Annotated in this window: 52 protein-coding genes and 1 riboswitch (2 of these 53 only partly in view); of the genes, 19 read left to right on the plus strand and 33 right to left on the minus strand. The window is 52.2% G+C overall.

Going from position 1 to position 57,671, the window contains the following annotated elements; genetic code table 11:
- Nucleotides 1-626 carry the final stretch of a methyl-accepting chemotaxis protein gene (locus KNP72_RS03245; protein WP_214832105.1) on the plus strand. 1,078 nt of this gene lie to the left of the window's left edge, so 626 of the gene's 1,704 nt are visible here — the last part of the coding sequence; the start codon falls outside the window, past its left edge; it ends in the stop codon at nucleotides 624-626.
- A gap of 39 nt (nucleotides 627-665) precedes the next feature.
- On the opposite strand, the gene KNP72_RS03250 is transcribed toward KNP72_RS03245, so the two are convergent.
- The 3 genes from KNP72_RS03250 to KNP72_RS03260 all read right to left on the minus strand — a co-directional run bounded on the left by KNP72_RS03250 (nucleotide 666) and on the right by KNP72_RS03260 (nucleotide 3,535).
- Nucleotides 666-2,039 carry an alanine/glycine:cation symporter family protein gene (locus KNP72_RS03250; protein WP_214832106.1) on the minus strand — a complete coding sequence of 458 codons (1,374 nt, stop codon included), beginning with the start codon at nucleotides 2,037-2,039 and terminating at the stop codon, nucleotides 666-668.
- Nucleotides 2,040-2,269: 230 nt separating this feature from the next.
- A complete protein-coding gene (gene bcp / locus KNP72_RS03255) occupies nucleotides 2,270-2,707 on the minus strand; it encodes a thioredoxin-dependent thiol peroxidase (protein WP_214718011.1) in 438 nt (145 codons plus the stop codon).
- 12 nt (nucleotides 2,708-2,719) lie between these two features.
- Entirely contained in the window at nucleotides 2,720-3,535 is an 816-nt protein-coding gene (locus tag KNP72_RS03260; protein WP_214751651.1) for a nuclear transport factor 2 family protein, read from the minus strand.
- A 171-nt stretch (nucleotides 3,536-3,706) separates the two neighbouring features.
- Here KNP72_RS03260 and pruA point away from each other — a divergent pair, with 171 nt between their 5' ends.
- Entirely contained in the window at nucleotides 3,707-5,251 is a 1,545-nt protein-coding gene (pruA, locus tag KNP72_RS03265; RefSeq protein ID WP_021066482.1) for an L-glutamate gamma-semialdehyde dehydrogenase, read from the plus strand.
- A gap of 85 nt (nucleotides 5,252-5,336) precedes the next feature.
- Here the strand turns inward: pruA and KNP72_RS03270 are convergent, their stop codons facing one another.
- The 7 genes from KNP72_RS03270 to KNP72_RS03300 form a co-directional block, all read right to left on the minus strand.
- On the minus strand, nucleotides 5,337-6,431 hold the full coding sequence (locus KNP72_RS03270; RefSeq protein ID WP_214832107.1) for an HD-GYP domain-containing protein: 1,095 nt from the start codon (nucleotides 6,429-6,431) through the stop codon (nucleotides 5,337-5,339).
- A complete protein-coding gene (locus KNP72_RS03275) occupies nucleotides 6,424-8,331 on the minus strand; it encodes a GAF domain-containing hybrid sensor histidine kinase/response regulator (RefSeq protein WP_214832109.1) in 1,908 nt (635 codons plus the stop codon). Before KNP72_RS03275 ends, KNP72_RS03270 begins: the two co-directional genes overlap by 8 nt.
- 308 nt (nucleotides 8,332-8,639) lie before the next feature.
- Nucleotides 8,640-9,104 (minus strand): 6,7-dimethyl-8-ribityllumazine synthase, encoded by a 465-nt coding sequence (gene ribH, locus KNP72_RS03280; protein ID WP_285800934.1) that lies wholly within the window; start codon nucleotides 9,102-9,104, stop codon nucleotides 8,640-8,642.
- On the minus strand, nucleotides 9,101-10,285 hold the full coding sequence (ribB, locus tag KNP72_RS03285) for a 3,4-dihydroxy-2-butanone-4-phosphate synthase (RefSeq protein WP_214832111.1): 1,185 nt from the start codon (nucleotides 10,283-10,285) through the stop codon (nucleotides 9,101-9,103). The genes ribH and ribB overlap by 4 nt, the downstream gene beginning before the upstream one ends.
- Nucleotides 10,285-10,926, minus strand: coding sequence for a riboflavin synthase (gene ribE / locus KNP72_RS03290; RefSeq protein ID WP_214832113.1), 642 nt, complete (start codon nucleotides 10,924-10,926; stop codon nucleotides 10,285-10,287). The genes ribB and ribE overlap by 1 nt, the downstream gene beginning before the upstream one ends.
- Nucleotides 10,907-11,986 carry a bifunctional diaminohydroxyphosphoribosylaminopyrimidine deaminase/5-amino-6-(5-phosphoribosylamino)uracil reductase RibD gene (gene ribD / locus KNP72_RS03295; RefSeq protein ID WP_214718027.1) on the minus strand — a complete coding sequence of 360 codons (1,080 nt, stop codon included), beginning with the start codon at nucleotides 11,984-11,986 and terminating at the stop codon, nucleotides 10,907-10,909. The genes ribE and ribD overlap by 20 nt, the downstream gene beginning before the upstream one ends.
- 152 nt (nucleotides 11,987-12,138) lie before the next feature.
- Nucleotides 12,139-12,281: riboswitch (FMN riboswitch) on the minus strand.
- Nucleotides 12,282-12,375: 94 nt separating this feature from the next.
- On the minus strand, nucleotides 12,376-13,188 hold the full coding sequence (locus KNP72_RS03300) for an undecaprenyl-diphosphate phosphatase (RefSeq protein ID WP_214832114.1): 813 nt from the start codon (nucleotides 13,186-13,188) through the stop codon (nucleotides 12,376-12,378).
- Between the two features lie 453 nt (nucleotides 13,189-13,641).
- On the opposite strand from KNP72_RS03300, the gene KNP72_RS03305 reads away from it, so the two are divergent.
- Entirely contained in the window at nucleotides 13,642-14,283 is a 642-nt protein-coding gene (locus KNP72_RS03305; protein ID WP_235045171.1) for a homing endonuclease associated repeat-containing protein, read from the plus strand.
- A gap of 342 nt (nucleotides 14,284-14,625) precedes the next feature.
- Here KNP72_RS03305 and KNP72_RS03310 read toward each other — a convergent pair whose 3' ends face one another.
- The gene (locus KNP72_RS03310) at nucleotides 14,626-16,308 is read right to left on the minus strand and encodes a GGDEF domain-containing protein (protein ID WP_214832115.1); all 1,683 of its coding nucleotides are present in this window, start codon (nucleotides 16,306-16,308) and stop codon (nucleotides 14,626-14,628) included.
- Between the two features lie 129 nt (nucleotides 16,309-16,437).
- Nucleotides 16,438-17,268: a DegV family protein gene (locus KNP72_RS03315; RefSeq protein ID WP_214832116.1), complete on the minus strand. Its 831-nt coding sequence runs from the start codon at nucleotides 17,266-17,268 to the stop codon at nucleotides 16,438-16,440.
- A gap of 169 nt (nucleotides 17,269-17,437) precedes the next feature.
- Here KNP72_RS03315 and KNP72_RS03320 point away from each other — a divergent pair, with 169 nt between their 5' ends.
- The 3 genes from KNP72_RS03320 (at nucleotide 17,438) to KNP72_RS03330 (ending at nucleotide 21,278) form a co-directional block, all read left to right on the plus strand.
- A complete protein-coding gene (locus tag KNP72_RS03320; RefSeq protein ID WP_214832117.1) occupies nucleotides 17,438-18,136 on the plus strand; it encodes an ABC transporter ATP-binding protein in 699 nt (232 codons plus the stop codon).
- Nucleotides 18,137-18,141: 5 nt separating this feature from the next.
- Nucleotides 18,142-20,463 carry an ABC transporter permease gene (locus KNP72_RS03325; protein ID WP_214832118.1) on the plus strand — a complete coding sequence of 774 codons (2,322 nt, stop codon included), beginning with the start codon at nucleotides 18,142-18,144 and terminating at the stop codon, nucleotides 20,461-20,463.
- 86 nt (nucleotides 20,464-20,549) lie between these two features.
- Entirely contained in the window at nucleotides 20,550-21,278 is a 729-nt protein-coding gene (locus KNP72_RS03330) for a DUF4261 domain-containing protein (RefSeq protein ID WP_251128827.1), read from the plus strand.
- 30 nt (nucleotides 21,279-21,308) lie between these two features.
- Here KNP72_RS03330 and KNP72_RS03335 read toward each other — a convergent pair whose 3' ends face one another.
- From KNP72_RS03335 to KNP72_RS03395, 13 genes are all read right to left on the minus strand, one after another.
- Nucleotides 21,309-22,226, minus strand: coding sequence for a DUF5996 family protein (locus tag KNP72_RS03335; RefSeq protein WP_214832119.1), 918 nt, complete (start codon nucleotides 22,224-22,226; stop codon nucleotides 21,309-21,311).
- A gap of 104 nt (nucleotides 22,227-22,330) precedes the next feature.
- Nucleotides 22,331-22,654 (minus strand): thioredoxin family protein, encoded by a 324-nt coding sequence (locus KNP72_RS03340; RefSeq protein ID WP_214832121.1) that lies wholly within the window; start codon nucleotides 22,652-22,654, stop codon nucleotides 22,331-22,333.
- A 20-nt stretch (nucleotides 22,655-22,674) separates the two neighbouring features.
- A complete protein-coding gene (locus tag KNP72_RS03345; protein ID WP_214832123.1) occupies nucleotides 22,675-23,526 on the minus strand; it encodes a DegV family protein in 852 nt (283 codons plus the stop codon).
- Nucleotides 23,527-23,659: 133 nt separating this feature from the next.
- Nucleotides 23,660-24,076 carry an RDD family protein gene (locus KNP72_RS03350; protein ID WP_251128828.1) on the minus strand — a complete coding sequence of 139 codons (417 nt, stop codon included), beginning with the start codon at nucleotides 24,074-24,076 and terminating at the stop codon, nucleotides 23,660-23,662.
- 18 nt (nucleotides 24,077-24,094) lie between these two features.
- Complete coding sequence (locus KNP72_RS03355) at nucleotides 24,095-25,168, minus strand: nitric oxide synthase oxygenase (protein WP_214832126.1); 1,074 nt, start codon at nucleotides 25,166-25,168, stop codon at nucleotides 24,095-24,097.
- A gap of 198 nt (nucleotides 25,169-25,366) precedes the next feature.
- On the minus strand, nucleotides 25,367-28,288 hold the full coding sequence (gene pulA, locus KNP72_RS03360) for a type I pullulanase (RefSeq protein WP_214832127.1): 2,922 nt from the start codon (nucleotides 28,286-28,288) through the stop codon (nucleotides 25,367-25,369).
- 176 nt (nucleotides 28,289-28,464) lie between these two features.
- On the minus strand, nucleotides 28,465-29,034 hold the full coding sequence (locus KNP72_RS03365) for a hypothetical protein (protein ID WP_214832128.1): 570 nt from the start codon (nucleotides 29,032-29,034) through the stop codon (nucleotides 28,465-28,467).
- Between the two features lie 63 nt (nucleotides 29,035-29,097).
- Nucleotides 29,098-30,756 carry an FAD-dependent oxidoreductase gene (locus tag KNP72_RS03370; RefSeq protein ID WP_214832129.1) on the minus strand — a complete coding sequence of 553 codons (1,659 nt, stop codon included), beginning with the start codon at nucleotides 30,754-30,756 and terminating at the stop codon, nucleotides 29,098-29,100.
- 12 nt (nucleotides 30,757-30,768) lie between these two features.
- Entirely contained in the window at nucleotides 30,769-32,055 is a 1,287-nt protein-coding gene (locus KNP72_RS03375; RefSeq protein ID WP_214718054.1) for an arsenic transporter, read from the minus strand.
- Nucleotides 32,056-32,085: 30 nt separating this feature from the next.
- The gene (locus KNP72_RS03380; protein WP_214718056.1) at nucleotides 32,086-32,364 is read right to left on the minus strand and encodes a Fe-S cluster assembly protein HesB; all 279 of its coding nucleotides are present in this window, start codon (nucleotides 32,362-32,364) and stop codon (nucleotides 32,086-32,088) included.
- Complete coding sequence (arsA, locus tag KNP72_RS03385; protein WP_353048437.1) at nucleotides 32,361-34,118, minus strand: arsenical pump-driving ATPase; 1,758 nt, start codon at nucleotides 34,116-34,118, stop codon at nucleotides 32,361-32,363. The genes KNP72_RS03380 and arsA overlap by 4 nt, the downstream gene beginning before the upstream one ends.
- Before the next feature lie 14 nt (nucleotides 34,119-34,132).
- Nucleotides 34,133-34,492: an arsenite efflux transporter metallochaperone ArsD gene (arsD, locus tag KNP72_RS03390; RefSeq protein WP_029594925.1), complete on the minus strand. Its 360-nt coding sequence runs from the start codon at nucleotides 34,490-34,492 to the stop codon at nucleotides 34,133-34,135.
- Between the two features lie 13 nt (nucleotides 34,493-34,505).
- Entirely contained in the window at nucleotides 34,506-34,823 is a 318-nt protein-coding gene (locus KNP72_RS03395; protein WP_021066456.1) for an ArsR/SmtB family transcription factor, read from the minus strand.
- Between the two features lie 225 nt (nucleotides 34,824-35,048).
- Between KNP72_RS03395 and KNP72_RS03400 the strand changes: the two genes are divergently transcribed.
- The 8 genes from KNP72_RS03400 (at nucleotide 35,049) to KNP72_RS03435 (ending at nucleotide 43,145) form a co-directional block, all read left to right on the plus strand.
- Nucleotides 35,049-36,530, plus strand: a complete 1,482-nt coding sequence (locus KNP72_RS03400; protein ID WP_214832131.1) for a SulP family inorganic anion transporter — start codon at nucleotides 35,049-35,051, stop codon at nucleotides 36,528-36,530.
- Between the two features lie 109 nt (nucleotides 36,531-36,639).
- Complete coding sequence (locus KNP72_RS03405) at nucleotides 36,640-37,053, plus strand: universal stress protein (RefSeq protein WP_214751611.1); 414 nt, start codon at nucleotides 36,640-36,642, stop codon at nucleotides 37,051-37,053.
- A gap of 106 nt (nucleotides 37,054-37,159) precedes the next feature.
- Nucleotides 37,160-37,363, plus strand: coding sequence for a PLD nuclease N-terminal domain-containing protein (locus KNP72_RS03410; protein ID WP_021066453.1), 204 nt, complete (start codon nucleotides 37,160-37,162; stop codon nucleotides 37,361-37,363).
- Nucleotides 37,360-38,208 (plus strand): ABC transporter ATP-binding protein, encoded by an 849-nt coding sequence (locus KNP72_RS03415; RefSeq protein WP_131471867.1) that lies wholly within the window; start codon nucleotides 37,360-37,362, stop codon nucleotides 38,206-38,208. The genes KNP72_RS03410 and KNP72_RS03415 overlap by 4 nt, the downstream gene beginning before the upstream one ends.
- Nucleotides 38,208-38,966 carry an ABC transporter permease gene (locus KNP72_RS03420; RefSeq protein WP_214832132.1) on the plus strand — a complete coding sequence of 253 codons (759 nt, stop codon included), beginning with the start codon at nucleotides 38,208-38,210 and terminating at the stop codon, nucleotides 38,964-38,966. Before KNP72_RS03415 ends, KNP72_RS03420 begins: the two co-directional genes overlap by 1 nt.
- A gap of 113 nt (nucleotides 38,967-39,079) precedes the next feature.
- Nucleotides 39,080-40,714, plus strand: a complete 1,635-nt coding sequence (locus KNP72_RS03425; RefSeq protein ID WP_214832134.1) for a C39 family peptidase — start codon at nucleotides 39,080-39,082, stop codon at nucleotides 40,712-40,714.
- Between the two features lie 161 nt (nucleotides 40,715-40,875).
- Nucleotides 40,876-42,111, plus strand: a complete 1,236-nt coding sequence (locus tag KNP72_RS03430) for an exo-beta-N-acetylmuramidase NamZ family protein (protein ID WP_214832135.1) — start codon at nucleotides 40,876-40,878, stop codon at nucleotides 42,109-42,111.
- Between the two features lie 113 nt (nucleotides 42,112-42,224).
- Nucleotides 42,225-43,145, plus strand: coding sequence for a CAP domain-containing protein (locus tag KNP72_RS03435; protein ID WP_214832136.1), 921 nt, complete (start codon nucleotides 42,225-42,227; stop codon nucleotides 43,143-43,145).
- 40 nt (nucleotides 43,146-43,185) lie between these two features.
- On the opposite strand, the gene KNP72_RS03440 is transcribed toward KNP72_RS03435, so the two are convergent.
- On the minus strand, nucleotides 43,186-43,383 hold the full coding sequence (locus tag KNP72_RS03440) for a CsbD family protein (RefSeq protein WP_021066447.1): 198 nt from the start codon (nucleotides 43,381-43,383) through the stop codon (nucleotides 43,186-43,188).
- 55 nt (nucleotides 43,384-43,438) lie between these two features.
- The gene (locus tag KNP72_RS03445) at nucleotides 43,439-43,837 is read right to left on the minus strand and encodes a hypothetical protein (protein WP_214832137.1); all 399 of its coding nucleotides are present in this window, start codon (nucleotides 43,835-43,837) and stop codon (nucleotides 43,439-43,441) included.
- A 146-nt stretch (nucleotides 43,838-43,983) separates the two neighbouring features.
- Here KNP72_RS03445 and KNP72_RS03450 point away from each other — a divergent pair, with 146 nt between their 5' ends.
- Genes KNP72_RS03450 through KNP72_RS03460 form a run of 3 tightly spaced genes read left to right on the plus strand, consistent with a single transcriptional unit; the run spans nucleotide 43,984 to nucleotide 46,626 of the window.
- Nucleotides 43,984-44,916 (plus strand): ABC transporter ATP-binding protein, encoded by a 933-nt coding sequence (locus tag KNP72_RS03450; protein WP_214792592.1) that lies wholly within the window; start codon nucleotides 43,984-43,986, stop codon nucleotides 44,914-44,916.
- Nucleotides 44,917-44,921: 5 nt separating this feature from the next.
- A complete protein-coding gene (locus KNP72_RS03455) occupies nucleotides 44,922-45,671 on the plus strand; it encodes an ABC transporter permease (RefSeq protein WP_251128830.1) in 750 nt (249 codons plus the stop codon).
- Complete coding sequence (locus tag KNP72_RS03460) at nucleotides 45,580-46,626, plus strand: ABC transporter permease (protein WP_286038285.1); 1,047 nt, start codon at nucleotides 45,580-45,582, stop codon at nucleotides 46,624-46,626. Before KNP72_RS03455 ends, KNP72_RS03460 begins: the two co-directional genes overlap by 92 nt.
- A 41-nt stretch (nucleotides 46,627-46,667) precedes the next feature.
- Here KNP72_RS03460 and KNP72_RS03465 read toward each other — a convergent pair whose 3' ends face one another.
- A complete protein-coding gene (locus tag KNP72_RS03465; protein ID WP_286038284.1) occupies nucleotides 46,668-49,352 on the minus strand; it encodes an HD domain-containing phosphohydrolase in 2,685 nt (894 codons plus the stop codon).
- Between the two features lie 201 nt (nucleotides 49,353-49,553).
- Between KNP72_RS03465 and KNP72_RS03470 the strand changes: the two genes are divergently transcribed.
- On the plus strand, nucleotides 49,554-49,862 hold the full coding sequence (locus KNP72_RS03470; protein ID WP_214718081.1) for a PadR family transcriptional regulator: 309 nt from the start codon (nucleotides 49,554-49,556) through the stop codon (nucleotides 49,860-49,862).
- Between the two features lie 5 nt (nucleotides 49,863-49,867).
- Nucleotides 49,868-51,052 carry a chromate efflux transporter gene (gene chrA / locus KNP72_RS03475; RefSeq protein WP_214718083.1) on the plus strand — a complete coding sequence of 395 codons (1,185 nt, stop codon included), beginning with the start codon at nucleotides 49,868-49,870 and terminating at the stop codon, nucleotides 51,050-51,052.
- A gap of 35 nt (nucleotides 51,053-51,087) precedes the next feature.
- On the opposite strand, the gene KNP72_RS03480 is transcribed toward chrA, so the two are convergent.
- The 5 genes from KNP72_RS03480 to KNP72_RS03500 form a co-directional block, all read right to left on the minus strand.
- Nucleotides 51,088-51,588: a YdcF family protein gene (locus KNP72_RS03480; protein ID WP_214718085.1), complete on the minus strand. Its 501-nt coding sequence runs from the start codon at nucleotides 51,586-51,588 to the stop codon at nucleotides 51,088-51,090.
- A 90-nt stretch (nucleotides 51,589-51,678) separates the two neighbouring features.
- Entirely contained in the window at nucleotides 51,679-53,622 is a 1,944-nt protein-coding gene (locus KNP72_RS03485; protein WP_353048438.1) for a bifunctional metallophosphatase/5'-nucleotidase, read from the minus strand.
- A gap of 218 nt (nucleotides 53,623-53,840) precedes the next feature.
- Complete coding sequence (locus KNP72_RS03490; protein WP_214832138.1) at nucleotides 53,841-55,211, minus strand: hypothetical protein; 1,371 nt, start codon at nucleotides 55,209-55,211, stop codon at nucleotides 53,841-53,843.
- Between the two features lie 16 nt (nucleotides 55,212-55,227).
- Entirely contained in the window at nucleotides 55,228-56,601 is a 1,374-nt protein-coding gene (locus KNP72_RS03495; protein ID WP_214718102.1) for an alpha/beta hydrolase family protein, read from the minus strand.
- A gap of 56 nt (nucleotides 56,602-56,657) precedes the next feature.
- Nucleotides 56,658-57,671, minus strand: the 3' portion of a protein-coding gene (locus KNP72_RS03500; RefSeq protein ID WP_214718103.1) for a glycosyltransferase family 4 protein. Its footprint extends 603 nt past the window's final position; 1,014 of the gene's 1,617 nt are visible here — the last part of the coding sequence; the start codon falls outside the window, past its right edge; the stop codon is at nucleotides 56,658-56,660.

A 57,671-nucleotide genomic window follows, 5' to 3' on the forward strand; every position in this document is an offset into this window, starting at 1 on the left:
ACGTCCTCTCGTCGACACGTGTCAATTTGGAGAAGGCAATGCAAGACGCCAAAGCCGTCCGGGAAATCGCGACGCTCACGAACGACATTTTAGACATCGCCGCCCAGACGAACCTTTTGTCGTTGAACGCTTCGATCGAAGCCGCTCGGGCCGGTGAGGCGGGACGCGGGTTCGCCGTCGTCGCCGATGAGATTCGGAAACTGGCCGAGACGAGCCGGACGACCGTCGAACGGATTCAAGCCATCTCGACGACCGTGCTCCACTCCGTCGACCATTTGAACGACACGTCGAGCGAGATGCTCCATTTCCTCGATACGAACGTGTTGAAGGATTACGACCAGCTCGAAGAGGCGGCCGAGCATTATAGCGAAGACGCCGGCCGGTTCGAAGCGACCGCCTCAGAGTTCGCCGTCGCCGCCGTCGAACTCGAGCAATTGACGTCGAATATGATCGGGGTCATCCAAGATGTGGCCGTCACGGTTAACAACGGCGCGCTCGGCACACAGGAGATCGCCGAGAAAGTGACGATGTCGGTCGACCGCTTCAGCGAGTTGAACCGCGCCACCGAGGCATCCCAACAGAAGATGGATGAGTTGAACGCGTTGATCGGTCAATTCAAAGTATGACAAAAGGAAGCGTCCTCGCATGAGGATGCTTCCTTTTGGTTAAGCGGCTTGCCGCAGTTCTTTTTGCCGTTCGAGCTCGAAACGCTTCGTCTCGGCGACGACGACACCCGACAAGAACAAGAGACCAATCAAGTTCGGAATCGCCATCAGTCCGTTGAAAACGTCCGAGATGGCCCAAATCAGATTCAAGTTCGTCGTCATCGCGCCGAGTCCGGCGACGAGGATATAGACGACACGATACGGGACGATCGACCGTTCACCGAGCAAGTAATAGACCGAGCGCTCCCCGTAGTAACACCAACCGATGACCGTCGAGAAGGCGAAGAAAACAAGTGACACCGTGACAATGATTTCCCCGATTGGACCGAGGAAGTATGCGAATGACGCTTGCGTCAACTCGATGCCTTGCAGCCCGCTCGTATACTGACCGCTCATGACGATCGTCAAGCCTGTGATCGAACAGACGATGAGCGTATCAATCAATACTTGCGTCATCGAGACGAGCGCTTGCCGTCCCGGGAAATCGGTCTTCGCGGCAGCGGCTGCGATTGGTGCCGAGCCGAGGCCGGCCTCGTTCGAGAATACGCCGCGTGCGACCCCATAACGGATGGCGGCACCGAGCGCCCCGCCGACGATGGCTTCCGCGCTGAACGTGCTCGAGAAGATGGTCGCGAATGCCGACGGAATCAACTCGAAGTTCATGACGAGAATGACGAGACCCCCGCCGACATATCCGATAATCATGACCGGCACGAATACGCCGACGACTTTGCCGATCGATTTGACGCCACCGAGGATGACGAATCCTGTCAGCACCATGAGCACGATGCCCGTTACGAGCATCGGAATCCCGAATGACGTGTTGAGCGCCATACTGATCGAGTTCGTCTGGACGCCGTTGCCGATACCGAACGCGGCGATCGCCGCGAACAAGGCAAACGTCATACCGAGCCACTTCTTCTTTAAGCCGTGCTCCAAGTAATACATCGGTCCACCGGCAATCTCGCCCCGCTCATCGACGACACGATATTTGACGGCGAGAATCGCCTCGGCGTACTTCGTCGCCATCCCGATGAAACCAGAAAGCCACATCCAGACGATGGCGCCCGGTCCCCCCAGGACGACCGCCGTCGCGACACCGACCATGTTCCCGGTCCCGACCGTGGCCGCGAGCGCTGTCATGAGCGCCTGGAAGTGCGAGATGTCCCCGCGTTGCGTTTTCTGTTTTTCCGCTTCCGCTCCCGTTTTCGGTTTCGGGAGAAATGCTTCTTTCAACCCGAACCCGAGCCGCGTCACTTGGATGAAGCCGAGCCGGAACGTCAAATAGACGCCCGTCCCAATCAGTAAAATGAGGAGATGTGGTCCCCAGACGAGGTTGGATAGACTCGTCACCCATGATTCAAATTGCTGCATACGCTTATGCCCCCTATGTATATCTCATGTTCACCGTTCCTTCATATTTTTCAGAACATTCTCAACTTCGTCAAGTTGCCAAATGAGCCAAACATCTGATATCAGCGTAATACTTTCGTAATATACCTCTCTAACCTATTGAAACACCTCGATTCCGATTTTAGTAGTTGAAATAAATTTGTAATGCGAGACGCACAAAAAAACGGCCCCCATAGGGAAGCCGTCCTGCCTCATTTTGTGAGCGCCGCGACGACCTCGTCGACGTGCCCGTTCACTTTCACACTACGCCATTCCTGTTCGATATAGCCGTCCTCGTTGATGAGGAACGTCGAACGGACGATGCCGTAGTACTCTTTCCCGTAATTCTTTTTCAATTGCCAGACGCCGTATAGTTCCGACACCTCATGCGTATCATCAACGAGCAAATCGAACGGGAGCTCGTGTTTGGCGATAAAGTTTTGGTGCTTCTTCTGGCTGTCAGCCGAGATACCGATGACGACGGCCCCGTTCAGTCGCGGTGTCGCGTCGCGGAAGTCACACGCCTCGGTCGTACAACCCGGCGTCGCGTCCTTCGGATAGAAATAAAGAACGACTTTCTGTCCACGATAGTCCTCGAGCGAGACCATGTCCCCGTTTTGGTTCGGTAATGTGAATGTCGGTGCTAACATATGATTTCCTCCTTATCCGAACGACGGGTCGACGAGGTTCTCGTCATACCCATCGATCGCTTGTTCTAATTTTTGTTTGAGCGGTTCGAGCGACTCGAGATACTCGACCGGGTCTTCTGTTGCAGCGGCCTTTTTAAGTGCTGCCTCATTGTCGGTATACCACGTCCGGTACGCCTCGAAGTAGTCGGCCATCGTGTCTTGATTCTCCGGCACGGTGAGCGTCTCCGCCATGAGCAAGAAGACGTTATTGTCGGCCTCGAGCGCGACGTAGTCGGTCTGGGCGTTCACTTGGTCATAAATCGGGCCGGCCTCGTCTTCCGGCACTTCGGCGAGACGCGCGTTTGCCTCTGCGTTCACGCCATACTCATTCGCCTCGATGCCGGTCAACATGTCGCCGACCTCCCCAATCACATCGGCCGGGATGAGGGCCGGGGTGACGACGAGTTTCCAGTCCTCACCGTCTTTGATGGCGACTTTCGACAGTCGGTTCGGCAGTTCGTTGCCGTCCGCATCCTCCATCTCGTGGACGATGAACGCGACGTCCCCGTCCTCGTTCACCCAGCTCTCGTACATATCGCCCGGCGTGAGATCACGCATCTCAGCACCAGTCGCCGGAATGTCGGTCAATTCGCCCGCATAGTCGATGTCGGCGAGAGCTTCCGCATCCCCGCTTTCGAGCGCTTGTTGGTATGACGTATACAACGTCTCGACCTCTTCCGGGAGCGGCGCTTTCGTCTCTTCGGCTGCCTGTTCCGTCGGTGCTTCGTCCGCCGTCCCGCATCCCGCGAGCAATACGGTCAGCGCGAGCGGCATCATCCACTTGTACATTCAATCATTCCCTTCGCAAGTCGTCCTGTACCCTCATCCTACCACGACTCGATTTCGAGCGAAAACGACACGCTTTTCTGGAAAATTGTTTCACTAGGATTTCACTAGGTTTTTCGATACAATACAGACGTAAGCGCTTCAATATACGATCACTTTTAAGGGGGAACGAGAATGATTCCATACAAACATGAACCATTCACAGACTTTACAAACAAAGAGAACGCCGCAGCTATCCAAGCGGCGATCGAGAAAGTCAACGGTGAGCTCGGAAAAGACTATCCGCTCGTAATCGGTGGGGAGAAAGTTACGACGGAAGGCAAAATCACGTCTTACAACCCGGCCAATAAAGAAGAAGTCATCGGTCACGTCTCGAAAGCGAACCAAGAGCTCGCGGAGCGTGCGATGCAAGAAGCACTCACAGCGTTCGACTCATGGCGCCATGTCGACCCGGCCGTCCGTGCCGACGTCTTGTTCAAAGCGGCGAACATCGTCCGCAAGCGCAAGCACGAGTTCTCGGCTTACCTCGTCAAAGAGGCAGGCAAGCCTTGGAACGAAGCGGACGCGGATACAGCGGAAGCCATCGATTTCATGGAGTACTATGCACGTCAAATGCTCGAGCTCAAACCAGGCAAGAAAGTCGAGAGCCGCCCGGGCGAATATAACCGCTATGACTACATCCCACTCGGGGTTGGGATCGTCATCAGCCCTTGGAACTTCCCGTTCGCAATCATGGCAGGGACGGCCGTTGCGGCCATCGTTGCCGGTAACACGATCCTCTTGAAACCAGCATCGACGACACCGATCGTCGCTGCGAAATTCGTCGAGGTCATGGAAGAAGCAGGTCTTCCGAAAGGTGTCCTCAACTTCATCCCAGGACCAGGCGCAGAAGTCGGTGACTATCTCGTCGACCATCCAAAGACTCGCTTCATCAGCTTCACAGGTTCACGTGACGTCGGCTTGCGCATCAACGAGCGTGCCTCGAAATTGAACGACGGCCAAATCTGGCTCAAACGCGTCATCGCAGAGATGGGCGGAAAAGATACGATCGTCGTCGACGAATCAGCGGACCTCGAACTCGCGGCCCAGTCAATCGTCAAATCGGCGTTCGGCTTCTCTGGTCAAAAATGTTCGGCATGTTCGCGCGCCGTCATCGTCGACAGCGTCTATGACACAGTACTTGATCGCGTCGTCGAATTGACGAACGAACTCTCGGTCGGCAACACGGAGCAAAACGAACACTTCATGGGACCGGTCATCGATGCGGCCGCGTTCAAGAAGATCACGTCGTACTTCGACGTCGCCAAAGAAGAAGGCAAAATCGTTGCCGGCGGTAAAGCTGACGACTCGACAGGTTACTTCATCGAGCCGACGGTCGTCGCTGACGTCGCACCGAAAGCACGCCTCATGCAAGAAGAAATCTTTGGACCGATCGTCGCCTTCACGAAAGCGAAAGACTTCAAAGAAGCGATTGACATCGCCAACAACACGGAATACGGTTTGACGGGTGCCGTCCTCACGCGTGACCGCTCGAACCAAGAGTACGCGCGTCAGAACTTCCACGTTGGGAACTTGTACTTCAACCGTGGTTGCACAGGCGCCATCGTCGGCTATCAGCCGTTCGGCGGGTTCAACATGTCAGGGACAGACTCGAAAGCAGGCGGACCGGATTATATCCAGCTCCACATGCAAGCAAAAACGACGTCTGAGACGTTCTAATCCAAAAGCCCGGCTCATCTGAGCCGGGCTTTTGTCTGGAATAGGGGATCTATGAAGGACGAAGCCGTCGCGCTTCTTGCCTCAATCAAATGGTAAACGGAGTCTGAGCGTTACGCTCTACCTGCCCCGCCTCGTAAATGGAATCAAACACAGTGGAGAAAAGCAGATCGTGATTCAAAAACAGATTGAACAAGTGAGGATCGAACGCACCTTCCATTTGACCCATGATTTTCAATGTCTCTACATGTGAATAAGCGGGTTTATATGGCCGCATAGTTCGTAACGCATCATATACATCGACGATGCTTACAATTCGCGCCGCAAGCGGAATTGCTTCTTCAGATAGACCATGGACATAACCTTGCCCATCCCATCTCTCGTGATGATAGAGCGCGATGTCCATCGCCATCTGGGTAAAGGGATTTTCCGGAAATTGCCGATGGAGCTCTCCAAGCACTTCGCCCCCAACTCGAACATGTTCTTTCATGAGTTGCCATTCCTCTTCAGTAAGCCTACCTTGTTTTAACAAGATCGAATCCGGGACGGAAATCTTTCCAACGTCATGTAGCGGTGCTGCCAGACGAATCGCTTCGACGAACATTGGATTAACTTGTGCACTCGATTCCGTTAAAAGAAGCTCCGCCAAACTTGTCGCGAGCGCTTGTACTCTTTCAATATGATTACCGGTATCGTTATCGCGCAAACCAGATAAGCGGAGTAACGTCTTGACTAGCCCCTCCTGATACTCGTGTAACTGTTTGTCTTTTTCTTCTAGATTGTACGAGAATCGTTCGCGTTCATTCACATGTTTTAATTGAGCGTTCAGACGTAGCAATACTTCTTCTGGGTGAATCGGTTTCGTAATGTAATCTTGCCCTCCCACTTCAAAAGCACGCACTTTATCATACGACTCGGTCAGCGCACTTAGAAAAATGACAGGGATATTTGGATTATATCGTCTCCGAAGAATCTCACAGACTTCATATCCGTTCATATCAGGCATCATGATGTCCAATAAAATCAAGTCGGGTTGCACTCGCTCCATCGCCTGTAACATCAATTTACCGTTCGGGTAAACACGTACGTGGTAATCGGCCTGATGTAAAATGTCGTATAACAGCCGTAAATTGGCCGGTGTGTCATCGACTACAAACACGATTCGTTTTTTGGCTTCACACATCAGCTTCCCCCCTTAACGCTTGATGAAGCAGACGATTTGCGAGCTCGTAATCAAATTGATCAATCGCTTCCCATATCGGTTGTAAATGAGGTGTCTCCATCCGGTAATCGCTCACCAAGTGTTCAATCGTTTCCACATCCCCTTCTTGAATGGCTGTGTACACGTCGGACAACATCGCTTGTGAATCCACGATGATGGTATTTCGGTGCCGATGCATGACCTCGAACAATAGGTTTGGATGAAATGGCTTCGAAATGAACGCACTTGCGCCTGACGCAAAGGCTTTTTGGCGATCTTCGTCGAACGCGTTGGCCGATATGATAATGATTGGTGGACAATTAGCATGCGATTTGAGTCGAGTAGCTACTTCGATTCCATCTAGATCAGGCAACCGAACGTCCAATAAGATCATATCGTAGCGCTCTGTTCGAACTTTTTCGAGCGCAACGTTGCCTAAAGAAGTCAAACTGACTTTGCAGCCAACCGCTTCGAGTAGTTCTTGTAAAATATCTTGTTGGGCTGGCGTATCCTCGACGACTAGGACGTGCATGTTTGAAAATCGAACGTCCGTCCATGTCTCCGACTCTGAATTGACGGTCTCCACTCTCTCATTCTGTTCGAGCGGGAGAGTGAATGTAAACCGACTACCGTGTCCAACGCTACTCTCCACTTGAAGATCGCCTCCAAGCAATGTAGCGTATTGCTTGCTGATTGGAAGCCCTAAACCGGTGCCCTGCTGTTGGTCGGTATACTTTTTTTGATAGAACGGTTCGAACAGTAGCTCCAGTTCTTGCCCTTCGATTCCCCGACCGGTATCTGTGATGATGAAACAAAGTTGACTGGCGGAAGCCGAGACCTTGATTCGGATCCTTCCTCGGTCCGTAAACTTCAACGCATTATGAATGAGATTGATTAAGATTTGTTTCACTTTCGTCGGGTCACTCCCGATTTGATTTGGAACACATTGGTCCACTTCAACCAATAGCTCGATACCTTTTTGATACGCCATCATTTCGAACATACGATAAAGATCCTCGATCATGACAGGAAGTGAGATGGTTTGTTTCACGATCTGTACATATCCCGATTCGATTTTTGACATATCTAAAATTTCATTAATGAGCATCAGTAAATGTTCGCCATTTTGGAGAATGTCTTCGACACGTCGTTTATTTTTTTGATCTAATCCTTCTTGTTTGAGTAAATGGGAAAATCCAAGAATCACATTTAACGGGGTTCGAATTTCATGGCTCATATTGGAGAGAAATTCACTTTTGGCAATGTTGGCCCGTTCCGCTTCTTGCTTCGCGACAATCAATTGCTGGTGAATCATTTCACGTTGCGCTTCAACCCGGTGACGTTCGACTGCCCCGAGAAGTGCATTGCTAAAATCTTTTAGTACGTTTTGTTCATGTTTCGAATACGTTCGTTCTTGCATGACAGAATCGAATCCAACGAAGCCATGACAGTAATTCCCGCTCATCATCGGAACCGCGAGAAGACTTTGAACCTGTTGAGGCTCGAGAATTTGTCGGATCCCACTTTCAACGGGTAATGCTTCGACTTGAGGAATGTACATCGATTCGCCTTTCATATGGGTATTCACCCATTCAGGAAGCGCATCTAACGGGACGTTCTGTAAATTATCCAACTCGGACGAGACGCCTGGTGCACACCACTCAAATGTATTGTGACAAAGTTTCTTTTCGAAATCATAATCAAATACATACACCCGATCCGCTTGAAAGTAACGCCCTAGTTCTTCCAAAGAATGATTCACCCGCTCCGAGAAATCGTCCAACGATGTAGTTAAAAAACGATTGAGTAACAAAGACACTAAATGATGCAATTCTTCTTGCTTCCGCAACTCATTTTCCAGTGCCGTAATGACGTGCCTCATCCAAACCCCTCCATCATTCTCATATATATAAGTATCGGTTATCCAACAGAGATTTTGAGTCTTTTTAACTATTTTAAACTGGGTATAAATAACTAAAAACGAGTTTCACAGACTTCGCTTCACGTTCGATTGCGGGCAAATGACGGGAAGCGCCAATCTATCATCCTGACACGACCGTCTCCATAGCATTTCTTTCAGTTAATGTCAGACAGAGCTCCTCAATCCCTTCACACACATAAAAAAGAAGAACCAAATTGCGATATGCGACTTGGTTCTTCAACAGCCTGAGGAGCGACAGTCGTTCTTTTTTAAAATTGTTTCATTAAGTTCGCCATCTCGATGGCCGCCGTTGCCGCTTCCCAGCCTTTGTTCCCAGCTTTCGTTCCGGCCCGCTCGATTGCTTGCTCAATCGTCTCTGTCGTCAAGACGCCGAAAATGACCGGTACTTCTGACTGGTAACTCGCCTGGGCGACACCTTTCGCTGCTTCGCTGCAGACGTAGTCGAAGTGTGGTGTCGCGCCGCGGATGACGGCACCGAGTGTGATGACGGCGTCATACTTCTTGCTCATCGCCATCTTCTTCGCGACGAGCGGAAGTTCGAACGCTCCCGGGACGAACGCGAGTTCAACGTCGTCTTGTTCGACGCCGTGGCGCTTCAACGCATCCTTCGCCCCGTCGAGCAAACGCATCGTGATGAGATCATTGAACCTTCCGACGACGATTCCGACTTTCAAGCCTTTTCCGACCAAGTTTCCTTCGATTGTATGCATCATGATTCTTCTCCTCCAAAGTGGTTCATTTTTTGTTGTTTCGTCAATCTATACTGCTCGTTCGCGGCATGGGCGCCGACAAGAATCGGGACCCGTTCGATGACCGTGAGGCCGCACGCTTCCAAGGCGTCGACTTTTTCTGGGTTGTTCGTCATGAGCCGGACGTTCGTGATGCCGAGGTCACGCAACATGGCTGCGCTGACCCGATAATCGCGTAAATCAGCGTGCAGACCGAGGGCAACGTTCGCCTCGACCGTATCAAGCCCTTGTTCCTGTAACTCGTACGCCTTCAACTTGTTGAGCAGACCGATGCCGCGCCCTTCTTGACGCATATACAAGATGACACCGCCTTCGGCCTCCACTTTCGCCATCGCGGTATCGAGTTGCGGCCCGCAGTCGCAACGATACGAGCCGAACACGTCGCCGGTCAGACATTCGGAATGAATCCGGACGAGCGGTGCGTATTCGAGCTCACCTTTGACGAGCGCGACGTGTTCTTCCCGATCGAGGACGTTCCGATAACCAATCAATCGGAAGTCCCCTTTCACCGAGGGGAGCGATACGTCCGCCTCTCGTTCGACGAGGTCCGTCTCCATATAACGGACGAGCGCCTCAATCGTGATGAATTTTAAATCATGCGCTTCCGCGACGCGTTCAAGGTCCGGCACCCGGGCCATCTCGCCGTCCGGGCGGATAATCTCACAGATGACGGCGACCGGTTCACTGCCGGCGAGGCGCGCCAAATCGACCGACGCTTCCGTATGTCCGCGCCGGACCGAGACGCCGCCTTTTTTGGCGATGAGCGGGAAGATATGTCCCGGACGTTGGAAATCGGCCGGACGGGCGTTGATGTTCGCGAGTTCGCGCACCGTATGGGCCCGTTCGCCCGCCGAGATGCCCGTCGTCGAATCGACGTGGTCGACACTGACCGTAAATGCCGTGCCGTGCGGGTCGGTACTGTTCGTGACCATCGGCTGCAAGTCGAGCCGGACGGCCACTTCCTCGGCGAGAGAAGCGCAGACAAGCCCTTTCCCTTCCGTGATGAGGAAGTTCATCGTCTCTGCTGTCATTTTGTCCGCGAGCACGACGAAGTCCCCTTCGTTCTCCCGGTCCTCGTCATCGACAACGATGATGGGGCGTCCCTTCTTCAAGTCTTCGACTGCTTCTTTGATTGTATGGAACATTACCATCCCGCCTTCCCATATCCTTGTGACGCGAGCGATTCAAGCGTCATCGGTTTTTGACTTACGAGTTTTTCCATATATTTAGCCAACATGTCACATTCCAAATTGACCGCGTCCCCGGCCTGCTTCATCCCGAGCACCGTCTCACTGTACGTGTGCGGGATGAGCGACAACGTGAATCCGCGTTCCGTCACGTCAAACACCGTCAAGCTCGTCCCGTCGACCGAAATCGAACCTTTCGGGACGATATAGCGGAGGAGCGATGGCTCACAGCTGATGTCGACATAGACGGCGTTCGCGAGCGACCGTTTTTTGACGATGCGCCCGACGCCGTCGACGTGACCCGAGACGAAGTGACCGCCGAAGCGTCCGTTCGCGGGCATGGCCCGCTCCAAGTTGACGCTCGTGCCGGGGCGGACCCCGTCGAGACTCGACGCCTTGAGCGTCTCCGGCATGACGTCGACCGAGAAACTGTCACGGTCGAACGTCGTCACCGTGAGACAGATACCGTTGACAGAGATGCTGTCACCGAGTTTCACATCCTCAAGCACGACCTTCCCGGCAAGCGTGAGCCGGAGGGATGGCCCGTTCCGTTTCACTGCTTTCACACTGCCGATTTCTTCAACGATTCCCGTGAACATCGGACTCCTCCTTTCGCATGATGAGCTTGATGTCGGTGCCGACCGTCTCGACCGATTGCACGTCATACCGCTCGATCACATCGAGCGGACCGTCATGATGCGAGCGGTAGAAACCACCCTTGCCACCGAACACGCGTGGCGACTGATACATGACCCACTCGTCGACGAACTGTCCGTCCAAGAGCGAGGTGACGAGCGTCGGTCCCGCTTCGACGAGCAGGCGACCGATGCCGCGTGCGTAGACGTCTTGCAGGAAAGCGTCGAGCGACGTGTACGCCGCGAGTTCGACGCCACGCTCGATAAACGCGTCCCGTTTCGATACATCGTCAGACGTCGTGTAGAGCAATACCGGCACATCGTTCGCCGTCCGGACGAGCTGACTCGAGAGCGGCGTCCGCAACTCCCGGTCGAGCACGACCCGGAGCGGTTGCGTCGTCTCGCGGTCGAGCCGGACGGTGAGCGCCGGATCATCGGCGAGCACGGTGCCGACACCGGTCAAGATCGCATCGACCGTCGACCGCAGTTCATGGACGTCCCGTCTCGCTTCGGTCCCGGTCACCCACTTGCTGTCACCAGTATCGAGGGCGACTTTGCCGTCAAGACTCGTCGCGGTCTTCAAGACGACGTAAGGCCGTCTCGTCTCGAGCGAACGCAAGAACGCCACATTGAGCGCTCGTGCCTCACGCTCGAGCAGTCCGACCTCGACTTCAATCCCGGCCGCTTTCAATCGAGCGATGCCCTGTCCCGCCACGAGCGGGTTCGGATCGCTCATCGCGATGACGATCCGCTTGATGCCCGACTCCACGACTAAATCGGCACACGGCGGTGTCTTGCCATGATGCGAGCACGGTTCGAGCGTGACGTACATCGTCGCGCCATAGGCCGCGGCCCCGGCCATGCGGATGGCGTGCACTTCGGCGTGCGCTTCCCCCGCCTTCAAGTGGGCGCCGAACCCGACGACCCGACCGTCCTTGACGATGACGGCTCCGACACGCGGATTGACGCCGGTCGATGAGGCGGATTTGGCCAATTGGATGGCTTGTTGCATGTACTGTTGCATAATCTCCCTCCTTGTTTCGTACAAACAAAAAGACCTCAAGGAATGATCCTCAAGGTCTCGGTGGGAGCCGTTCATCGTCATTTGGGCAAGCCAAATAAGCGTTTTCTTTACAGAAAAACGTACGACGAACTACAGGTCGCATGGACCTGTCATGTTTCCTTCTCCCATCCAGACTATACTGTCGGCTCTAGAATCGCACTAGATCCACCGTTCGCACACGTGCGCCCGGGTCACGGACTTAAGGCTCGCGCCCATCACCGCCGGTTGGGACTTTCACCCGACCCCGAAGGAATATTTGTTTGTACGTTTCCACTTTAGCGCAAAAATAAATGGATGGCAAAACGAAATGCGCAAAAAAAGCGCCGCTCGTATGAGCAGCGCCCTGTAAATCAAGCCAAGAATAAAACGACGAGGAGTCCGACAATCCAGCAATATAACGAGAAGTATTTGAGCTCGCCTTTCGCCATGATGTGTTGGAACCACTTGAGCGAGATGGCCGTGAGCGCATACGAGGCGATGAACGCCAAGATGAGCGGTCCGAACAAATCACGTGTCTCTGGATTCGTGAACAACTCCGGTCCATCTAAAATCGTCACCCCGAGACTGATCGGGATGAAAAGGAAGAACGAGAAACGAAGCGCCGACTCTTGCTTGATGCCGAGCAACATCGCCATGACGATTGTCGCCCCGGAACGGCTGATGCCTGGGATGAGCGCGACCGCTTGGGCGAGACCGATCAAGATGGCGTCGCGGAGCGTGATGCCGCTGTCTCCTTTATTCCCTCGCATATTCCGGATGAACCAGAGCGCGACCCCGGTCAAGATGAGCGTATAACCGACCGTGGCGACGCCACTGAGCTTCTCGCCAATCCAATCGCCGAACAGGACGCCGAGCACACCGGCTGGGACCGTGGCGACGAGCAAGAGACCAATGAACTTGACGTCGACCATCGTCTCGTCACTGCGGTCCTTTTTAAACAAGAACGTCCACAGACTGACGATGAGACGGATGACATCCTGCCGATAAATCGTCAAAACAGCGAGTAATGAAGCAAAGTTCACGAAAATCTCGAACGAGAGTCCTGGTAATTGAATATCAAACAGCTCTTGGAAGATGACCAAGTGACCGCTCGATGAGATTGGAATCGGCTCGGTGAACCCTTGAATCAAGCCGAGCAGCAGATAAAATAACCATATTGTCATATCGTATTATCCTCTTTTCTTTTTTACATCAATTCCATTATTTTAGCAGACCGTCCGTTTCACTGACCACCCTTTCAAAAAAAATCGTTATTTTCAAAACTTTCATTTGATTAGTCTGAAAATTAAATTTATTATAGAAGAGTACTCAACTGGTGCGACGGTGATGACCCCATTGGCCAGTTGGGTACTTTTTTCGTACAGATTATTACATATTAGCCACGATAAAACTTTTTGTTTACAATTGAATCCATTTAATATTAAATTTGTAATAGAACTGTTACCATTTTTTCAAAGTGCTAACAGGACTTTAGACCTAACAGTTCATAAAATCAGTTTAAAAAAACTTGAGCAATGCACTTATAAATTATAAAAACTGGCCGATAGTATGATTGTAGAAGCAACTTCGTCATCTTTATCGGTTCAGATATGAGTCCATGGAAGGAGGAACCATCATTGAGTCAAACGTTATCCACTAAATCCCACCACTTGTCCACCGAACAGCAGAGGATGATTCACTGCATTCGGCTGCTCGGCGACTTGTTGAAGGAACGTCCACGACGCTCTGTATATCGTCGCTTCGCGATGGAACAAAGCTGGCCGTCTCCCGAGTCGATTATCCGACAATTCGGGTCATGGGCCGAGGCGCTTGCCATCGCCGGCTACGAATGGCACGGCGAGGCGACTGTCGATCTCCCGGACAAGATGCCAAAGTACACGCGTGAAGATATCATTGAGACACTCGCCCTCTACTCACGCGACATGGGATCGATTATCACGCTCAAAAAGTATCAGGAATGGCGCAAACTTCATCCGAAGGCACCAAGCCATTACCATATCGTCAAGACGTTCGGTTCGTGGCATGACGCCTGCGCCGAAGCCGGACTTGAAGCGAGTGTGACGTACTCGAAATCCGAGCTCTCCACCGCACTCCGTGAAGCGATTCACGAGATGGGTTTCTCTCTTTCATTCGAAGCGTATCGCGAATGGGCAAAACGGAACAACAAACCATCCACAAAAGCGATTCTTCATCGCTACGGTTCATGGTCAGCTGCGATTCACGCGGTCGAGTCAGAAATTTTCAATCAGAAATTATAATCTTTCATTCATAAGGAGGACGCCGGGTATCCGGTGTCCTCCTTTATTGTGATAACAATTGATTGCTTGAGTATAGAGGATTTCCACCTCAGCCGGCACCCTCCGTTCCTGGGGCGCTGCGGATGCCTCCGCAGCGCGTGCCGCGCTTTACGGGGTCACCCTTGCATCGCTCTCCCCTAGGAGTTCGGGCGCCGGCCTTGGTTAGCAAATCCGAACACATATCACCTGCGTTACAGACAAATCTCAAATGATAGAAACTGGTTAAGCTTCATGTCTGTTCGAGTCTAGTCATGGCGGAACAGAAGTAAAGGAGAATCTCGATGATTGAGATTCTCCTTTTTATCATTGAATCCGTTCCGTCGACGTGTCGCGATAATGGGCGACACGGTCCCGGCCGTTGAATTTCGCACCGACGTACATGGCCCGGTCGGCATTGCGTAACAACGTATCGAGGTCCTCATACTCATGAATTGTCTCGATGCCGATACTCGCCGTCACTTGGACCCGAATCCCTTCGGAGCCGAATGGATGGACGCGAAGCGCTTGGCGAATCTTCTCCCCTGTCACGAGGGCGGCCGCCTCGTTCATGCGCGGGAAGACGAAGACGAACTCCTCGCCGCCGTAACGAGTGACGAGATCCCCGCTCCGGACGAGACGACTGAACAGCGCCCCGGCCTCGATGAGCACTTCATCTCCGAACGCATGACCATACGTGTCGTTAATCGACTTGAAGTGATCCAAGTCGACCAAGAACACGGACAACGGATACGACGCGATATCGTTCAACCGCGCCTTCGTCCAACGCTTGAGCGCCCGTTGGTTCGGCAACCCCGTCATCGGGTCGGTCAGGCTCTCATGCTGGAGCCGGTTCCGCTCGTCAATCCGTTCGAGTGACCAGGACAAGGTTTTCAACAGACGATGAATTTCGACGGCAATCGCTTCTTCATATGCGCCGTTCGCCGTCGTCGAAATCATGCAGCTGACGGCGTTCGTTGTGCTCGACACCGGCTGGATGACGAGGGCTGAATGATGCAGCTCGGTCTGGTGCGCTTGCAGGTCGGGATGCCACTCATGGAGCGAATCGTATACGAAATATGGTTCTTCCGCATCGCGATGCCGTTCGAGCGTAAAGGCGTCGCCAATCGGTTTCGACTTTCGTCCGCTGACATCGTAGAACGTGCGGTCGCCGGTTCGATTGACTTGCAGCCAGCCGCGCTCGAGTTCGACGACTTCCCTTAACCCGTTCCAAAACTTCTCGATGAGCAGTTGCTCGTTATCGACCCGGTAGAGCTGTTCTTTCAAACGTTCGACTTGGTCGATTTTCGATTGCGTCTCCTCGGTCTCGGTCGCTTTGGACAGACCCATCTTGAGGAGCGACAAGATGAGGAACGTCGCCATCAGGCCGGTATAGCCGAACAATTGGAACGCCTCAATCGCGACCATCGTGAACAACAGCTCGAGCGAGATGACGAGCCAGTCGAACCGGAGCAGACGCCACATGATCGGGAGAGGAATCCGTTCACCGATCAAGAACCGTGATAAGAGGAAGCTGAATCCTAGGACGAGGAACAAGACGGCGAAGAAGCCGAGTAACGCCGTACCTTGTTCGAGCAGATGGACGTTCGGTCCAATCTCTCCGCCAAGACGCAAATAGACGAGACCTGGAAAGACGAGCAGCATCGCCTCAATCAACGTGTTGAGCGGATAGAAATGTAAAAACCGTCGCCGTCCAACTTTGTTTGTGAACGTCCGGGCCTGGAACGTTAGCAACAAGAGTTGCCCCATCAGCAGGGCCGGGAGCAGACCGTACAAGAAGAACGTCATAAAGACGAACATCTCATGGAACGTGAAGTGCAAGTGCCGCCGCTTGAGCGGGTTCATGACGAACAGGGCGCCGAGTGTAAAGATGAACCAAAACAACGACCAATCGAACGTCCCGATCCCGAGCCACATATAGGCGAGAATCCCCATGAAGACGATCGACCACGAGAACCAGCTCCTGACGAGGTACTTCCGAAATCGCATCGTCTCCCCCCTTTCCTTTTCCGTTATCATTCTTACACAGTATGAAGGTTCTTGGTTGAAGATTCCAGCCGTCGTTTGAAAGTTTTGACAATAAAAAAAAAGACCGCGACTTTCGTCACAATCTTGTGGTCACTTCGCTTTTAAAAATGAGATGCCGATCGAGCCCGACCCTGTGTGCGCCCCGAGAAGCGGTGCGAGCGTATCGACCCGAATCTTGGCTTTGTCACCGAGTTCCCGTTTCCACGACTCGGCCAGCTCGGGCACATTCCCGTGGAAGATCGAGACGTCCGTGCACTTGCCCGAATCGATGGCTTGACGGAGCGCTTCGAACAGTTGCGCCTGCGCCTTTTTGTAGGTTCGAACCGTCTGATACGGGACGATGAGCCCGTCTTCGAAGCGGAGCACCGGTTTCAACTGCAACATGTTGCCGATGAGCGCTTTCGACTTCGAGATACGTCCGCCCTTTTGCATCTGCGTCAAGTTTTGCAAAATCAACTCGATGCGGACATCCTCGACACGTTGTTTCATATTCGCTTCGACGTCCTCGAGCGCGTCACCGCGTTCGACCCGTTCAATCAACTCTTCGAGCATAAGTCCCATCGTATAGATCCCGGCCCGCGAGTCAATCGCGAGCAATTTGAACTCAGCGATCTCTGCACCTTGGACCGATGCCGAATACGTGCCGCTCAAGTCGGATGACAAGTGGACGGCGATGCCCATGTCATATTGGTCTTTAATTCCTTCATACAATGTGACGAAGTCGCCAATGGCCGGTTGGCTCGTCGAGACGCGCTCGCCCGCATCAATCCATTCGTAAACGGTCTTGGCATCGACCTCGACCCCATCTTTATACGGTTGATCACCTTTGACGACGTAGAGCGGGACGATGTGAATATCCGGGTGGTGCTGAATCGAATCTGGAAGGACGACGGTGCTGTCCGTGATATAAGCAATTTTCATGTTAAGGCTCTCCTTCAATCAAAATTAGTACCTGGTAATATTATTTTATCACAGGTGAAGCGGTTTCACTATTTTTTCAAAAATTGATTTCCCTTGAAGTTTCACATATTCCCGTCCAGATTGCGCTTGAAACGGGTAAAAGATAGCATCGGACAAAGGAGGAATTGGCATGATTCACATCGAGCACGTCAATAAAATCTATAAGACCGGGGATGTCGAGACGGCTGCGCTGAAAGACATCGCGTTGACGATTCAGGACGGCGCGTTCGTCGTGATCTTGGGACCGAGCGGGAGCGGCAAGAGCACGCTGTTGAACGTCATCAGCGGACTCGACACGGTGACGTCCGGGACGATTACGTTCGGTGATACCGTCCTGACCAAGTTGTCACCGGAACAAATGACCGCGTTTCGGCGCGACCATCTCGGCTTTATCTTTCAACAGTATAATCTTCTCCAAAATCTGACCGTCTATGAAAACATTCAAATCGGGGCCGATTTATCTGACAACCCGCTCCCGATCGATGAGTTGCTTGAGCAGGTCGGACTGACGGCCGCCCGCGACAAATATCCGTATCAACTGTCCGGCGGCGAACAACAGCGCGTCTCGGTCGCCCGCAGCCTCGCCAAAAACCCGTCCATCGTCTTCTGTGACGAACCGACCGGGGCGCTCGACGAGGACAACTCGAAACGGGTGCTCGAACTACTTGAACGGTTGAACAAGGAGTATGACAAGACCGTCGTCGTCATCACGCACAACCCCGGCATCAGCGAGATGGCCGATGACGTCATCAAAATGAACTCGGGTCGAATTATTGAATTGACGCACAACCCGATCAAACAATCTGCTCGTGACATCCACTGGGGGTGAGACAGATGCTTTATAAAAATGTATGGAAGACGCTCGCCGGAAAATGGATGCAACTTCTCGCCATCGCCGTCATTATCGTTATGAGCTCGCTCACGTACACGATGATGTTTTACGGCATCAGCGGCATCGAAGTCCCGACCGAGGAATATCTTGCGTCATCGAATCAAGAAGACTTTGCCGTCGAGATGCTCAACCGCGTCACCGAAGAAGAGGCGGCTGCGCCCGAGTTGGCTGCCTTTCTCGCCTCCGGGAAGTACACGCTCGCCGACTTGAAACAAGCCGACGCGGAAGCGTTCGATGACTTGATGGTGGCACGCCTCGACGCCGTCGAGCGCGAGTTGGGCGACGTGACGCTCGAGCTTCGCTCCACGAAGCTATTCAATTACACGTTCGATGACCGCGAACATCGCGGGCTCGTTGTAAAGGATGCGGACGCCATCAACCTGTCCTATCTCGAGTCAGGTCGTCGTCCGAGCTCGGACGATGAGGTCGCCATCAATACGAAATCGGCTGAAAAGAACGGAATCAAAATCGGTGACACGATTGATCTCGGTGAACCGTTCACGGTGACCGGGTTCGTCCTGTTCCCGGACTACACGTTGCCGCTATTCGACGACAATTTCTTCAATCTCGACCCAGGCACACAGACGCTCCTGCTCATGACAGATTCGGCCTATGAGGCGATGAACGGGAACGAATCGTTCCGTCTGGCCGGTGTCACCGATGGGACGGTAGTGACGGACGTCGAGCTCCCATTCGTCATCTCGGTCATGGAGACGGAGAATATCATGCGCAGCGGGGCCATCTATAGTGAAATTTCTTCCGGAAAGGCGATGGCACTCGGTTTGAGCCTCTTCATCGTCTCGATTGCCGTCATCATCGTCGGCATTCTGATTTCGAACATGCTCGAGTCTGAACGTGGCCAAATCGGTCTCTTGAAAGCGATCGGCTATAGCCGTCGGCAAATTGCGACGCCGTATCTCATGCTCATTTTAGCTTTCGCGACCATCATGCTCATCGCCGGGTATTTCCTCGGCCTCTATTTCGCCGACCCGCTCAAAGACTTATATCTGGACTTTTATCTCTTGCCGTCCATCACCATCGCCCAAAGCCCATTTGTTTTTCTCACGGCGGTCTTCGCCCCGCTTCTCTTTTTCGCACTCGTTGCCGGGGCCGTCATTTATAAACTCATGGGTGAGAGCGCGCTCGCCTTACTTTCGCCACGAGACAACTTGTCGCTCAATCGTCTCAGCCGGTTCGTCAGCCGCCTGCTCCGCAACGCCCGCGGCAAGACGAAGTTCAAATATTTGTACGCCGTCAAAAGCACGGGCAGTTTCATCATCTTTTTCCTCGGCATCCTGTTCTCGACGCTCCTCATCGTGTTCGCTCTCATGATGAACGGCGCCGTCGATCGGATGACGGTCGGAGAGATTGGCGAGGCCGACTATGCGTACGAGGCGTTCACGACCACACAACCCGAACTTCGTGACGGTCAAGAACCGTTCCTCACCTATCCGTTCGCCTTTGTCGAAGACAAGCTCGTTACGTTGAAAGGGCTCGATGAAGCGAACACGCTCTACCGTCTCGAAGACGAGAACGGAGATAGATTGTCGCCGGAAGCAGACAGCATCATCGTCAGTGCCTCGCTCGCCTTGAAGCTGGGACTCGAGACCGGGGACACGCTCGACATCGAACTTGACGACGAGATGCTGTCGTATCCGATTCGCGAGATTGCTGACGAATATATGGGTGACACCATCTATTTGTCACGCACGAGTTTGAGCGACCAGCTGACCGACGGGGAGACAGATAAACTGTTCAACGGCATCTATGCGACCGAGCGACCGGACGAGACCGACTATGCGACGATTTTGTCGCGCGACAGCTTAATCGACCAATCCACCTCGATTAACGAGTATATGAACTTGATGATGAACGTCATGATTGCTGGCTCTGCCTTGATTGCCTTCAGTATCCTGTTCGTCTTGACTGCGCTCACGGTCGAGAAAAACTATTACGTCATCTCGCTGTTGAAAGTGATGGGCTATGACCGCCGCGAGGTCCGATCGATGATTTTGAACAGTTACTTCATGTACGCGCTCGTCTCGGCATTGCTCAGCATCCCGATTGCCCTCATCGTCTTGCGGGTCATCATCGTCGTATTCGCGGAAGACTACGGCCTCGTCCTACCGCTCGAATTTGAATGGGTGTATGTCGTTTACACGCTCGGGGCGGTCACCCTCCTCTTCTTCGCGAGCACGTTCGTCAGCCGTCGTAAAATCGATCAAATCCCATTACAAGAAGTATTAAAGACGTATCAAGAATAATTTGTCGCCAAATAGGGCATAATAAGAGAAGAGACCGGGCCTCTCCCTGTGAGGGGCCTGACTATTAGAAGAAGAGGATGATTCTTATGAACCGTACACAAGTATTGCTCGCTATCCCAGGAAACTGGTCATCGGCCGAGGCAGTCAACGAACAAATCAGTTTACATAGTGAAGGCTACACAATGGCCGGCCTGTTGTTGTTAGAAGACGAGACCGGAAAAGCGTTCACGGTCGAAGTCGTTGAGCGCGACCCAGCCCTCGCCGAGGCGATGATTCATGCCAGTTCAGGTGGCTTCACGCCGAAAATCGCGAAAGGGCTCGCCCGTCATACGCACATCGTCTATTTGATTGTCGACGTCAACGACGTGTCAGACATCGCGGCAGCGCGCCGTGCGGCCAACGCCATCTTGAACGCCGGCGGCCTCGGCGTCATGGTTGAGACGGCGGGTGTCGCCTATTCGAAAGACGAGTGGCAGGAGTCGAAAGAAGAAGATCTCGCCCTCGACTACTCGCTGTTGACGGCCATCACAGAAGAAGAAGACGCTTACGTCTCGTGGGGCATGAAAGCGTTCGGTCATGCCGACGTCGCCGTACCGGCCACGCTCGAGATGGAAGATGCGATTCACGTCGTCCACTCGTTCAACTTCCACCTCATCTCGGGTGGTTCGATGTTCGGAGACGGTGACAGCTTCACGTTCGAGGACGGCAAGACGTTCACGGTCGAGATGGGCGAAGACGAGCGCACGTCCATCGACAACTTGCTCCATAACCCGTTCGGTTTGATTTATCTCGTGCCACAGACAACTGAAGCATAAACAAGATAATCGATTGAACTAAACAAGAGCTCACAGACGTTCGTCTGTGGGCTCTTGTTTTGGTTGCGGCGGCATATCGAGCGACAAGAAGTAATGCGCGCACCCTTCCCATACGAGTTGTTCACTCAACAATTCGAACGAGGTCCGGAAGAACGCTCGGACGTCACTTGACCGCCCTGCCTTCTCCAACGATAAAAAACATTCGCTCATCTTGGCGTCGTAGTAGGCGTCCGTCGGTTGTAGCCGTTCCGAGTCAAGCTCGGTGTATTGGAACGGAGACGGCAAGATGAAGAACATCGGCCCATCGACGGAGTCGTCGCCGAGCCAAAACCCGAACTCGATCATGTGCTCATCGAACGCCGCTTTCTCAATCAGTTTGTCTTCCGGGAACGGCTCGGACTCCCCGTAGACGATGATTGACGAGACGTCGAACGTGCCCCAAAACAAGGCCGGTTTCACTTTTCGGCATCGGAGCGGGGCGAGAAATGCCGCTTGTTCCCGCGCGGCATATTGGAACAATCGCACTCCTTTCTGCGCGGCATCGGCATCGTAAGCAAGCGGCGCCTCATCTCGGTCCAGATATCGCAATTCTCGCATCTCCTGCGTCTTCGGATTGAGTTCGAGTCGAACGCCGGACGCTTGAAGCGTACCGATGATTTCGGAGTAATACGTTTTGAGCGATTTCCCGTCCTCAAGCGGAAACATCGTCCGATTTGATTCGACGTGCACCGTGATGATTCTGGCCGCAACATCGATGTCCACCTCGAACAACGTCTCCCCGCTCCAGAGCGGCCCGGTCGAAAACCCATTCACGGTGAGCGGCAACGTGACGTGGGCCCATTGTGGTTCTTGCGGGGCGAGCCCGAGTTTGATTTTCCCTAAAATTTGCGACAACAGATGTAGTGTGAGCTTCGTGTCGGCCCATTCAGAGTGACGTATCAGCTTCATCTGCGTATCCCCATTTCTTCATCCAAAAAGTGACGCAACTACTGTCCTGATTCCCCGTGTCCGGCTCCGACAATCAAAAAATCCACAGACCCGTGTCTGTGGACTTAGCTGCGCATCTCTTGGAGACGTTCGAGTTGATGGGTCAGTTCGCCGATTGGGACGAATCGGGCCCGGCGGAGCGTTTCTCTGCCGTCAAGGAAAAACAGGACGACCGGTACGGTGAAAATCGAGTAGGCGCCGGCAATTTCCGGTACCTCGTCCGAATCGATGGCAATCGCCTCGATATCGGGAAACTCCGTCAACATCTCTTCGACTTGCGGTTTGAGCGAGTGGCAGACGCTACAGGTCGGATGCGAGACGTAGACGAGCAATTGGTCCGAGCCTGCAATCCGGTCCTGTAACGCCGTGAGCGTGGTGACAGCTTCCATCGGACTTCCTCCTCTTCTAATTAAGCGTTGAGCCAGAGAATCCCGACCGTCTCAAAACCTGCGTGGACGGCAATCGACGGACAGAAACGCGTCTTGACGATTTCAATGTCTGGCAATTTCGCTTGAATGAGCGCGACGATGTTGTCTTGCATCTCCGGCGCGAGTGCCGTCTGGACGAAGACACGGTTGTTGTGAATGCCGTTCGCGGCGTGACGGCGTTCGAGCTCGGTCACCATCTCGGCGTATGCTTTCTTGAGAGACCGTGCTTTTTTGAACGGGATGACTTTCCCCGTCTCATCGAGCGTGATGATCGGTTTGATGTTCAAGATATTGGCGAGAAACATCTCGCCTGACGAGACACGGCCGCCGCGGCGCATCGTTTCCATGTTGCCGATAATCATGAAGAAGTTTTTCTTGTCGCGCCACGCTTCGAGCAAGGCGACAATCTCTTCGACCGACTTGCCTTCCGCCTCGGCGGCGAGACCGAGACGGACGAGTTCTTGTTGCGCTTCGAGCGCTGCGTGCGAATCGACCGTATATACTTTGAAGCCAGCCGCTTCGGCCGCTGCACTCGAGTTTTTCACCGTCGAACTCAAGCCATTCGAGCAGTGGACGGCGATCGCGCAGTCATACCCTTCCTCTTTCAAGCGCTCATAGCGGGCGATGAAGTCGCCGAAGATTGGCTGAGACGTCTTCGCCTCCTTCTTTTGATCAATCATATAGCGGTGCAAGTCTTCGATCGACAAGTCCACTTCGCTGTAGCCGCTGCCGTCGACAATCAGTTGAATCGGGACGATATCGACACCGAGACGGGCCGCCTCTTCCTTCGAGAAATTGGCCATACTATCGGTAATCCATGCGATTTTGGTCATAACAAAAATCCTCCAATGGTCGTTCAATTTTTTCCTTTCTCATTATACCTTATTTTTTGGATTCGTTCCTTTCCGACTGATTCAGACGAAAAAAGACAGCTCGACTCATCGTCGCGCTGTCTTCGGCTTCGACTCATCGTGTCGAAATCAGTTTCGTATGGGCAAACTCATCGTGCGGCAATTCCATGTCTTTGCCCGACTTGATTTGTTGTAACGCTTTTAACAACGGCAGACCGAGTGTCGCCGGATAGACGACGTCTTTATACAACGTCCGCTTTACGACTTGTTCGAGCGAGAGCGGTCGCCCGTCTTGACTGATGACTTTAATCCCCACGACTTGGTCGCCAATTGTCTGGCCATTTTTGTTGAGTAGGAAGTACACTTCCCCGGCCATCGTCACGAGCGTCGGTAAATAGTAACGTTTCACTTCTTTTCCAGGAAACAACTTTTTCCGAATCGTCTTCTCGACGAGTTTCGCAGGCGTTTGAAAAATGAGTTGGTCAATCTGACTGGCAACGGCACGTTTCCAAATTGGGACTGCCACGTTCATCATCCTCTCGTTTCGGTTCTAGGCTTTAGATTCCTCTTTTGCCTTCGGTTGAAACGCCGAAAACGGACAACCCGAACGTGCGAACAAGTTCGGCGTCACAATTTTGTCATCATAATGGCGATGGAACACGTGCGTCGCGGCTGGTGACAGCGGCGGGATGAGCCAGCTCCATTTCCCGGTCACGTCGCGTCCTGCGTCCTGCTCGTTCTTCTCGAACCGTTTGAACTGTTTTGCCGCCGTGTGGTGGTCGACGATTGTCACCCCGGCCCGCTCGAACGACTGCAAGACGGCAACATTCAATTCGACGAGCGCCCGGTCGCGCCAAAGCGTCCGCTCTTTCGACGTGTCGAACCCGAGCGACGCGCCGACGAGCGGTAATAAGTTATAACGGTCCGTATCTGCCAAGTTGCGTGCCCCGATCTCGGTCTCCATATACCAACCGTTGAACGGGACCGAGGTGAAGCGCAGCCCGCCAATTTCCAGTTCCATGTCGGCGATGGCCGGAACGGCGTGCCATTTAATCGGCCGTCCGTCGAACAAGTCGTACGCCTCGTGCTGAATGTCGACCTCGAGTACCGCATCGTCCGGCAATTCATAGAGCCGAACGTCACGCCCATCCGTGATGAGCAACGGCAAGATGTCAAACGCAGTCCTGGCCCCGCTCCAACCGAGTCGTTCGGCCTGACGCGTCATTGTCAAGGACAGCGGATCGCCGATGATGCCGTCTTCTGTCTCATATGCCGCATACCGGATGAGTTGCGTGTTCAAGAGACGGAACTCGTTCGGGAGCACCGTCATCGTCGAGCGGATTTTCCCGCTGTTCGTTGCATAGCGCAGATGGTCGACAAGTGCCTCGAACACATCGTCGAACGTCTCCGCGTCACGGGCATCCCGGACGGTGAGCGTCTGCCAAAACAGACGGCCGATGCATCGGTTTGAGTTCCGCCAGGCGAGTTTCGCGCCCTCGGTCAACTCGTCGGTCGTGAGCGTATACGTTCCCGTACGGTCGATTTCTTTCGCAATCTCATCGAGCCGGTCCGTCTGATCGCCTTTTAGTTGTGAGAAAAAGTCTCGGGCTGCCTGAATGTCCATCTCATGTATCTCCTCTTTCGTTCTGTCCCTCCCATCTTAAGGGAAACCACACCCGTTTTCTACCCGGACGCGATAAAAAAGCAGGACGATGTGCGGGCTGTTCGATTGAACAAGCATGGGAATGATTTTTCGGAATCGCACATCGAACCGGATGGACATATAAAAAAACCAGAGGTCGTTTGACCTCTGGTGAACTACTTAACGTTGTTTCACGACGACCGAGCTGTAAGCTGGTACATCGACCGTGCCCGAGACGCGTTTAATCGCCTTCGTGCCCGCTTGTTTCCCATCGACGATGAGGTTCCATTGCCCGCTTGGCAATTTCACTTTGACCGTCTTGCCGTTGGCGTTGTGCGTGACAAACAAGTCTTTCTTTTGGCCTGGCGCTTTGTCATCGATTGAATAGCTGATGACGTTCGCTTCGGCTTTATAGAATTTCAAGTTTTTCTTAACGTCCGCTGCTTTTGTCATGCGAAGACCTGGGTTGTCTTTACGCATTTCGATCAAGCCCTTCATGTACTGGACGTCCGCCTTGCGGTCAGCGGCCCGTTTCCAGTCCATTTGGTTGATGCGGTCCGGCGATTTGTACGAGTTGTGGTCGCCTTCTTTCGTCCGCATGAACTCTTGACCGGCATGGATGAACGTTGTCCCTTGGCTCGTCAAGAGGATGCTTGACGCGAGACGGTGCATTTTCGTACGCGTTGCTTCCGACGTTTTCGCGTTTGTGAGTTCGAGCTTGTCCCAAAGCGTGTGGTTGTCGTGCGCCTCGACGTACGTGATTGCTTGCGTCGGTTCTTTCGTAAAGCCTTTGATGTCGGCGCTATAGTCAATCTCGCCGACGATAAATGTCTTGATGCGGTTCTCAAGGCCGGCTTTTCCGTTGATAAAGCCGTTGTCCGTGTCGATGAAGACACTGCCTTTCAGCCCGTCGCGGATGTTGTCGTTGAAGTGCGCGACGCCTGGCATCTTATAGGCGTTCTTTTGGTTCGCTTTTTTCGCCGGGTCGAGCGGCGTGCTGAGGTCCCATCCTTCGCCGAAGACGAGAATCGATGGATCGACCTTGTTCAACGCCGAACGGACTTGGTTCATCGTCTTGACGTCATGAATGCCCATGAGGTCGAAACGGAACCCATCCCAATGGTACTCTTGCGCCCAATAGACGACCGAGTCGACGATGAGCTTCTGCATCATCTTGCGTTCCGACGCGGTGTCGTTGCCGACGCCCGTTCCGTTCGCGAAGTCGCCGCCTTCTGTGTAGCGGTAGTAGTAACCTGGAACGATTTTGTGCAAGTTCGAGGCTTGCGCATCGAACATGTGGTTATAGACGACGTCCATGACGGCGCGCAAGTTGTTGTCATGGAGCCCTTGAATCATTTGTTTCATCTCGCGAATCCGGACTTTGGCGTCATATGGATTCGTCGAGTACGAGCCTTCCGGCGCGTTATAGTTTTTCGGGTCATAGCCCCAGTTGTACGAAGCATCCGGTTTCGTCTCATCGACCGAGGCCGTGTTATAGTCGTACACCGGAATGAACTGGACGTGCGTGACACCGAGGTCTTTCATATGGTCGAGACCCGTCTTCGTCGCCGTCTTCTTGCCGTTGACGAGAAGGCGTGTGCCTGGCTCGACGACGCCGAGATATTTGCCTTTGTTTTTGATGCCTGAGTCGTACTTGTCTGACGTGACGTCGAAAATCGACAAGTCGCGGACGTGCGTCTCATAGATGATGGCATCTGTCCGTTTCGCCAATTTTGGCTTCATCGCGTTCCAACGTTTCGGTTTCGTCTCGTTCAAGTCGACGACGACCCCTTGGTCCCCGTTCACACCGACCGCCGTCGCGTAAGGATCGACCGCGCGGACGCTACCTGATGCGTGCTTGACGTTGTACGTGTAGCCGATGCCGTCCAAGTCGCCGCGGACGTTTGCGACCCATGTGCCGCGCTCGCCACGTTTCATCGAAATCGTTTTCTTCAAATCTTTATCTGAAGCTGGACGTGTTTTCGGCATGTTCCATAGTTCGAGTTTCACGTCTTGAGCCGTCGGGGCCCAGAGGACGAACTGTGTTTTCGACTGCTTGTACGTCACGCCGAGTTTGCCGTCGTAAGCGTACTTCGCATCGAACTCCGGTGATCGGAGCACGTCGCCCGCTTGGAGCACTTTGTCTCCGAACGTTGGATGCTTCGCCGTGATGACCGCCGCCAAGTCGATGTCGGCCTTGAAACGGACCGTGACCGATTTGTCGCCTGACTTCTCAACCGATTCGACGGTCGCACCTTCGACCGTCAATTCACTCAAGAACTTCTCATCGATGACGCGGTTGAGCGTGAGCTCCGCTTGACGGAACGTGTCCGCCTCGAATGAGATGATTTTCGGTGAGCGATCGATTTCCGGCTCTGAGTAGTATATCGTCGAATCCCCTTCGACGAGCCAAATCTCTTTCGCCGTACTGAGCGCGAAACGGTCTTCGCCATCTTTTTCGGCCCATTCGCCTTTTTTCGTGACGAGTCCGATGAGCTTCTTCGCGTCCGGGTTGGCGAACTTCACGTTCGCGACACCACCGAATGCGTCCGTCTCATCAAAGTTGATGCTTTGACCGTCACTACCGTCTGGCCATGTCCAAAGACCCCAGTCCGTGTATGTATTGTCGTAACGGAAGTAATGAACTTTCATATCCACGTCCGTCGCTGCCGTTTCCCCGTCCGGGTTCGACGTATAGATCTTTGAGTCCCCTGACTTGATCCACACTTCGGCAACGCCGTCTTTAATCATATCGCTCGTGATGAAGCGGTCGTTCTCCGACCCTTTATCTTTCTCCCAGTTGTCCGTACGGACGATGAGACCGAGCTTCTCAGGTGAATCGACCGGGAATTCGTAGGCCGCCACCTTGCCGAAATCGTCCTCGCCGTTGAAGGCGAAGGCTTTATTCGGGAAATAATCTGGGTTATTCGCCCAAAGCCATAAGTTCCAATCTGTTTGATTGTCCGGCGCCTCTTGATAGTGAACGACGACGAGCGTCGACTTCCCCTTATCGAGAGCGGACGATGACATCGGAAACATTGAGAACACTAGTGCAAACGTTAGCACAACTGCCCATGCCTGTTTCCATCGTTTGTTAATCATGTGGGTCCCTCCTTGTAGCACAATTTTAGGAAAACGCTTACACAAAAAATTGTAAACGTTTCCTTTTCGGAATACAATGTTTTTTTAAACAATAGGGAATGACTCCTATCTCTTGCCTTGGACTGGAATGTGATGGCAAAAAAGACGACCTGTTCGTAGGTCGTCTCGGCATTCCCTTATAACTTGTTCCACTCTTCCAACGCCTCTAAGTACCAACGATAGCTCAACTTGAACTCTTCGTCTGTCACATCCGGCGACCACAACGAGCGCGGGATGAGCCCGGTGAATTTTGCTGCGCCGGTATGTGCATAGATATAAGAGACAACTTGTGTTGACATATCCCTCGTCAGAAAACCTGTCACGAACTTTCCATCCTTACTTTCGAATATGATGTCGAGTCGGCGCCCTTCCATCTCGTCGAGGATCAACTGATTGTATCGTCGATGCGCCTCGTCCTTATGTTTGTACACCATCCCACGTCGTGCGTTATCGTCTCGTTCCCAGCGATGGTCCTTTTTTTCCTTTTCCGTAAAGATTTTATCAATCATACGCGGGTCATCAATCGTTAAGCAACAAAAGATATGGTCATACGACAACTGATCATCGTTAACCAAGTCCATGATGTCTGCTTTTGGGATGACGCGCGCCTTATAGCGGACCATCACCCGACGGACGACCTCCTCCTTCTCAAAGATGAGCCACTGCTTTCTCCGTTCGAACTTCTCATGTAACAGCTTATAGTTCATCTGATTCACCTCATGATTCAGCATACCAAAAAACGGCGTCCGAATGGTCGGACGCCGTCTGTGTTAGTTCCCGTATTTTTTGAATAATTGATAATTCTTGTTTCCGCCTGACAAGTTGTAGACGTCGGTGAAACCGAGGTTACGGAGCACGTTTTGGGCCGCGTTCCCCGTCACCCCGCCATTGCAGTACACGACGGTCGGCTTGTCTTTGTCCATGTCCTTGGCGGCTTCGCGCAAGTTACCGAGCGGGATGTTGACCGCACAGTCGACACATGCTTTCTCGAACTGTGCCGCTTTACGCGTATCGATAATCTGCATGTCTTCACCCGCATCGATCCGCTTCTGCAGTTCGGCTGGTGTGATGAGGCGGGCCGCTTTGTCCATACTGTTCGCGAGCACCATGCCCGTGTACATGACCGGGTCTTTCGTCGTCGAGAACGGCGGCGCGTACGCGAGATCGAGATGGAACAAATCATCGACTTTCGCCTTGAACGTGATGGCCGTGACGAATACGTCGATGCGCTTGTCGACACCTTCGAACCCGACGATTTGAACGCCGAGCAATTGACGTGTCGCCCGGTCGCCGATTGCTTTAATCGTCATGTCTTTTCCGCCCATATAGGCCGGCTTATCCGGTTTCGTGTTATGGAGCACTTCGATGTCGTATCCGAGCTCGCGGGCCTCACGTTCCGATAGACCGGTCTGGGCGACGGCTTGGCCAAACACTTTGAAGATGCCTGTGCCGAGGATGCCACGGTGTTCAAGGTCGCCTCCTGTGATGAGGTCCCCGAGGGCACGACCCATCTTGTTCGCCGTCGAACCGAGTGGACGCCAAATCGGTTTGCCCGTGACGAGCGAGAAACTTTCGGCGACGTCGCCGGCCGCATAGACGTTCTTCACGTTTGTCTCCATCCGCTCATTGATGGCGATTGCACCCGTCTCGCCAATTGTGACACCAATCGACTTCGCGAGTTCCGTGTTCGGACGGACACCGACGGAGAGGATGACGAGGTCCGTATCAATCGTCTTGCCACTCCCCGTGACAACACGTTCGACATGACCATCACCGACGAGTTCGGTCACTGTCTCACCGAGCATGAGCTCAATGCCGTTCTTCTCGAGGTGATCCTCGACGCGGCACGCCATGTCTTTGTCAAGCGGCGGCATCACTTGTGGGAAACGCTCGATGACGGTGACATCGACGCCACGTAGTTTGAGCTGCTCGGCCATCTCAAGACCGATGAATCCGGCGCCGATGATCGTTGCATGTTTCGGGTTCGTCGCATCGACGAAGTTACGTGTCGCTTCCGCATTCTGAATGTTACGGATTGGGAACACGTTGTCCGAATCGACACCCGGAATCGGCGGGATGATGCTCGAGGCACCTGTCGCGAGGACCAACGAATCATAGCTGTCCGTGAACGATTCACCCGTCTCAAGGTTCTCGACCGTGACCGTCTTTGCGTCGGCATCGACTGCCGTCACGTTATGACGTGTCATAACGTCGATGTTGTAGCGTTTCTTGAAGAATGCCGCATCGCGAGGCGTCAAATCGTCGCGCGACTCGACTTCACCGCCGACATAGTACGGAATGCCGCAACCCGAGTACGAGATATCGTAGTCGCGGTCGTAAATCGTAATCTGTGCGTCTTCGTTGTTACGACGTGCTTTTGCCGCGACCGATGTACCGGCGGCGACTGAACCGATGATGATCAATTTCATATTAAATACTCCTTAGTAAAGTAGTAGGCTGATGTATAGTCCAAGCAAGGTAATGGCGAGCGTTGGAATCGTCAAGATGATCCCGACTTTAAAGTATTGACCCCAACCGATTTTAAGCCCTTTCGTACGGAGCACGTGGAGCCATAGCAACGTCGCGAGTGACCCAATCGGTGTGATTTTCGGACCGAGATCGGACCCGATGACGTTCGCATAGATGAGTGCTTCCCGAATCTGACCGGTCGTATTCGTCAAATCGATGGCGAGCGCGTCAATCATGACGGTCGGCATATTGTTCATCACCGATGATAAGATGGCGGCCAAGAAGCCCATCCCGAACGTAGCGCTGAAGGCGTTCACGGCGAACCAGTCGATGAAGTTGGCGAGCACTTGCGTCAGTCCCGCGTTTTGCAGACCGTAGACAACGATATACATCCCGAGCGAGAAGAAGACGATTGCCCAAGGCGCCCCGCGTAGAACGGACCGGGTCGGCACGGCCGGTGAACGGTTCGCCATGATCAGGAAGAACAACGAGATAATCCCCGCGACGAGAGAGACCGGGATGCCGACGATATCGCTTGTGAAGTATCCGATGACGAGAAGTGCGAGCACGACCCACGACAAGCGGAACATTTTATGGTCTTTGATGACCGAGGCCGGTTCAACCAAATTCGATGCATCGTAGCGTTTCGAGATATCCTTTTTAAAATACAAATACAAGACAAGCAAACTTCCGGCGACGGCGAAGACGTTGACGAACACCATCCGCGCCGCATATTCGGCGAAACCGATGCCGAAGAAGTCGGCCGAGACGATGTTGACGAGGTTCGAGACGACGAACGGCAGACTCGCCGTATCAGCGATGAACCCAGACGCCATGACGTATGCCAAAACGACCGCATCCGGTAGTTTGAGCGCCCGCACCATGGCGAGGACAATCGGCGTCAAGATGAGCGCCGCCCCGTCATTCGCGAACAGCGCCGCGACGAGCGCACCGAGCAACGTGATATAGACGAACAGCTTCACGCCGCCGCCTTTGGCGATGCGAGCCATATGTAAGGCCGCCCATTCAAAGAAACCAATCTCGTCCAAGATGAGCGAGATGACGATGAGCGCGACGAATGTGAACGTCGCATTCCAAATGATGCCCCAGACAGTACCGACGTCATCCAAATTGACAACTCCAGTGATGAGGGCAAGCGCCGCCATCCCCATCGCCGAGTAACCGATGCCGAGGCCTTTCGGTTGCTTGATGATGAGGAAGAGCGTCACCAAAAAGATGATACTAGCAATCCACTGCACAATGAGTTCCTCCAATAATTCTCTATTTGTTTAGCAAGTCTGTTGCAAGCCGCGAAGCACGAGGCTAGCGCCGTCTTCCGTCGACTCGACGTCGAGCGTGACGTTTTCCGCCATCGCTTCAGCGTCGTTCGCGACGGCGAACGTGAGGCCGTCAAAGTCTTTGACGTCATCCGTCGCTTCCGGAGCCGCAACGATGAGACCGAGCGTCGGTCCACAGCACCCGGCTTCCGTACAGATACGAACTGATTTGATTTCCTCTTCAACCAGTGCGTCTTTCATAAAATCAATCGCTTCATTCGTGATGTTCATGTAACTTCCTCCTTGAGTAGTTGTGACAGTGCCGGATAACCGACCGGCAGTTGTTCTTGCCATGCGAGTAACGTCGGACGCGGATAGGTGTTCACCCGCTCGAGCCATGCCGCCTCGCTCGCGACTTTCGCCGTCAGCAACTTGCTTGTCACATCGAGCGGTGTGAACGATTGGTTGACGACCCAGGCGAACGGTTGAATCTCGGCCCGTTCCAAGTCAGCGACGAGTCGCTCAGCTTCATACACTGGTGTCGCTTCAGGCAGCGTCGTGATGATGACGTGCGTCTGTTTCGGGTCGCGCAGTTTTGGTAACAGGTCGCGAACCGCTTCCGGGACGACCCCTGTCGACCGTTCGAGTTCGCGATGATAACTCTCGGTCGCGTCCAACAAAAGAAGCGTATGACCTGTCGGCGCCGTATCGATGACGACGAAGCGGTCTTTCGCTTTCGCCACTTGATCAGCGAAGGCACGGAAGACGGCAATCTCCTCGGTACACGGCGAACGCAAGTCCTCTTCGAGCATCATGCGCTGCTCGTCGTTCATATCCCCCGCTTCCCGGAACACATCCATCCGGTACTTCTCGATCTCGACTTTCGGGTCAATCGCATCGACGGTGAACGTATCCGGGACGTCCAGACCGATTGTGAAAGCCACATGTGCAGCCGGGTCCGTCGTCGTCAAATGGACGGCGTGCCCTCGCTCACTGAGCGCGACGGCAACGAGCGAGGCAAGCGTCGTCTTGCCGACACCGCCTTTCCCCATCGTCATAATGACGCTCGGTCCATCCAGCTCGATTTCATCGACGAGTCGGTCAATCGAGCCATAATGACTCGTGTCATAACGTGTATTTGGGACGGTGGCCGTCTCCCCGTTCACCCAGCGTCGGAGCGCCGGGACACCGACGAGGTTCTCGTACGCATATGACAGCGTGAACGTCTCGAGGTCGGCGACACCTTTCGGAAGTTCACGGAGCGCCTGTTGTTGACGCTCGATGAACCGTTTCGTATAGCGGTCAGTCTCTTCGTCTGATGCGACGACGCCGTTGATGACAAGTTGCATCCGCTCGATGCCAATCGCGTGAAGCTCGGTCGCGGCACGCGCCGCCTCGACGAGCGTCGATGTCTCGGGACGGGCGACGAGCATCAATGTCGTCTCGCTGCCGTCGGTGAGCGTCTCGACAGCCCGTTTGTATTGCTGTTGCTTGTCGGCCAGACCAGCAAGCGGACCAAGGCAAGACGCGCCGGTCGTATTCGTCTCTAAAAATTCGTCCCACGCACTTGGCAACGTCAACAACCGTAGCGTGTGACCGGTCGGTGCCGTGTCAAAGATGACGTGATCGTATGTCTCACGTGCCGACTCAGACGTCAGTAACTCGGTAAACTGGTCGAACGCCGCGATCTCAACCGTACAGGCGCCGGACAGCTGTTCTTCCATCGACTGAATGGCCACGTCCGGAAGGACACCGCGATAAGGACCGACCATGCGTTCCATGTACTGCTTCGCCGCCTCTTCCGGGTCGAAGTTCGCGATGAACAGACCGGTTCCCGGGACGAGGCGTGGTGTCTCGTCGAGCTCCATCTCGAACACGTCCTGAAGGTTGCTCGCAGGGTCGGTCGAGACGAGCAAGACTCGCTTACCGCGGTCAGCAAGCGTCAACGCGAGGCTCGAAGCGGTCGACGTCTTGCCGACACCGCCTTTACCGGTCAAAAACATATAGCGCGTTGGTTCGATTGTCGTGAAATCAAAGCGATTCATCATGACCCGCCTCCTTATTTTTTAAGCGTGATGCGGACTTTCGGCTTTTCGCCATCTTGTTTCGCGAACGCTTCGACCGGGAGTCCTGTCAACTCGGCAATCTCCTCGTTCGTCATGTAAGCGCCTCGTTTGACGACGGCACCGTCGACGACCGTGAGTGGGAGCGTCTCAAGGCCGTTCGCGATTTCTGCTTGAACATGGACGTTCTCGACGAATCGGTTTGGCTCGGAGGCGAGATTATAACGGGCCACATCAAAGCCGCGTTGTTTTAATACGTAATGGATGGTCGCAATCCGCGTTAGCTCCGGATCGATTGAAGGACCACAAAGTCCGGTCGGGCAGCACATGGCTGGTTCGAATACTTCAAGTTTCATCGTTGACTCCTCCTTAAATCGCACAGTCCGTTTCGCAGTCACAATTCGCCTCGACCGTCTCGATTTTGTCGAGCAAATCGATGACGATTGAGTAGAATGGGCTCGTCTCGTTCAATCGATAGTGAATCCATTGCTTGTCGCGGCGCTCTAACAGGAGCCCTGCTTGCCGCATCATCTTCAAGTGGCGGCTGATGGCCGGCTGCGAAATGTCGAAACAATCAACAAAACTGCAGGCACATTGCTCTCCGCCTTGCATTTGTTTGAGCATCGTCAAACGGGTCGGATCGGCGAGTACTTTGAGCACTTTACTTAAATCATCTACCGTATGCATCATCATTCTCCTTCTCTGTATAACAAATCCGTTATATAACCTTTACGTTATGAAAATACCATAGTTTCTCATGCGGAGCAATTGTCTTCTCATAAAAAGTTCGGTATGATGAAACACGTTGTGAAAACATGTGTCGGTCGAACGACTTCTCTCATATAATTCGGTGTTTGATCTTCGTGAGACTCGGAGATCAAAGTCAAAAAATATATAGAGAGGTGTGTTCTTTTGGAAAAATTGAATACGATTAAACAAGATTGGCTCGGCAACGTCCGGGCCGACGTCCTAGCCGGCTTCGTCGTCGCGCTCGCCCTCATCCCTGAGGCGATTGCCTTCTCGCTCATCGCTGGCGTCGATCCGATGGTTGGACTCTATGCGTCGTTCATCATCGCGATGGTCATCTCGATTGCCGGTGGTCGTCCGGCCATGATTTCGGCTGCGACCGGGGCGATGGCGCTCGTCATCGTCTCGCTCGTCGCCGACTACGGGTTACAATATTTACTCGCCGCGGGGATTCTCGCCGGAATCATTCAAATTGCGCTCGGCTATTTCGGCATCGCCCGCTTGATGAAGTTCATCCCGCGCGCCGTCATGGTCGGCTTCGTCAACGCGCTCGCGATTTTGATTTTCCAGGCACAGTTGACGAACTTTGAAGGTGAGAGCTGGATTATCTGGGCGCTCGTCATTGGATCGCTCGCCATCATCTTCTTGTTCCCACGCATCAACAAAGTCATCCCGGCACCGCTCGTCGCCATCGTCGTCATGACGATTCTGGCGGTCACGCTCGGGCTCGAGACGAAAAACATTAGCGACATGGGTACGATTTCAGCAACGCTCCCGGAATTTTTATTCCCGAACGTCCCGTTGACGTTTGAGACGTTGATGATCATCCTCCCCTACTCGATCTCCCTCGCCTTCGTCGGATTGATCGAGTCGCTGTTGACGGCACAAATCGTCGATGACATGACGGGCACGGATTCGAACAAGAACCGAGAATCAAAAGGACAAGGTATCGCCAACATCATCGCCGGTCTCTTCGGCGGGATGCCAGGGTGTGCGATGATTGGTCAATCGGTCATCAACGTCTCGTCCGGTGCTCGCGGCCGTCTGTCGACGTTCGTCGCTGGACTCGCGTTATTCATCATGATCATGACGATGAGTGATGTGTTGATGCTCATCCCGGTCGGCGCCCTTGTCGGTGTCATGTTCTTTGTCTCGTATGCGACGTTTGACTGGGGCTCGCTCAAAGCGATGCGCACCGCTCAAAAATCGGATACGGTCGTCATGCTCGTGACGGTGCTCGTCACGGTCGTCACGCACGACTTGTCACTCGGTGTGTTCGCCGGGATCTTGACGGCAGCCATCCTGTTCGCCGCAAAAATCTCGAAAGTCGAACTTGACCGCAGTGTAGACGCCGACCGTGCCCGCTACATCGTGAACGGTCAGCTCTTCTTCGCTTCGACGTCCGAGTTCGTCAATCAGTTCGATGTGACCGAAGACGCCGAAGACGGTGTCAAACATGTCACAATCGACTTCTCGAACACGCATCTATGGGACGATTCGGCCATCGGTGCCATCGATAAAGTTGTCTTCAAGTACCGTGAAGTCGGGATCGAGCCGGAACTATTGAACTTGAACAAAGATTCAGAGAAACTGCTCAACACGCTCGCGCTGCACTTGAAGCAACAAGAAACAAGCGCCGGCCATTGATTCAATTTCTTCGGGAGCGAACATTCACGTTCGCTCCCTTTTTTATATCCATGGCTCTAGTAAATCGCATATACTAAAAGTAGATTGTGTGAAAGAGGAGGACGTTTCAATGGGAAAGGTATTTTTAGCGGCAGACGGATCTGCCCACTCGAAGCGGGCACTTGAGAAAGCGATTCAGCTCGCCAAGGCATCAGACGCATCCATCGACATCGTCCATGTCGTCAGCGCCAAAGAATCGAAAGAAGCCGCACTCAACTCGACCGGAAAAATCGATCTTGAAACGAAGCGTCAGCAGATGTTGCAACCGCTCTTCGATCAAATCGTTGCAGCCGGGCTTGAGTATGAATATATTGAACTTCGCGGGGAGCCGGACGTCGAGCTCGTCAAATATGCGAACCATCAACCGTACGAGTACGTCGTCGTCGGTTCACGCGGACTGAACACGTTTCAAGAGTTCGTGCTCGGCAGCGTCAGCCATAAGCTCGCCAAACGCGCCCTCGCCCCGGTCATCATCGTCAAATGATCGTCACCCTTTCTTTACGGAGAAAGGGCTTTTTTCTGTTCCATACAGGAAATTGGTCCTATATGTGGAATGGAATAGTGAACTCATTTATGAAGGAGGAACCTAATTGGACATTACCAATGACTCAAATTTATTGCTCATCCTCTTGCCATTGCTCGTGTTGCAACTCATCTTGCTCGTCGTCGCCTTGATTGATTTGCTCAAACGGCAAGAAACGAATGGACCGAAATGGGTATGGCTTCTCGTCATCCTATTCATCAACATCCTCGGGCCGATCGTCTACTTCCTATGGGGACGGACGAAGCGATGAACGTCACCCAACTGACGAAACGATTCGGCACGTTCACCGCGCTCGACGACGTCAGCTTCTCGCTCCGCCCCGGCTGTACCTCGCTCCTTGGTGAGAACGGGGCCGGCAAGACGACACTGCTCAATATGATTGCCCGCGTGACGACACCGACGTCCGGACAGATCGTCGGGCATGACGCCATCCGCATCGGCTATCTGCCACAGCGACCGGCGCTCTATCCATCGCTCACACCGGTCGAGACGATTCGCTATGCGGCCGAGTTGACCGGCGTCACGAATGTCGACCCGGTCCATCTGTTGAAACGGGTCGGACTCGAGCCCGTCGATCGACCGGCGGCACACTTGTCCGGCGGCATGCGGCAACGGCTCGGCATCGCCCAGGCGCTCGTGCATGACCCGGAGCTGTTACTGCTCGATGAACCCGTCTCGGCGCTCGACCCGCGCGGCCGCCGGGAAGTACTCGACCTCTTAAGCGATTTGAAACGAGAGCGGATGATTCTCTATTCGACGCACGTGCTCCCCGATGCCGAGGAAGCGAGCGACTGGGTACTCCTGCTCCGACAAGGTCGCCTGCTCATGGAAGGGACCGTGACCGATTTACTCGGCTCGAAGTCCTCGATTCAAGTCCGTCTGTTCAATGACGTCGTGACGGAGGATGAGTGGCGAACGCTCCCGGGTGTCAGCCACGTCACCCGCTCCGGGACGACATGGGAACTGGAGACGGACGCGAAAGACGTGACGGAACGAGCGTTGCTGCAGCTGCTGCTGGAGCGCGGTCTAAGACTCCAATCGCTCCATGTCGGGCATCCATCGCTCGAGTCACTCTTTTTGGAGGTGAACGCCTAATGAAACTGGCCATCTTCAAACAAGAGTGGAAAGAGTCATGGCGCAATAAGCGACTCATCTGGGTACCAATCTCCTTGATGTTGCTTGCGGCGATGCAACCGCTCACGCTTTATTTCCTCCCGGACATCTTGGCCTCGGGCGGCAACTTGCCGGACGGGGCGGTCATCGAAATTCCGACCCCGTCACCAGAAGAAGTGCTCATGTCGGCGAGCGAACAGTTGCGACAAATCGGCCTGCTCGTCGTGCTGTTATCCGCCATGCATACGTTCAGTCACGAACGGTCGCTCGGCACGCTCGCCTGGCTCAAGTCGCTCAAGATTCCAGGCACGCGCATCGTGCTCAGCAAATGGGGACATTATTCGCTACTCGCCGTCGTCGCCATCGGCCTCGCCCAATTGAGCGCCGCCTACTATACAATCGTCTTGTTCGATTCGTTCGACGTCACCGATTTCTTGATCGCGACCGGGCTGCTCATGCTCCATTTCGTCGTCCAGCTATCGATTTTCTTCTTGTTCGCGGCGTTGCTCGAGAGCGGCCTCGTCGCCCTCGTGATCACGCTCGCCCTCCACTTCATCATGTCGCTCCTAATTGGGTGGCTCGAGTGGGACTGGATGCCGTGGCGGCTCGGCTCGTTATCGGCCGAAGTGCTCATGGGCGAGGGTTTACTCGTTTGGCCGATCATCAGTAGTGTCTTGTTGATTGGCGTGACGCTCTTCGTCGCCTCGAAACGGTTGTTGTTCATCAGCCGTTCGTCCTGATGTAGCACCTTCTCAAAATAGTCCTTTAGCCGTCGAGTCAAGGCGGCTTTTCTCATGTATACTTAATTTACAAAATAATACCAATTTTTCAATTCGATTGTGGAGGAACGCCTATGAAGTGGAGTCATGTAGTGGCCGGTTTGGCCGTCAGTATGAGCATCATCCTCAGTAACGACCACGTCCATGCCGCGGCCGGGTTTCAAACGACCGCAACGGGAACGGTCTATATGACAGAAGACGGCACGGTGCTGACCGGCTGGCAAGTGATTGACAACAAGACCTATTATTTTGCAGCAGATGGGACGATGGCCGTCGGTTGGCAAGCGATCGATGGCGCTACATATTATTTTGAAACGGACGGCGTGCTCGTCACCGGGCGCTATTCGATTGACGGGGCGACCTACTTGTTCGCCGCCGACGGGAAGCAGCTGAAAGGCTGGCAACAACTCACGGATGGTCTCTATTACTTCAAATCGAACGGCGTCATGGCGACCGGCTTTTTGACCGTGGACGGGAAACGCTACTTGTTCTCTCTTGAAGGGAAACGGTTGAGCGGTTGGCAAACCGTCAACGGCGTGAAGCATTACATATTCGAAAACGGAACGATCCGGTCGGGCATGTACACGATTAACGGCAAGAAATACTTGCTCTTGAAAGACGGGCAGGTCGCGACCGGCTGGCAACAAATCGGCACGCGCCACTACTACTTCGGTACAAGCGGTGTACGCCAGCACGGGCTGAAAAAGATTGGGACGACCGTTTACGGTTTCCATGAGACGTACGGCTATCGGTTGGCCGGCGTCCAAAAAGTCGCCTCTCGCTATTACTATTTCGGGACGGACGGAAAACGTCGCTACGGTCTGCAGACGATTGACGGCAAAGTGTACGGGTTCCATCCCGTCTACGGCTATCGTCTGCAAGGAAAACACAAAGTCGGGACTCGCTATTACTACTTCCACTCGACCGGCGTCCGTGAGACTGGTTGGAAATATACGACGCAATACGAATATTTTGCACCGACCTTGACGAAGAAGACAGATTGGCAAGTCATCAACGGCAAGTGGTATTTCTTCGATCTGTCGGGCGTCATGTATAAGAACAAACGCATCGGCAACGCCACGTTCGATGCCCGGGGCGCCTATAGCAACCCGCTCTCCACCTATAAGATGAGCGTGCCGCTCTATCGTCAATTTGCTATGGGCTATCCTTCTGGCTGCGAGTTCTTCTCGCTCAAGATGGCGCTCGAGAAAAAAGGACGCGTCGTCAGCGCGGAGACGTTATATCGGGAAATGCCAAAAAGTATGTGGAACGCCCGCTATGAGAATCGTCTCTACCGCTGGGTCGACCCGAACGTCATGTTCACGGGCGACCCGAAAGGCAAGCTCAGCAAATATCGCAACTACGGGATTTATCCGAAAGGCATGATTAACTTCTCGAGCAAATACCGGCCTGTGAAAGATGTATCAGGTCAAGGACTCGCCTCAATCGAGCGCGAGCTCTCACTCGGCAACCCGGTCATCGTCTGGGCGAGTGTCGACTTCAAACAGCCGTACGGTCACTTCAATTGGTACACCGCTTCGAACCAAAAATTCACCGGTTTCGTCAATTATCACGTCATGCTCGCGACGGGCTATGACAAGAATAACCTCTACATCAACGACCCGTACCGCGGTCGCCTCGTCATCCCGAAAAGCCAAGTCAGCTCTGTCATGGGCGCGACGGGATGGAAAGCACTTGCCGTACGATAATCATCTAGCCATCGGAGAAATCCGATGGCTTTTTAGGTATAACGAATCAAAATTAGAAATAAAATTTCCTATTTCATTAACTTTATATTGAATTAAAAATACAAAATGGTACACTTTCCAGTAAGTAGTAAAGCGCTTACATTCATGAAGGAGGAATAGTTATGAAGAAATGGATTGGCGGCCTTGCCGCCCTCACGCTCGTCACGTCATCTGTCATGTTGCTCGATGCCGATGCCAAGTCAGAGCCGAAGAAACCGAAAGTCGAACTCGGGGTCGACCGGTTGATGGACAATCCTGAAATCTTGGCCGGTAAACGAGTCGGACTGATCACGAATCCGACCGGAATCGATGCTAACATGACGAGCATCGTCGACTTGTTCCATAACTCAGATGATTTCGAATTGACGGCACTGTACGGACCAGAACACGGTGTCCGCGGTGATGCGCAAGCCGGATCGACAATCAGTTCATATATCGACGAAGTGACGGGACTCCCCGTCTATAGTCTGTATGGGGCGACGAAAAAACCGACGGCCGAGATGCTCAAAGACGTCGACGTGCTCGTCTTCGACATTCAAGACGTCGGCACACGCTTCTATACGTACATCTATACGATGGCGTATGCGATGGAAGCCGCAGCCGAGAATGACATCCCGTTCGTCGTCCTCGACCGGCCGAACCCGCAAGGTGGTCTCCGCGTCGAAGGTCCTGTGCTCGACCCGGCCTATTCGAGCTTCATCGGTCTCTATCCGATTCCGCTCAAGCATGGCATGACCGTCGGTGAGCTCGCACGCTTGTTCAATTCGGAGTATCAGATTCAAGCCGACCTCGAAGTCGTCAAGATGAAGGGTTGGAAGCGCTCGATGCTGTACGAGGATACGGGACTCCCGTTCGTCATGCCGTCACCGAACATGCCGACGACGGACACGGTCAACGTCTATCCGGCGACCGGTCTGTTCGAAGGGACGAACCTGTCGGAAGGACGCGGCACGACGAAGCCGTTCCAATTGATTGGCGCCCCGTACGTGAAGGCGCATGACTATGCCAAGACGTTGAACGCGCTCGAACTTCCGGGCGTCACGTTCCGCGCTGCCTCGTTCACGCCAACGTTCTCGAAGAACGCGGGCAAACTGTCGCACGGCGTCGAAGTGTACGTCACAGAGCCGACGAAGTTCGAAGCGGTCAAGACCGGCATTGCCATGGTCAAGACGGCACACGACCTGTATCCAGACGAGTTCGAGTTCCTCGCTAATGACTTCATCACGAAGCTGACCGGGAACGCCTACGTGAAAGACATGATCCTCGCCGGGGAGTCGCTCGAGGCGATCATGACGAAAGTCGATGCCGAGCGCGATGCGTTCTTGCCGATTCGGAAAGAGTATTTGTTGTATAAATAAGGAGCAGGTAGGCTCACTTGAGTCTGCCTCTTTTTGTAATCAAATGGTAATAACCATTCTTGCCCTATTCAATATATTATATGGTTATATGATCGAAAAAGGAGCTTCCCATTTTGAAAAAATCTGCCTCAGTCTTGCTCGCTGCCGCCCTCGCGACCGCGTTCACATTTACCCCGCCGCCCCCGCTCACCGTCAATCCGGCCACGGTCGAAGCCTCATATCGTGAGACGGCCGTCAACACGAAAGGTTCCGTTACGGGAATCAGTCAAATCAACGTCCGAAAAACACCGTCAAGCTCAGCGACGAGTGTAGGTAAAATTGTTCGCGACGGCACGATGATGGTCCGGACGTCATTTACGACGAACGGGGCCCACTGGTACAAAATCCAATGGGGCACGGGGTACGGTTACGTTCCGGCCACGTATATCAAGCTATCGACAGCCGAAGTCGCGTTCACGAAGGCGACGTACGTCGCCCCATCGAGCGTCTACTTAAAGTCGCGTCCGCTCACGACCTCATCGAACGTCGTGTTCTTGCGCCAAGGGATGAAGCTCGAGACGATCTCGTACCGGTACACAGGCACGACGCGTTGGTATAAAGTGAACATCGGCACGAAGACCGGATATATTTTGGCGAAACACATCACTTTCAAAGCCCCAGCAAGCGGTGTCTTGGCCGAGACGAACGAAGAGCGTCAGACGGCTGGCTTATCGGCGCTCGCAGCGTCGGGCGAAGCGAACCGTGTCGCCCAAGTCCGGGCCGACGAGATGGCACAGACGGGCCAGTTCTCGCATCAGCTCCGTGAGAACGGGAGCCCAGGTGACACGCTCGATGCCTACGATGTCAGCTATCGTGGTTGGGGTGAGAACATCTATATGGGGTCGAGTGACCCGGCTCAAGCCGTGAACGCCTGGATGAACTCGAGCGGCCACCGCGCCAACATCTTGAACGGCAACTTCACGCACCTCGGTGTCGGTGCCGCCAAGAACGCGCAAGGCTCGACGATTCACGTCCAAGTCTTTTTGACGAAATGAAAAACGGGAAGTCGCAGTTGTCGCGACTTCCCGTTTTGTATTAGCGGCGTTCGTCTTTCAGGCTTTCGAGGTTTTGTTGGGCTTGGCCGGTCTTCTCTTTGGCCGTCCCCTTCACTTGATCTTTCTGGCCTTCACGCTTGAGCGATTGGTTGTCCGTCGCTTTGCCGACCGCTTCTTTCGCTTTGCCTGCCGCTTTATCGATTAACCCGTCCACTTTTTTGTTAAGTCCGTCTTTCATGTGAATCTCCTCCTCGTTGTATCATGTCTAATTCATGTACCACTCTGAGGAAAACTCAAACATAGTGCTCTTTGACGAGTACCCGGAAACGCGGTCGGACGGTCAACTCGATTGTGGTCACCGTACTGTTCCGGTCCTCGTTCATGACGATCAACAGTTCGCCGTGGTCGCGCCGATCCTCGAGCACCTCGACTTTCCCGACCGTTCGCAACAGCTGGTAGTATAGCAGCTCGCCCGACGCGTCTTTGACGTTCACCTCGAACTCGTGATAACTCGGGGAGATTTTAAAATAAAATGACTCTGTCCCGTTCGAGAAACGGAACACCGACTCGTCATAATAAAACGGGAGTGTCGTATCCATTCGCTTCGGCTCGACGGTGCAAAATAACGCCCACGCCATCTCGTCCGGAAACTTCTCGCTCGACTCTTCTTTATTGAACTGCCACCCTTTCATCGCGATCCCTCACTTCAACTTCCATTAATTGTCTGAATAATTCAACTATTATAATTCATTCGTCATTGGGTTCGGAAGTTCCTGCAAACGGGAACAAAACATTGTATGCTTTTTCACGTTCCTGATTTGAAAGGAGTTGCGTCCACGTGTCTATCATCGCGCTCGACCATGTCACGAAACGGTTCTGTGAGACAATTGCCTTGAACGACTTTTCACTTCACGTCGAGGCCGGTGAACTGTTCGGCTTGCTCGGACCGAATGGGGCCGGAAAGACGACCGCCATTTCTGTCATGCTGAACTTATATCCTGCCGACAGCGGTACCATCCGTATTTTCGATCATTCGATGCCAAAAGACGAGCAAACGATTAAACGGCGCGTCGGTATCGTCCCGCAGCATGTCTCCGTGTACGACCAGCTGACGGTGTTCGAGAACATTCAATTTTTCGCCGAGCTGTACGGGTTCAAACCGGCCGAGGCCAAACAAAAGACCGTGGCCGCCCTCGACTTCGTCGAACTCACCGCGCACCAAAAGAAACGTCCGCCGGAACTGTCCGGGGGGCTCCTTCGTCGTCTCAACATCGCCTGCGGCATCGTGCATGAACCAGAACTTATCTTTATGGATGAACCGACCGTCGCCATCGACCCGCAGTCACGCAACACCATCCTCGAGAATATCCGCGAGTTGAATCGACGCGGGGCGACGATCATCTATACGTCCCACTATATGGAGGAAGTCGAGATGCTCTGCGACCGTGTCGCCATCGTCGATGAGGGACGAATTATCGCCGAGGGCACGCAAGATGAGCTGAAAGATCAAGTCATGACGCTCGAGACGGCCCGCATCAAAGTCGACGCCCTCACTCCGGGCCTCTTGGAACGACTCGAATCACTCGAGCGGGTGAAGAAAGTCGATTACGAGGAACCGTTCCTCGACGTGTCACTCGAGAAAGACACCCCGCTCGCCCCGCTGCTCGACGTCCTCCATGACGAGCGGGTTCGCTTCACCTCAATCACGGTCGACCGTCCGTCCTTGAATACCGTCTTCCTGGCGCTGACCGGTAAGACACTTAGGGAGTGATGACGATGAAACTATGGACGTTCATCAAATATGATGTCAAACAGCAACTGCGGGACCGCTCGACCTTGTTTTGGATGCTCATCTTCCCAATCATTCTCATCTTCGGGCTCGGGACGATGCTGTCGGCCATCTTCAATAGCAACTTCTCGCTCCCGGTCACAGACGTCGCCTACGTCGAACAGTCGACGGATGATTACCGGGTGCCGCTCGAGACGTTCCTCGCCGACGACGACATCAAAGCATTTATCAATCTCGTCCCATACGATAGTATCGCCGCTGCGGAAAACGGCGTGAACGATGGCGACGCCGACGTCATCCTCCATTTGGACGGTCCCGACGTCCGTCTGCTTTACGAGGAACCGTCGACGATCGAATTTGACGTCATCGAGGCCATTCTCCGGCAATATACGGACGTCGCCAATCAGCAGATTATGCTCGCTGAGGCAGGTGTTTCCGCCCCGTTCGAGCCCACGACGTTCATCGACAGCGAGAGCATCGATTTGTCGGGTCGGACCCCGACATCACTCGAATATTTCACCGTCACGATTTCCATCATGACGGCACTGTTCGGTGCATTCTACATTACCGGCATGCTCAGTGAGGAGCAGCCGATGACGGGGAGCTATCTTCGGATCCAAGCCGCTCCGGAAAAAAGGGCTATGGGTGTTCACGTTCGTCTCCGTGTTCGGGTTCGCTCTCATCCTGTCGTTCCTCAGTTCGACGTCTGCCTTGAACGCCTCGATTGGTATTCTTGACCGCGACGGCGGAACACTCGCCGGTCGCGTGATTGAAGAGGCGGGACGGTTCGGAGCGGTGACACCGCTCGAGACGGATGAGACCGATGAGGCGTTGCTACAAGGACAAGACATCGTCTTAGTGATTCCGGACGGATTCAGCGAGGCGCTCTTGGATGGCGAGACACCGCGATTGTCGTTCAGTGCGACCGAAGGGAGTGACGCCGCATTGATCGAACAAGCGCTCAATTCACACTTGTCCCGTGAGCGGCAACTATTGATCGCAAGTGAGTTTGACGAGGAACGGTTCACCGAACTCGCCGAACGTGAGACGGAAAACGGCTATACCCTCTCTAGTGAGCCGTTCCAACAGAGCGTGGCGACGACGGCGCGGACGCAGGCGTTCCTCGGCCTCTTGTCGTTCGTCATGATGTCGGCGTTCCTTCAGTTCATCCCGCTGTTCGTCGCCGACGACCGGGACGAGAAAATCTATTCCCGCCTGTTCGCCGCCCCTGTAACGCCGCGGCGTTACATCGGCTCGTTGTTCGTATCGTTCTGTGCGGTCGGTCTGCTCTACGTGCTCATGCTGCTCGCCTTCAGTGCCGTGCTATACCGACAAGACATCTTGACGCACCTGCCTGTCCTCACGTTGTTGTTCATCGTCTATTTGTTCGTCTGTCTCGCCATCGGGTCGCTCATCGCGATTCTCGCGACGAACCGGGAGAAGGCGAACATCTGGCAGACGTCCGTGACGATGGCGGCGGCCATCACCGGCGGCGCCTTCATCAGCCTGACGTGGCTTCCGGAGACGCTCCAAGCCGTTGGGCGCTTCTTGCCGACGTACTGGTTCAATTACGGGATCACCCAAATGTACGAGGACCATTTCCCACTCCAATCCGTCCTCATCATGCTCGGGATGGCGCTCGCTGTCTTTCTCCTCAGCGCCTGGGCGTTGAAGAAACGGCCGCTCACATAAAAAGGAGAGCCATCGCGGGCTCTCCTTTTTATGTGAGTCGATTAACGTTGCAACGTCGGCACGACTTTCTTGAAAAACACCTCGACGAGTTCCGGGTCGAACTGCCGGCCCGCTTCTTCTGCGATGACCGCGAGCGCTTCGTCGAGCGTCTTCGCTTTCCGATACGGGCGTCCCGTCATCATGACGTCGAACGTGTCCGCAATCGAGATGATGCGTGACGCGAGCGGGATCTGCTTTCCGCTGATCCCTTTCGGATAACCATTCCCGTCCCATCGTTCATGGTGGGCGAGCACGATTTCGGACAGTGGCCCATACTCCGGCACCGTGCTCAAGATGTTGTAGCTCACTTCGGGATGACGTTTGATTTCACGCCATTCGGACTCGGTCAACGTGCCCGGCTTGTCTAAAATCTCATTGCTGATCGCGACCTTGCCGATATCATGCAGTGTCGCCGCCGTGACGAGTTCGTTCACATCAGCACTCGTGAACCCCATCGCCTGTCCGAGTTGCCGCGACAGCTCGGCGACGCGTTGCGAATGTGCTTCTTCGCGCGGGATTTTCTCGTAGAGCGTTCGCATGATGAGCTGAATCGAATGATGGCGTCGGCTTTGTTTCTCCGACACTTTATGGTGATACATCCGGTCCTCGGCCAAATTAAACACTTCCGCGATGGAGAGCGCGTCATCGTCCTTCACCGCTTCGCCGAACGATGCCGAAATCGGCAGCCCTTCGATCGATTTGGCGAGGAACAGTTGGCTCAGGCGATCGGACAAGCGGTTCGCCTCTTCAAGTGACGTATTCGGCATGATGATGACAAACTCATCCCCACCGATTCGAGCGACCGTATCCTTCCCTCGAATCTCACGTTTGAGCGTCATCGTCGCCTCAATCAACAAGCGATCCCCGACGAGATGACCGAACGCGTCGTTCGTCAGCTTCAACCCGTTGACGTCGACGACGATTAAGGCGAGCGGATAATAGTCCGGCTCATCGTACGTGATGAGCGCCTCATCGAAGTAACGGCGATTCTTCACCCCGGTCAACTGGTCGTGATAACTCAAATACTCGATTTCCATCTCATATTTCTTCTTCTCGGTCACGTCACCGATATAGCCGTGCCAAAGGACATGCCCTTCATCAAGCTTCTCTGGACGCGACGATCCTAAAATCCACGTCGTCCGGCCGTCGGGCGTCAGGACACGAAACTCCGCATCCCAAATCGTCAAGTTCTCGTACGACGTCTCAATGCTCGCCATCACGTTCGGATAATCTTCGGGATGGATTTTTGAGAACACGAGACCCGGGTCTTGTTTCATCTCCTCGAACGTAATACCAGTCAGCACCTCGAATCCTCGGCTAAAGAATGGGAAGTGGAAGCTGCCGTCCGGGCGCCGCTCGAACTGATAGATGGCACCGGGCACTTGATCGGACAGCTTCGTGAGCAATCGGTCCCGCTCGGCGAGTTCTTCCTCGAGTTGGACGCGTTCCGTCACGTCTTTGGCGACGGCGTAAATATAGTTGCCTTGGACTTTTGAATGCCACTCGATTGATCGATAGTCTCCATCGATCGTCCGGTATCGGTTGACGAAACGGAAGATGTCCTTCCCTTCTTCGAGCAAGGCGAACGCTTCATTCGTCTTCTCGACGTCATCGGGATGAATCAGGCTCGTGAAGTCCATGTTCTCGAGTTCTTCGAGCGGAAACCCGAGCACACGCTCCCACGCCACGTTCAAATGGAAAATCTCATGATTGGTCAGGGACATGATGCACTCCAAGTCGACGGTCGCGAACCCTTCGAACATCGACTCTTTCGCATCCCCGATTTGCCGGCCCGCTTTCGTCATCTGCTCGAGGATGTGCACGATATACAATTCGACGAGCCCAAGGCGGCTCGCCTCTTTATTTCCTTGCATGACAATCGTCAAATCCCCGTAAAAAACCCCATCTTTCTCGATTTTAAACAAGACGACTTGGCCAAGGTTAAAAATCCGTAAAATATTTTTGATCAGTCGTTTCGGCAACACCCCGTCGACGAGCGGGAAAATGTCGTCGAACACGATTGGGCTCGGTGCCTCGAGTAACTTGGACCGTTTCGGGCTCATCGGCCATTTGCGGCCAACCGGATGGAAGCCTAGCACATCGAGGCTGCGCTCGAGCAGTTCATCAATGCCCGAGAGCGCCACGGTCGAGTACGTCTGTCCATCATCATCGACTAAATTGAGCGTCACGGCCTTGGCACCGGTGAACCCTCGAATCTGGTCGAGGAAATGTTGGTTCATCAACAATTCTCGTCCGGTCGTCACAAAGCGGTGCGACACGTTGACGAGTTGTTTCAGCGCATTGTTCTCTTGGACGTGCGGTGTGATGTCGTGGAACAGCGTCGACACATGACCCGGACGCTCGCTAAAGACAGACAGTTCATACCAGGCCTTGTTGCGACGTGAGAAATGTTCGAACGTGATGGCTTCGCCACTACTGACAGCACGCGCGACTTGGACGATCCATTCCCGTTCGCTGTATTCAAAATCTTTCAACTTGTCGGTGATCCGTCCACCGAGAAAATGTTCGCGCTTTGCTTTCATGATGCGCTCGAACGTTTCGTTCACTTCATGAAACTCGTAATCGACGGGCTCCCCCGCCTCATCGTAGAGCACTTTAAACTCGACGTAGCCTTGGGGCATATGGCGCAACAAGGATTGAAATTTGGTCTGGTCTAAGTCTGCCACGTCGGTCCCTCCTCCGTTCAATTCTACTTTTCAGTTTACCTCATTTCTTACAAATTCCCTATATTTTCCGAATCGATTCTCACCAATATGCGCACATTAAGTTTTTGTAAATGACACCTCACGGCTTGCACCTCACCACCACAATTGTTAGTATGATTACGAAAATCGATATCGAAAACCGATATTAAGGAGATGATGCACGTGGAAGACCGCGTTCTTCGAAAACTGTTTCTCGGTTTTATCCATATCCATATCTTACACCACGCCTCTGAGCACCCGGTGTACGGAGCTTGGATGGTCGAGGAGCTCCGTGAGCACGGCTACTCGATTAGCGCCGGCACGCTCTATCCGATTTTGCACTCGATGGAGCAAGACGGGCTGCTCGTCCGGACGAACGAGCTCGTCGAGGGTCATATCCGGAAAAATTACACGACGACCGAAAAAGGCCTCGTCGTCTTGGCGGAAGCCCGTCAAAAAGCGTATGAACTATTCAAAAAAATTAAGGAGTGAAGCACATGTCCAACCAACGCGTAACGTTCAAAACGTTACTTGAGATTTTATTCGTATCGACCCGGCTCGGCCTGACCTCGTTCGGCGGACCGATCGCCCACCTCGGCTATTTCCATGAGGAGTACGTCCGCCGTCGCAAATGGATGGACGAACGCGCCTATGCCGACCTCGTCGCCCTCTGTCAGTTCTTGCCGGGTCCGGCGAGCAGCCAAGTCGGCATCGGGATCGGGATCGTCCGTGGCGGCATCCTCGGCGGGATCACGTCGTTCATCGGGTTCACGGCCCCGTCCGTCATCGCCCTCATCTTATTCGCCCTATTGGTATCGGGACTCGACGTCTCAGACGCGGGCTGGCTTTATGGATTGAAAGTCGTCGCCGTCGCCATCGTCGCCCATGCTATTCTCGGGATGGCCGGCAAATTGACGCCGGACGCGAAGACGCGGACAATCGCGTTCTTCGCACTCGCCGGGGTGCTGTTATGGCAGACGACCTATAGCCAAGTGCTCGTCATCTTGCTCGCCGGACTTGCCGGGTTCTTGCTGTTCAAACCGCAAAACCTCGACGTCAAGTCGGCTTCGTTCCCGCTCTCGAAACGACTCGGGGCGACGCTTCTCGGTCTGTTCGGGGCGCTCCTCGTCATCTTGCCGATCTTACGGGAGACGATCGAGAGTCAATCGGTCGCCATGTTCGATAGCTTCTACCGCGCGGGGGCCCTCGTCTTCGGCGGCGGCCACGTCGTCTTGCCGCTACTCGAGCGCGAACTCGTACCGGCCGGTTTCTTAAGTGAAGAGGCGTTCCTCGCTGGTTACGGGGCCGCCCAAGCCGTACCGGGACCGCTCTTCACATTCGCGTCTTATCTCGGGACGGTCATTAATGGCGTGCCGGGAGGTCTGCTCGCCACGCTTGCCATCTTCTTGCCGGCGTTCCTGTTGATCCTCGGCGCCTTGCCGTTTTGGGATGCACTCCGTCGCAACCCGAAAGTCGCCGGTGCGCTCATCGGTGTCAACGCTGCCGTCGTCGGGATTTTGATTGCTGCCTTCTATCAGCCGATCTTCACGAGCACGGTGAACGGTGCGGTCGACTTCGTCTTCGCTGCTTTCTTGTTCGCCATGATCGCATATTGGAAGATGCCGCCTTGGGCGCTCGTCATCGTCGGGGTCATCGGCGGGATGATCATTGGCACGTTATAACACGAAAAAGGGACTTCATTGCGAAGTCCCTTTTGTCATGGTCGCCATTTCCAGCGCATATAGTTGATGAACAGCTTCACGTACGCCAACTGTTCACGGACGACGTACTTCAGTTTTGTGGCCGTCGGCGTTCTCGCATACAGTGCGTCGGTCGAGAGCCCAAAGTACAGGCGTCCGACGAGCCGGGCCCGCCTCACATGAAAGTCGTTCGTGACGACGGTCAGACCAGACTCCCCACTCCAAATCGGACGGCTGAACAGAAAGTTCTCGTACGTCGACGTCGACTCCGCTTCGATATGGATTCGCGCCGCATCAATGCCACGTGCCGTTAACTCCCGGGCAATGACGCGGGCCTCCGCCATCCCTTCATCGGGTCCTTGTCCTCCAGAAGCGATGAGTTCGACGTGCGGATATTGCTTCGCGTATTCAGCCGCCGCTTCAATCCGGTGCATCAAGGCCCGGGACGGTTGAATCCCGTTCACTTTCGCACCGAGGACGAGAACGTAACGATATGTTCCATCTGCAGTTTTTCTCATTGTAGGCTCCTTTATGCTTGAACATGAGTAAAGGACCTAACTATACTTTCCCTAGTCAGGTCCCTTCCTCATCCTATAATTACTTCGGGTTTACTGCTTGATGTCGACAATTCGCCCTTCAACAGTCGGTGTGACCGTTTGAAGTTTCACGAGATAATCACGCATGATTTCCCAGTCAATAATCCCCAAATCATTCACACGACCCTCTTCATATGCCTTTTTAAACTCAAGGTAGTTGTCCCCACCTTTTGCAGCAAAGAAGTTCGTTGCAATCTTATAATTCTCATTCGTTACGACGTCCACATATTGTCCATTACGAAGCACTTGCGCCTTCACAATTCGGTTATTTGCTGCTTTCGAACTATCAAACTCAATCTTCATACCTGACATATGCAAAAAACCGCCACTCTCAATTGGGTAGATGCTCACGCTACGCTCAAGGGCTGATAACAGTTCACTTCCTTGCAACGTCATGACCGCTAACGTATTTCCGAACGGAAGTGTTGTCAATACTTCACCTGCCGTCACAGGGCCTGCATTAATTGACGAACGGATACCACCAGCGTTTTGAATCGCTGCGACAACTTCGCCGTCGATTCGTTTTGCACGATCCAACATACCGTCCGTAATCAAGTTCCCTAACGCCGTCTCATTTTTACGAACGCTCGGTTTCTTGACATCTCCAGCGTCCCTCGGGTTGTCAAATGCCGCAGTCGTCGCCGCACCAATCTCGGCGTTACGGATGCTTTCAATTTCTTTTGCAAATGGAGCAAGTAAGCTGACCGCCCTCGGATCAGCGGCATAGCCTTTGATGTCAATCAACTTACCTTGGTGTGCAACAACCTTCCCCGTGTGGTCAAACTCGACATCGAGCGTACCGAGGAATTCCCCATATTGATATGCTTGTACAATTACAGTCGGCTCTTCTCCATCGACCACCACAACAGGTGCGTCTAAACGAGAATGCGAGTGACCACCAATAATGACATCAATTCCTTCTACGCGTTTCGCGAGTTCTAAATCATTATCGATTGCCGGATTGTCGTCGAACCCTAGGTGCGAGACGGCTACGATTTGATCGACACCGCGCTGTTTAAACGCTTTGACGGCTTTCTCGGCTTCTTCAACATAGTGTTGGAATTTGATTGGTCCTGGACTAGCGATGTTCGCCGTGTCTTCAGTCGTCAATCCGAAGAATCCAACTTTCTTCCCGTCCACCACTTTGATGACGCCTTCGTATAATTTTCCATCGTATGGCTTTCGCTCAATCTCATCCGAGTAAAGACTGCTCAAATATTGATCAGCACTATAATCCACGTTCGAACTGACGAATGGGAATTTGGCGTTTTGAATAAAAGTTGCAAATTCTTGGTGCCCCGCCTCTGTGCCGAGGTCAAATTCATGGTTGCCCGGTACCATCAAGTCATAGTTCATGTAGTTCATGAGTGTCAAATCAGCTAGTCCTTTGAACTCATTGAAGTAAAGCGATCCCGAGAACACATCTCCCGCATCGATCAACAAACGATCTGCATTCTCTTGTCTAAGTTGATTAATTGCCGTAGCTCGTTTTGGTGCGCTATCAAGCGAGGCGTGTGTGTCATTTGTGTGCATAAGCGCCAACTTATATCCCGAAATTGTATACGGAACTTTGAGTTGGACTGTCTTCCCACGTTTAGAATATGTAGCTGTAGCAGTAAAATTACCGATTTTCGAAGTAGATAAATTCGTCCATCTAACCGGTTGTTTCAATATTTTTCCGTCAACATTGACATTTAAAATCTTGTACTTCCCGTCAATTTTTTCTCCTTGTTTAAATGAAAGTGGGTGAGATGGTTGTAAAATTTCAATCGCGTCCACTTTTTGCTTAGAATTAGATACTTTGGCTGAATCTTTACCTACACTTGCACTAACAGTGAGCGGAAGTAAACTAGCAGTAACTAGAGACGTAGCGATGATACCTCTGAGCACTAAATTATTTTTACAGTTTGACATTCTTATTCCCCTTTCAAAGTTTCCCCAGTTAATTTTCCACACCTTGAGATCATAAATGCATTCTCATCTTCTAATCTATCCAACTACGCACAGAAACTCAATACAATTATGCTTCATTTAAAAATAATATATAAAATTAAAATATTTTTTACGCGAAATAAAAAGAATCCAATCATATCCGATTAGATTCTTCCGAAGTATACATTTTTTTAAATCATTATATTTTATTGATTGCGTACTACATATTATCCTTAGTTTATTTATGTCTCTGATGTGAAAGTACGATTAAATATAACTTTTTGATCTTGAGCTATTCGATTTCGAATAAATATTTTCACTCTATATTGATTTCCAGATTCATATGGAATTTTTGTTTCCAAATCATTTGAATACGGCGTTTTCTTATAAATTTGGTCATTCATATACCAATAAAATGCAACTTCTGTACTTTCATCAGTGACGACATTCATTTTAAATACTATTTGATCATTCTCAACCAAAAATTGCTCATTCATAACAAAGAAGTAGAGCAACGATGATTTAAGTGAGAATTTACGAGAAAAATAATAATCAATGTATTGAGGAGCAAAAAATTTTAATTCAGAGTGGTCTACTCCTTCAACAATATGATAATCGAATGGTATGTCAAGAGATTCCAAGTAGGATACAAACGGGTCCAGATGTTCCAACTTCCGTGAATCTGCTGTTCCAACCATTAAATGAATATAAGGCATTTCATCCCGCTTTTCTCTAACCAAATCGTAAATCAATTGATTCATTTCATATACATGATAAGATTGACTGCCACCGGTCATGTATTCAAGTAAATCAGGATGCTGACTAATCAGGAAATCTCCTAAATTAATTGAAGGTGCTAAACTGACAACCTCGCCAAATCCATATTTTAATGCATAGTATAATGCCACATATCCGCCTTTTGAGGAACCAAATGTTGTGACATGTTTTGGCGTCGCATGAATTCGATGTAAGATGTTCATGATCAATGAAATAACCGATGTCTCATTTCGGAAGGATAAATCCTTGCCTAAATAGTAACTTCCTTTTTCACCAAAATCATCTAAAATAAACAATTGATTTGCAGGATGGTCTTTAAAACTTTTCATATAATTAAAATTGTATTGATGAGGTCTTCCCATTGCTGAAAATACGACAATCAAGTCTTTACTAAATGCTTCATCCCTTGCAGGAATAAATTTATATTTCACTTGATCATGCATCGAAAATTTTGATTCAAACGTTTGAGGAAAAACTGGTCGCATCGTCAAAAAACGTGATGTCCGAATAATCACTTCAAAGTTCTGATTAGGTTCAAAATTAAATACTAAATAACCATCGATTACTCTTACTGTGTTCTTCGAAGAGCCAAGGATTTCAAATTCAAACTGCTTTCGCTTAGCAGAAAACAATTCAATAACACGGTTACGAATATTGTAGCGATAGAATTCAATCGGTAGAAATATCGGCCCCACTTCACCAATAGAAGTTCCTTTTATAATCAACATGGTTTCCTTAATGTCAGTTTGAACATTATGCTTTTCGAAGTAGGGTGTTATTTCATCTCTTAGTAAAGAAGCTAGAAGAAATGAATGATCTGTTGCTTGTGTTTTCATATTTACTCCTTTTCCATTACTTGAAGCAGTCTAAGACTAGCTTCCATAATGAATTCTTTTTAACATCCTTCTGAGAAGCCTTATTTTTATAAAAATGAAGAGCCAATACTTGACGCAGATACTTTGGATAACTTTCACCCAATAGATTATGTCGTTTGCCTGGATAAATATCAAATTCATATGGTACTTGTTTTAAATCTAAATATTCTAAAAAGGGTTCAATAACACCTTTTCTGTAAGGGTCATTCTCAATTGTTTGAATGAAAATTTTAGTTTTAGGCTTACTTCTAAAATCAATTTGATAAATCAGTTGATTTAAATAGGCTCTTTGCAAATCGATATTTTTTTCATATGCTGAAGGAGTCATCGTAAGTCTCATTAGCTTCCGCTCTTCATCATTTTCAAGCATCCAATCACCAATCTGATAAACACTTCCTCCTACAATCAGACCTTCAAAATGGTATTTTAATGCGAATAATGTAGCTATTCCTCCGGCTTTTGAAGTACCTAGCGCAATCATTCTTTCAAACCCAACACCACTCTCGCGAGAAATAGCATGTAAAAGCGAAACGACAGACGTTTCAATTTCGTGATTCCCATCTACTCCAATGTTGAAGGTTCCTCGTTGTCCAAAATCATCTAGTATAAATAACCGGTGGCACGGCTCATCTTGTAGCACTTTTAAATAATTGTAGCGTGCTACCTCGTCCGGTGACATGGCAGAGAATACGACGAGCATTTGTTGGCTTCCCTCATGTGGCTGAAACACGTAACGTATGGCTCGATCTGCAAAATACACATTTTCTCCTTGAAACGACGAGAAAATGGTCTCTTGATTTAAAAAGGACTGAATTGCTTCACCAGTCCCACTCAAAGTTTTCATACCAGGATAATATTTATATTTCCATTCGAACAACTTATCTTCAAACTCAGTGGGAAATACAAAGATAAGTTGTTGCAACATATTTTCTTCATGCATATGTCGAATAAATTGATTAAATACAAAATCGTCCCATAAACTTTTCCCGTTTAACGTTATATTTTTACACGATTTTACGCTTGGATATCGTTCTAAATCCAACTCAATCGTACTTAGCCATTGGAACGAAAACTGTTCATTAATTTGAATTTCATACAAATAATATGTTCCTCTTGAATCCCATTCGAGCAATGTAAATTTAGCTTTCTTCTGGGAATCAGCTTTCCATTCTCGAATTTCTGCTAACTCTTGATCGAATAGAGATTTCAATTTCTGATCAGACATACAATTTAATAAATGAAATTGATTATAAAATAATCCAAGTGATGGATGAGGGTACGATACACATTGATTCGAATACTCCGTCGATTCAAAATTCAAAGTCTTGAATGCCGTTATGATTGTCCCCATAGATTCTCACCTTTTGTTAAAAACACTTCCTCGTTTGAGGAAGTGCTTTTAGATTTTTATGCTTTTCGAATCTCTTCAAGCTCTTCAGGTATCACTGTATTCTTACCTGTTTTTTGAATAATCCAGTCTGAACCCACTTTTGACTTTTCTAAGAAAAGCTCTGGGTTATTATATAGTTCTTCGATGCCATCAGCAATCCCAATATAGTCTTCTTCTCCTGCGAGAATTCCTGTGTCTTCTCTCATAAACTCCGGAATACACGAGACCGCATTCGTAGCTGCAATCACACCACTAGACATAGCTTCACACATCGATACTCCTTGTGTATCCCAGCGTGTCGGGCATAAGAAGATTCCTTTATTACGATGTATTTCAGCAATTTCAGGTTGCGATAAGAATCTTTCGTGGATATGAACATTTTTAAATTGACGTAACGGTTCGAGCAATTCATCAAACTGTGGTCCCATTCCATAAATCTCAAAATCGAGATCATAAAAAAGAGGACGTTTTGAAAGTTCAAGAATCGCCTTCACCGTCAAATCATTCCCATATTTTTTATTAACGAAAGGACGTACAGTCCAAATCTTTTTACGTAATTCTGGATCCTTCTTTTCAAATTTAAATACAGAGTCATCCGTAATATTGTGAATCACTCGATAACGATCATCCGCTAATTGGAATCCAGCATCTTCTTGTGCGACATTCGCAATGAATTCAGAAATGAAAATGAACTGGTAACGATCATCCTGTCGACTAAATAGTTCATGAATAAACTTCATTCGACGGTTGTTGTTACTCGGCAGTGTCCGAAGTGTACGTGCCATCATCCCATTGTTTTCTACGTTGAACAAACGACGTGTCCATCTTTCCGCTTCGACTGCATGAATCCAAACTAAAACCGGGGTATTTGGTGCTCCAATTTCAATCGCTTCATACATGTTTCGATTAATGAAGTGAATCAAAATCTTCTTATAGTTTGTATGCTTCAAAAAATACTCTAAGCTTGTTTGATTTCCTTCAAATACGCGCACTCCATCAAACTCGTACTCATTCAAGAGAGACGACCCTTG

This window comes from Exiguobacterium sp. s152, from assembly GCF_018618335.1.
Classification (GTDB): domain Bacteria; phylum Bacillota; class Bacilli; order Exiguobacteriales; family Exiguobacteriaceae; genus Exiguobacterium; species Exiguobacterium chiriqhucha.

Coding starts and splice junctions, on each gene's coding strand:
- KNP72_RS03345 (WP_214832123.1), bottom strand. CDS start 23,526: ATGACCAAAATCGCATGGATTACCGATAGTATGGCCAATTTCTCGAAG.
- KNP72_RS03395 (WP_021066456.1), bottom strand. CDS start 34,823: ATGCATACGGTAGATGATTTAAGTAAAGTGCTCAAAGTACTCGCCGAT.
- KNP72_RS03335 (WP_214832119.1), bottom strand. CDS start 22,226: ATGAAGCTGATACGTCACTCTGAATGGGCCGACACGAAGCTCACACTA.
- KNP72_RS03355 (WP_214832126.1), bottom strand. CDS start 25,168: ATGGACATTCAGGCAGCCCGAGACTTTTTCTCACAACTAAAAGGCGAT.
- ribD (WP_214718027.1), bottom strand. CDS start 11,986: ATGCAACAGTACATGCAACAAGCCATCCAATTGGCCAAATCCGCCTCA.
- arsA (WP_353048437.1), bottom strand. CDS start 34,118: ATGAATCGCTTTGATTTCACGACAATCGAACCAACGCGCTATATGTTT.
- KNP72_RS03370 (WP_214832129.1), bottom strand. CDS start 30,756: ATGAAATTGATCATCATCGGTTCAGTCGCCGCCGGTACATCGGTCGCG.
- bcp (WP_214718011.1), bottom strand. CDS start 2,707: ATGTTAGCACCGACATTCACATTACCGAACCAAAACGGGGACATGGTC.
- ribH (WP_285800934.1), bottom strand. CDS start 9,104: ATGATGCATACAATCGAAGGAAACTTGGTCGGAAAAGGCTTGAAAGTC.
- KNP72_RS03310 (WP_214832115.1), bottom strand. CDS start 16,308: ATGCGATTTCGGAAGTACCTCGTCAGGAGCTGGTTCTCGTGGTCGATC.
- KNP72_RS03325 (WP_214832118.1), top strand. CDS start 18,142: ATGCTTTATAAAAATGTATGGAAGACGCTCGCCGGAAAATGGATGCAA.
- KNP72_RS03425 (WP_214832134.1), top strand. CDS start 39,080: ATGAAGTGGAGTCATGTAGTGGCCGGTTTGGCCGTCAGTATGAGCATC.
- KNP72_RS03300 (WP_214832114.1), bottom strand. CDS start 13,188: ATGACAATATGGTTATTTTATCTGCTGCTCGGCTTGATTCAAGGGTTC.
- KNP72_RS03315 (WP_214832116.1), bottom strand. CDS start 17,268: ATGAAAATTGCTTATATCACGGACAGCACCGTCGTCCTTCCAGATTCG.
- KNP72_RS03420 (WP_214832132.1), top strand. CDS start 38,208: ATGAAACTGGCCATCTTCAAACAAGAGTGGAAAGAGTCATGGCGCAAT.
- KNP72_RS03350 (WP_251128828.1), bottom strand. CDS start 24,076: ATGAACGTGGCAGTCCCAATTTGGAAACGTGCCGTTGCCAGTCAGATT.
- pulA (WP_214832127.1), bottom strand. CDS start 28,288: ATGATTAACAAACGATGGAAACAGGCATGGGCAGTTGTGCTAACGTTT.
- KNP72_RS03320 (WP_214832117.1), top strand. CDS start 17,438: ATGATTCACATCGAGCACGTCAATAAAATCTATAAGACCGGGGATGTC.
- KNP72_RS03490 (WP_214832138.1), bottom strand. CDS start 55,211: ATGAAAACACAAGCAACAGATCATTCATTTCTTCTAGCTTCTTTACTA.
- arsD (WP_029594925.1), bottom strand. CDS start 34,492: ATGAAACTTGAAGTATTCGAACCAGCCATGTGCTGCCCGACCGGACTT.
- KNP72_RS03330 (WP_251128827.1), top strand. CDS start 20,550: ATGAACCGTACACAAGTATTGCTCGCTATCCCAGGAAACTGGTCATCG.
- ribE (WP_214832113.1), bottom strand. CDS start 10,926: ATGTTCACGGGAATCGTTGAAGAAATCGGCAGTGTGAAAGCAGTGAAA.
- KNP72_RS03270 (WP_214832107.1), bottom strand. CDS start 6,431: ATGTGTGAAGCCAAAAAACGAATCGTGTTTGTAGTCGATGACACACCG.
- KNP72_RS03365 (WP_214832128.1), bottom strand. CDS start 29,034: ATGAACTATAAGCTGTTACATGAGAAGTTCGAACGGAGAAAGCAGTGG.
- KNP72_RS03440 (WP_021066447.1), bottom strand. CDS start 43,383: ATGAAAGACGGACTTAACAAAAAAGTGGACGGGTTAATCGATAAAGCG.
- KNP72_RS03405 (WP_214751611.1), top strand. CDS start 36,640: ATGGGAAAGGTATTTTTAGCGGCAGACGGATCTGCCCACTCGAAGCGG.
- KNP72_RS03415 (WP_131471867.1), top strand. CDS start 37,360: ATGAACGTCACCCAACTGACGAAACGATTCGGCACGTTCACCGCGCTC.
- KNP72_RS03495 (WP_214718102.1), bottom strand. CDS start 56,601: ATGGGGACAATCATAACGGCATTCAAGACTTTGAATTTTGAATCGACG.
- pruA (WP_021066482.1), top strand. CDS start 3,707: ATGATTCCATACAAACATGAACCATTCACAGACTTTACAAACAAAGAG.
- KNP72_RS03480 (WP_214718085.1), bottom strand. CDS start 51,588: ATGAGAAAAACTGCAGATGGAACATATCGTTACGTTCTCGTCCTCGGT.
- KNP72_RS03250 (WP_214832106.1), bottom strand. CDS start 2,039: ATGCAGCAATTTGAATCATGGGTGACGAGTCTATCCAACCTCGTCTGG.
- KNP72_RS03275 (WP_214832109.1), bottom strand. CDS start 8,331: ATGAGGCACGTCATTACGGCACTGGAAAATGAGTTGCGGAAGCAAGAA.
- chrA (WP_214718083.1), top strand. CDS start 49,868: ATGTCCAACCAACGCGTAACGTTCAAAACGTTACTTGAGATTTTATTC.
- KNP72_RS03340 (WP_214832121.1), bottom strand. CDS start 22,654: ATGGAAGCTGTCACCACGCTCACGGCGTTACAGGACCGGATTGCAGGC.
- KNP72_RS03260 (WP_214751651.1), bottom strand. CDS start 3,535: ATGTACAAGTGGATGATGCCGCTCGCGCTGACCGTATTGCTCGCGGGA.
- KNP72_RS03380 (WP_214718056.1), bottom strand. CDS start 32,364: ATGAACATCACGAATGAAGCGATTGATTTTATGAAAGACGCACTGGTT.
- KNP72_RS03430 (WP_214832135.1), top strand. CDS start 40,876: ATGAAGAAATGGATTGGCGGCCTTGCCGCCCTCACGCTCGTCACGTCA.
- KNP72_RS03455 (WP_251128830.1), top strand. CDS start 44,922: ATGAAACTATGGACGTTCATCAAATATGATGTCAAACAGCAACTGCGG.
- ribB (WP_214832111.1), bottom strand. CDS start 10,285: ATGTTCCATACAATCAAAGAAGCAGTCGAAGACTTGAAGAAGGGACGC.
- KNP72_RS03445 (WP_214832137.1), bottom strand. CDS start 43,837: ATGAAAGGGTGGCAGTTCAATAAAGAAGAGTCGAGCGAGAAGTTTCCG.